Annotated in this window: 45 protein-coding genes (1 of these 45 running past the window's edge); 11 read left to right on the forward strand and 34 right to left on the reverse strand. The window is 53.2% G+C overall.

Features of this window, described 5'->3' with window-relative positions; genetic code table 11:
- The 6 genes from C7434_RS19325 to xylF form a co-directional block, all read right to left on the reverse strand.
- Positions 1-106 carry the beginning of an OsmC family protein gene (locus C7434_RS19325; protein WP_033737250.1) on the reverse strand. It extends 356 nt beyond the left edge of the window, so only the first 106 of its 462 coding nucleotides appear in the window; the start codon lies at positions 104-106; its stop codon lies beyond the left edge, outside the window.
- Between the two features lie 82 nt (positions 107-188).
- Entirely contained in the window at positions 189-626 is a 438-nt protein-coding gene (locus C7434_RS19330; protein ID WP_133745822.1) for a GNAT family N-acetyltransferase, read from the reverse strand.
- Between the two features lie 675 nt (positions 627-1,301).
- Positions 1,302-2,477 carry a D-xylose utilization transcriptional activator XylR gene (gene xylR, locus C7434_RS19335; protein WP_033737245.1) on the reverse strand — a complete coding sequence of 392 codons (1,176 nt, stop codon included), beginning with the start codon at positions 2,475-2,477 and terminating at the stop codon, positions 1,302-1,304.
- Positions 2,478-2,570: 93 nt separating this feature from the next.
- The gene (xylH, locus tag C7434_RS19340; RefSeq protein WP_174250622.1) at positions 2,571-3,755 is read right to left on the reverse strand and encodes a xylose ABC transporter permease XylH; all 1,185 of its coding nucleotides are present in this window, start codon (positions 3,753-3,755) and stop codon (positions 2,571-2,573) included.
- Positions 3,745-5,265 (reverse strand): xylose ABC transporter ATP-binding protein, encoded by a 1,521-nt coding sequence (locus tag C7434_RS19345; protein WP_006121215.1) that lies wholly within the window; start codon positions 5,263-5,265, stop codon positions 3,745-3,747. The genes xylH and C7434_RS19345 overlap by 11 nt, the downstream gene beginning before the upstream one ends.
- A 26-nt stretch (positions 5,266-5,291) precedes the next feature.
- The gene (gene xylF / locus C7434_RS19350) at positions 5,292-6,284 is read right to left on the reverse strand and encodes a D-xylose ABC transporter substrate-binding protein (protein WP_039339152.1); all 993 of its coding nucleotides are present in this window, start codon (positions 6,282-6,284) and stop codon (positions 5,292-5,294) included.
- A 354-nt stretch (positions 6,285-6,638) separates the two neighbouring features.
- Here xylF and xylA point away from each other — a divergent pair, with 354 nt between their 5' ends.
- Together xylA and xylB are read left to right on the forward strand one after the other, a co-directional pair.
- Complete coding sequence (xylA, locus tag C7434_RS19355) at positions 6,639-7,961, forward strand: xylose isomerase (RefSeq protein ID WP_033737241.1); 1,323 nt, start codon at positions 6,639-6,641, stop codon at positions 7,959-7,961.
- A 17-nt stretch (positions 7,962-7,978) separates the two neighbouring features.
- The gene (gene xylB / locus C7434_RS19360; RefSeq protein WP_133745823.1) at positions 7,979-9,424 is read left to right on the forward strand and encodes a xylulokinase; all 1,446 of its coding nucleotides are present in this window, start codon (positions 7,979-7,981) and stop codon (positions 9,422-9,424) included.
- A 58-nt stretch (positions 9,425-9,482) separates the two neighbouring features.
- On the opposite strand, the gene C7434_RS19365 is transcribed toward xylB, so the two are convergent.
- The 7 genes from C7434_RS19365 to pstS all read right to left on the reverse strand — a co-directional run bounded on the left by C7434_RS19365 (position 9,483) and on the right by pstS (position 16,497).
- On the reverse strand, positions 9,483-10,583 hold the full coding sequence (locus tag C7434_RS19365) for a GNAT family N-acetyltransferase (RefSeq protein ID WP_052133176.1): 1,101 nt from the start codon (positions 10,581-10,583) through the stop codon (positions 9,483-9,485).
- Between the two features lie 12 nt (positions 10,584-10,595).
- Complete coding sequence (locus C7434_RS19370) at positions 10,596-11,834, reverse strand: MFS transporter (RefSeq protein WP_033737237.1); 1,239 nt, start codon at positions 11,832-11,834, stop codon at positions 10,596-10,598.
- Between the two features lie 110 nt (positions 11,835-11,944).
- Positions 11,945-12,682, reverse strand: a complete 738-nt coding sequence (gene phoU / locus C7434_RS19375; RefSeq protein ID WP_006121211.1) for a phosphate signaling complex protein PhoU — start codon at positions 12,680-12,682, stop codon at positions 11,945-11,947.
- A 17-nt stretch (positions 12,683-12,699) separates the two neighbouring features.
- Entirely contained in the window at positions 12,700-13,473 is a 774-nt protein-coding gene (gene pstB, locus C7434_RS19380; protein WP_033737235.1) for a phosphate ABC transporter ATP-binding protein PstB, read from the reverse strand.
- Positions 13,474-13,517: 44 nt separating this feature from the next.
- Complete coding sequence (gene pstA / locus C7434_RS19385; protein ID WP_033737233.1) at positions 13,518-14,408, reverse strand: phosphate ABC transporter permease PstA; 891 nt, start codon at positions 14,406-14,408, stop codon at positions 13,518-13,520.
- Complete coding sequence (pstC, locus tag C7434_RS19390) at positions 14,405-15,367, reverse strand: phosphate ABC transporter permease PstC (protein WP_006121208.1); 963 nt, start codon at positions 15,365-15,367, stop codon at positions 14,405-14,407. Before pstC ends, pstA begins: the two co-directional genes overlap by 4 nt.
- 86 nt (positions 15,368-15,453) lie before the next feature.
- Positions 15,454-16,497, reverse strand: a complete 1,044-nt coding sequence (pstS, locus tag C7434_RS19395) for a phosphate ABC transporter substrate-binding protein PstS (RefSeq protein WP_006121207.1) — start codon at positions 16,495-16,497, stop codon at positions 15,454-15,456.
- A 184-nt stretch (positions 16,498-16,681) separates the two neighbouring features.
- Here pstS and C7434_RS22270 point away from each other — a divergent pair, with 184 nt between their 5' ends.
- A complete protein-coding gene (locus C7434_RS22270) occupies positions 16,682-16,909 on the forward strand; it encodes a hypothetical protein (RefSeq protein WP_226374602.1) in 228 nt (75 codons plus the stop codon).
- 192 nt (positions 16,910-17,101) lie between these two features.
- Here C7434_RS22270 and glmS read toward each other — a convergent pair whose 3' ends face one another.
- From glmS to ravA, 18 genes are all read right to left on the reverse strand, one after another.
- Complete coding sequence (gene glmS / locus C7434_RS19405) at positions 17,102-18,931, reverse strand: glutamine--fructose-6-phosphate transaminase (isomerizing) (RefSeq protein ID WP_033737230.1); 1,830 nt, start codon at positions 18,929-18,931, stop codon at positions 17,102-17,104.
- Positions 18,932-19,076: 145 nt separating this feature from the next.
- On the reverse strand, positions 19,077-20,447 hold the full coding sequence (gene glmU / locus C7434_RS19410; RefSeq protein WP_006121204.1) for a bifunctional UDP-N-acetylglucosamine diphosphorylase/glucosamine-1-phosphate N-acetyltransferase GlmU: 1,371 nt from the start codon (positions 20,445-20,447) through the stop codon (positions 19,077-19,079).
- A gap of 161 nt (positions 20,448-20,608) precedes the next feature.
- Positions 20,609-21,028 (reverse strand): F0F1 ATP synthase subunit epsilon, encoded by a 420-nt coding sequence (locus C7434_RS19415; RefSeq protein ID WP_013023936.1) that lies wholly within the window; start codon positions 21,026-21,028, stop codon positions 20,609-20,611.
- A gap of 24 nt (positions 21,029-21,052) precedes the next feature.
- The gene (gene atpD, locus C7434_RS19420) at positions 21,053-22,450 is read right to left on the reverse strand and encodes a F0F1 ATP synthase subunit beta (RefSeq protein ID WP_006121202.1); all 1,398 of its coding nucleotides are present in this window, start codon (positions 22,448-22,450) and stop codon (positions 21,053-21,055) included.
- Positions 22,451-22,480: 30 nt separating this feature from the next.
- Positions 22,481-23,347 (reverse strand): F0F1 ATP synthase subunit gamma, encoded by an 867-nt coding sequence (gene atpG / locus C7434_RS19425; protein ID WP_006121201.1) that lies wholly within the window; start codon positions 23,345-23,347, stop codon positions 22,481-22,483.
- 52 nt (positions 23,348-23,399) lie between these two features.
- Positions 23,400-24,941 (reverse strand): F0F1 ATP synthase subunit alpha, encoded by a 1,542-nt coding sequence (atpA, locus tag C7434_RS19430; protein ID WP_028725331.1) that lies wholly within the window; start codon positions 24,939-24,941, stop codon positions 23,400-23,402.
- Between the two features lie 14 nt (positions 24,942-24,955).
- Entirely contained in the window at positions 24,956-25,489 is a 534-nt protein-coding gene (atpH, locus tag C7434_RS19435; protein ID WP_133745824.1) for a F0F1 ATP synthase subunit delta, read from the reverse strand.
- A 14-nt stretch (positions 25,490-25,503) separates the two neighbouring features.
- Positions 25,504-25,974: a F0F1 ATP synthase subunit B gene (gene atpF, locus C7434_RS19440; protein WP_013023933.1), complete on the reverse strand. Its 471-nt coding sequence runs from the start codon at positions 25,972-25,974 to the stop codon at positions 25,504-25,506.
- A gap of 102 nt (positions 25,975-26,076) precedes the next feature.
- On the reverse strand, positions 26,077-26,316 hold the full coding sequence (atpE, locus tag C7434_RS19445; RefSeq protein ID WP_003849523.1) for a F0F1 ATP synthase subunit C: 240 nt from the start codon (positions 26,314-26,316) through the stop codon (positions 26,077-26,079).
- A 48-nt stretch (positions 26,317-26,364) separates the two neighbouring features.
- Positions 26,365-27,183 carry a F0F1 ATP synthase subunit A gene (atpB, locus tag C7434_RS19450; RefSeq protein ID WP_033737226.1) on the reverse strand — a complete coding sequence of 273 codons (819 nt, stop codon included), beginning with the start codon at positions 27,181-27,183 and terminating at the stop codon, positions 26,365-26,367.
- An 8-nt stretch (positions 27,184-27,191) separates the two neighbouring features.
- The gene (gene atpI / locus C7434_RS19455; RefSeq protein ID WP_006121196.1) at positions 27,192-27,575 is read right to left on the reverse strand and encodes a F0F1 ATP synthase subunit I; all 384 of its coding nucleotides are present in this window, start codon (positions 27,573-27,575) and stop codon (positions 27,192-27,194) included.
- A 689-nt stretch (positions 27,576-28,264) separates the two neighbouring features.
- Positions 28,265-28,882: a 16S rRNA (guanine(527)-N(7))-methyltransferase RsmG gene (rsmG, locus tag C7434_RS19460; RefSeq protein WP_033737223.1), complete on the reverse strand. Its 618-nt coding sequence runs from the start codon at positions 28,880-28,882 to the stop codon at positions 28,265-28,267.
- A 47-nt stretch (positions 28,883-28,929) separates the two neighbouring features.
- Positions 28,930-30,819 (reverse strand): tRNA uridine-5-carboxymethylaminomethyl(34) synthesis enzyme MnmG, encoded by a 1,890-nt coding sequence (mnmG, locus tag C7434_RS19465; protein WP_033737220.1) that lies wholly within the window; start codon positions 30,817-30,819, stop codon positions 28,930-28,932.
- 431 nt (positions 30,820-31,250) lie between these two features.
- A complete protein-coding gene (gene mioC / locus C7434_RS19470) occupies positions 31,251-31,691 on the reverse strand; it encodes an FMN-binding protein MioC (RefSeq protein WP_033737219.1) in 441 nt (146 codons plus the stop codon).
- Between the two features lie 154 nt (positions 31,692-31,845).
- Positions 31,846-32,307 (reverse strand): transcriptional regulator AsnC, encoded by a 462-nt coding sequence (gene asnC / locus C7434_RS19475; RefSeq protein ID WP_006121192.1) that lies wholly within the window; start codon positions 32,305-32,307, stop codon positions 31,846-31,848.
- A gap of 103 nt (positions 32,308-32,410) precedes the next feature.
- The gene (gene ovoA, locus C7434_RS19480) at positions 32,411-34,549 is read right to left on the reverse strand and encodes a 5-histidylcysteine sulfoxide synthase (protein ID WP_133745825.1); all 2,139 of its coding nucleotides are present in this window, start codon (positions 34,547-34,549) and stop codon (positions 32,411-32,413) included.
- Positions 34,550-34,623: 74 nt separating this feature from the next.
- Positions 34,624-36,084, reverse strand: coding sequence for an ATPase RavA stimulator ViaA (viaA, locus tag C7434_RS19485; protein WP_033737214.1), 1,461 nt, complete (start codon positions 36,082-36,084; stop codon positions 34,624-34,626).
- On the reverse strand, positions 36,081-37,577 hold the full coding sequence (ravA, locus tag C7434_RS19490) for an ATPase RavA (RefSeq protein WP_033737396.1): 1,497 nt from the start codon (positions 37,575-37,577) through the stop codon (positions 36,081-36,083). The genes viaA and ravA overlap by 4 nt, the downstream gene beginning before the upstream one ends.
- Positions 37,578-37,848: 271 nt before the next feature.
- On the opposite strand from ravA, the gene kup reads away from it, so the two are divergent.
- On the forward strand, positions 37,849-39,717 hold the full coding sequence (kup, locus tag C7434_RS19495; protein WP_006121188.1) for a low affinity potassium transporter Kup: 1,869 nt from the start codon (positions 37,849-37,851) through the stop codon (positions 39,715-39,717).
- Between the two features lie 30 nt (positions 39,718-39,747).
- Here the strand turns inward: kup and qseC are convergent, their stop codons facing one another.
- Positions 39,748-41,088 (reverse strand): quorum sensing histidine kinase QseC, encoded by a 1,341-nt coding sequence (qseC, locus tag C7434_RS19500; protein WP_133745826.1) that lies wholly within the window; start codon positions 41,086-41,088, stop codon positions 39,748-39,750.
- Positions 41,076-41,747, reverse strand: a complete 672-nt coding sequence (qseB, locus tag C7434_RS19505; protein WP_033737211.1) for a quorum sensing response regulator transcription factor QseB — start codon at positions 41,745-41,747, stop codon at positions 41,076-41,078. The genes qseC and qseB overlap by 13 nt, the downstream gene beginning before the upstream one ends.
- Positions 41,748-41,907: 160 nt before the next feature.
- On the opposite strand from qseB, the gene C7434_RS19510 reads away from it, so the two are divergent.
- The 7 genes from C7434_RS19510 to rbsR all read left to right on the forward strand — a co-directional run bounded on the left by C7434_RS19510 (position 41,908) and on the right by rbsR (position 48,285).
- Entirely contained in the window at positions 41,908-42,309 is a 402-nt protein-coding gene (locus tag C7434_RS19510; protein WP_033737210.1) for a YgiW/YdeI family stress tolerance OB fold protein, read from the forward strand.
- Positions 42,310-42,491: 182 nt separating this feature from the next.
- Positions 42,492-42,911, forward strand: coding sequence for a D-ribose pyranase (gene rbsD / locus C7434_RS19515; protein WP_006121185.1), 420 nt, complete (start codon positions 42,492-42,494; stop codon positions 42,909-42,911).
- A gap of 7 nt (positions 42,912-42,918) precedes the next feature.
- On the forward strand, positions 42,919-44,427 hold the full coding sequence (gene rbsA, locus C7434_RS19520) for a ribose ABC transporter ATP-binding protein RbsA (protein WP_033737209.1): 1,509 nt from the start codon (positions 42,919-42,921) through the stop codon (positions 44,425-44,427).
- Positions 44,424-45,395, forward strand: a complete 972-nt coding sequence (gene rbsC / locus C7434_RS19525) for a ribose ABC transporter permease (RefSeq protein WP_006121183.1) — start codon at positions 44,424-44,426, stop codon at positions 45,393-45,395. The genes rbsA and rbsC overlap by 4 nt, the downstream gene beginning before the upstream one ends.
- A 26-nt stretch (positions 45,396-45,421) precedes the next feature.
- Positions 45,422-46,297 carry a ribose ABC transporter substrate-binding protein RbsB gene (rbsB, locus tag C7434_RS19530; protein ID WP_033737208.1) on the forward strand — a complete coding sequence of 292 codons (876 nt, stop codon included), beginning with the start codon at positions 45,422-45,424 and terminating at the stop codon, positions 46,295-46,297.
- A gap of 61 nt (positions 46,298-46,358) precedes the next feature.
- On the forward strand, positions 46,359-47,288 hold the full coding sequence (rbsK, locus tag C7434_RS19535; protein ID WP_006121181.1) for a ribokinase: 930 nt from the start codon (positions 46,359-46,361) through the stop codon (positions 47,286-47,288).
- Positions 47,289-47,301: 13 nt separating this feature from the next.
- The gene (rbsR, locus tag C7434_RS19540; RefSeq protein WP_033737206.1) at positions 47,302-48,285 is read left to right on the forward strand and encodes a ribose operon transcriptional repressor RbsR; all 984 of its coding nucleotides are present in this window, start codon (positions 47,302-47,304) and stop codon (positions 48,283-48,285) included.
- Here the strand turns inward: rbsR and mdtD are convergent.
- The gene (mdtD, locus tag C7434_RS19545; protein ID WP_332460711.1) at positions 48,282-49,742 is read right to left on the reverse strand and encodes a multidrug transporter subunit MdtD; all 1,461 of its coding nucleotides are present in this window, start codon (positions 49,740-49,742) and stop codon (positions 48,282-48,284) included. The genes rbsR and mdtD overlap by 4 nt on opposite strands.
- Positions 49,743-49,978: the final 236 nt, after the last annotated feature.

The raw sequence follows: 49,978 nt of genomic DNA on the forward strand, positions 1-49,978 counted from the left end.
CGGCAAGCTCACCATTGCGATCGTACGCGGTGTAGGAATCTGTACCGCTGCCACGGTTACCGGTCCAGCGAATGTGAATATGGTAATGATGTTCCCGATTAGCCATCTTGCATCCTTTTAAAGGCTGAAGGTGATTCTGGAGACAGTGCCCATCGTGATTTCAGGCCTGTAGCCCAGCGGATTGATGCTCAGAGCCTGATGTTATAACGGACAATATCATCCACCTGTGCCAGCTTATCGTACAATCTGCGGGCAGGATTGTTTTCATTTGTCACCCAATATACTTTCGCCCAACCCAGTTCACGGGCTTCATCGCAGACTGCCACGATTAGGGCTTTTCCCGCACCTACGCCGCGCTTGTTTTCCTTAACAAAAAGATCTTCCAGATAGCATACGGGCTGGATGACCCAGGTCCCTTCGTGTATCACGCATATCGCGAAACCGATCACGCTGCCGTTGTGTTCGGCGAGTCGACATATGAGCGCGGAGTCAGGTGAATGGATTCTCTGCCAGGTAGATAGCGTGACGCTCTCATCCAGGTGATGACCATAAAACAGCAGGTAATCTTTCCAGAGCCCCAGCCAGGCTGCGTAATCATCCGGCAGGGCATTACGAACGTTAAGCATTGACGTTCCTTTTAGTCAATGGGCCAGATAACTCGCCGCTGTAATGCCATGACGACGCTACACATCGCGGATACGAAAACAGCGACTGACGGCTTGTTGGAGCCTGCTCAATCAGTAAAGCAGCTGTCTCCCTCAGAAGCTATCTTAATGCGATGGAGTCTGTAAAATCGTGGCTGATGACCATAATAACGATGACAGCGCAGGCGCATTCAACCAGGGTATTACGAATGGCTGTGGAATTTTGCGATTCCTACTTAAGCGAGGCAGCGGCCCAGCCCTTTCTCAAAGAAAACCATAATATAAAGAAGTATATTTTCGACAGTCTGTCAGAAAAGCACTGAACTACACAGTCCCTCAAAAAAAGGGTGACCATGGATCATGGTGATTGTTAAACAGAGTGACAGCAAGCTCTGCCACACTGTTTAACAGAACATAACCTCAGAAAATTTTGAATAATTCATTATATAAATCAAAAAATTAACTCTTTTATAGCTACTTTAATATGCCTTACGGTGTTACTCAGTTGAATATATTCATTCTGACATTCTCGTCTTGTCTTTCAGAGAAAATATAAGTGGAAAGCCAGCCCAGGCCATTCGGACCAGCTTCCTTATAGATGATGGCGACAGGTCGTCGGTTCATTCATGCACTCACAGAAATGCCAACGTCGCCTTCTTACGCCACTTCTCCATTTTCCTGCCTGTACTCTTTCGGTGTCGTCGCATAGCTCTTCTTGAACACCGAATAGAAATACTGCAATGAGGGATAACCACACATCTGCGAGATCTCATTGATACTGAGTGACGAGCCCGCCAGCAGTTCCTTTGCCTTTTCCAGCTTTTCGCGATGGATCATGGCGTGAATCGTATCGCCGGTTTCGTCACGGAAACGCTTCTCCAGGTTAGAACGCGACAGGCCAATGGCATCCAGTACCTGCTCCACCTTAATGCCCTTACAGGCGTTAAAACGGATAAAATGCATCGCCTGAATCACTGCAGGATCGTGCAGCGAGCGGAAATCGGTTGAGCGGCGGGCAATCACTTTCACTGGCGGTACCAGAATGCGCTGGAGCGGCAGAACCTGCTTATCCAGCAGGCGGTGTAACAGCTTAGCGGCCTGATAACCCATCTGTCGTGAACCCTGAACTACCGAGGAAAGCGCGACGCGAGAGAGATAACGGGTCAGTTCTTCGTTGTCGATGCCAATTACGCACAGCTTCTCAGGCACCGGAATCTTCAGGTGCTCGCAGGCCTGCAGCAGATGACGCGCACGCGCATCAGTGACAGCAATAATGCCGGTATGCGGGGGAAGGGTTTGCAGCCAGTCGGCCAGGCGGTTTTGCGCGTGCTGCCAGTTCTCAGAGGCGGTTTCCATGCCCTGATAAACTACGCCCATATAGCGCTCACGCATGACGCGTTGGCGAAACGCCAGTTCGCGTTCCTGTGCCCAGCGTTTACCACTGGAAGCCGGCAAACCGTAAAATGCAAAACGGTTGATACCGCGCGCTTTCAGGTGCAGGAAGGCACTTTCCACCAGCGCGCTGTTGTCGGTGGCAATGTAGTGTACCGGCGGGTAATCCTCTTCACGATGATAGGAGCCACCCACACCGACGACCGGCACCGCCACGTCTGCCAGCGAACGCTGAATGGCGCTGTCGTCATAATCCGCAATCACGCCGTCGCCCAGCCACTCATGGATATTGTCAATGCGGCAGCGGAAATCCTCCTCAATGAAAATATCCCAGTTTGTCTGTGAAGCCTGTAAATACTCGCCAACGCCTTCAACCACCTGACGATCGTAAACCTTGTTGGCGTTAAACAGCAGGGTAATGCGGTATCGTTTCTCATGCATAGTGGCAGCGTCCCGTTAACTCCCAGCGAATTGCATAGCACAGCTGGATGCATCACAGAAATGGTTTGCGCCACAGTGTGATCGTTCACACGATTACATACGGCGGCGCGTTGCGGTGTCCATCCAGACCGCCAGCAGCAAAATCGCCCCTTTAACGATATACTGCCAGAAGGTCGGCACATCCATCATGCTCATGCCGTTATCCAGCGAGGCCATGATAAACGCGCCCATCACCGCCCCGGCGACGGATCCGACGCCGCCAGCCAGGCTGGTGCCGCCGATAACACAGGCTGCAATCGCATCCAGTTCGGCGATGTTCCCGGCAGAAGGCGATCCCGCGCCCAGACGTGAGCTGAGGATCAGCCCCGCGATCGCCACCATCAGGCCATTGATGGCAAACACCGCCAGCTTGGTGCGCGCCACATTGATACCGGAAAGCCGGGCGGCATCAATATTGCCGCCGATGGCGTAAATGCGGCGGCCAAAAGCCGTGCGGGTGGCCATAAACATTCCCGCCAGCAGCAGCAATGCCAGCAGCAGTACCGGAGTAGGTACGCCACGGTAATCATTCAGCAGCCAGATCGCCCCCAGCACCAGCACGGCGGTGATCGCCTGGCGTGCCACGGTGCCGGTTGCCGCCGGTTGAGCCAGCCCCAACTGCTGACGACGCAGCCGTAAGCGCCACTGCCACAGAATAAACAGTGCCAGGCCGATAAAGCCAAAACCAAAACCGAAGCCGCCTGGCAAATAGCTTTGCCCAATCTGGGACATCGCCGGACTGGTCGGGGCAACGGTAGTTCCGTCGGTGATACCGACCAGGATGCCGCGAAACGCCAGCATACCGGCCAGCGTTACGATAAACGAAGGCACCTTGCGGTAGGCCACCCACCAGCCATTCCAGGTGCCCAGCAGCAGGCCAAGCACCAGCGTGACCACAATGGTCAGTGGCAGCGGCCAGCCCAGCCAGACGTCAAAGATCGCCGCCGCGCCGCCCAGCAGCCCCATCATAGAGCCAACTGAGAGGTCGATCTCAGCGGAGATAATGACAAACACCATGCCCACCGCCAGGATGCCGGTTATCGCCGTCTGGCGCAGCAGGTTAGAGACGTTGCGCGGGCTGAGCCAGGCACCGTCAGTAGTCCAGGTAAAAAACAGGGCAATCAACACAATCGCCCCCAGCATGACCAGCACCTGCAAATTACGTAGGCCGAGCTTGCTGGAGACGGGCTTGTTGGCCGGCGTCGATACGGCGGGCTTGGTTTCGCTGTTAAGCATAATGTTCACTCCGCAGAGCGGCTTCCATCACCTGCTCCTGAGTCAGATTGTCGTTAATCAGATCGGCTTTGATTTGCCCTTCATGCATCACCAGAATGCGGTCGCTGAGGCCCAGCACTTCGGGCAACTCAGACGAGATCACAATGACGGAGATGCCCTGCTGTACCAGCGCATTGATAAGCACATAAATTTCCTGCCGCGCACCCACATCAATACCGCGCGTGGGCTCATCCAGAATCAGAATTTTTGGATTGAGCAGCAGGCATTTCGCCAGAATCGCTTTTTGCTGGTTGCCGCCGCTGAGGCGGCCAATCGGCAGTTCAGGTGACGAGGTTTTGACCCGCAGGCGGGCGATAGCGGCATTAATGGCGTGCAGCTCGCTGGCTTCGTCAATTGTGGACAGGCGCTGGCTGAACTGATCCAGCGCCGCCAGAGTGATGTTTTTGCCCACGCCCATCAGCGGCACAATGCCATCTTTTTTGCGATCCTCCGGTACCATGGCAATGCCGTGCGCGATCGCCTCCTGACAGTCGCGGATAGTCACTTTGTTGCCGTTAATCCGGATCTCACCCTGCCAGCGACCAGGCCAGACGCCAAACAGACACTGAACGGTTTCCGTTCGGCCAGCACCGACTAATCCGGCGATACCAAGGATCTCTCCCTTACGCAGGGTAAAGGACAGGTTATTCACGCGCTTGATGTGGCGGTTGACCGGGTGCCAGGCCGTCAGGTTGCTGACCTGCAGCACCGTGTCGCCAATCTCGTGAGGTGAATGTGGATAGAGCGCCGTGAGTTCACGTCCGACCATCATGGTGATGATATCGTCCTCACTCAGGCCCGCCGCCGGACGAGTGGCAATATGCTGACCATCGCGAATCACGCAGATGGTGTCCGAAATCGCCCGCACCTCGTTCAGTTTGTGCGAGATATAAATACAGGCGATACCGTGCTCGCGCAGGTTGTGGATAATACTGAGCAGTACCGTGGTTTCCTGCTCGGTCAGCGAGGACGTCGGCTCATCGAGGATAAGCAGCCGCACCTGTTTGTTGAGCGCCCGCGCAATCTCCACCAGCTGCTGCTGCCCCAGGCCCAGCTCACCCACGCGCGTGTCGGGCGAGACGTTAAGTTTGACCCGTTCCAGCAACTGCTGGCAGCGCAGCGTCATGGTTTCATCGTCCACCATGCCAAAGCGCCCCAGCTCTGCGCCCAGGAAGATGTTCTCCATCACGGTCAGTTGCCGTACCAGCGCCAGCTCCTGATGGATAATGACAATCCCTTTGCGTTCGGTATCGCGAATAGTCTGTGCCTGGATCGGGTCCCCGGAAAACTGAATCTGCCCCTCAAACTCCCCGTGCGGATACAGTCCGCACAGGATTTTCATCAGGGTCGATTTGCCAGAGCCGTTTTCACCACACAACGACAGCACTTCACCGGCATCCAGTTGCAGGCTGACGTTGTCCAGCGCCTTCACCGCGCCGAAACGCTTGGTGATATTTTTCATTTCCAGCAACATCGGTCTTCTCCTTCGCAGGATGGCGATCAGAGTTCACTCTTCTTGTGGAAACCGTCTTTCACCACGGTACTGTCGATATTGTCTTTGTTGACCTCGATGGGCGTCAGCAGGCGCGACGGCACGTCTTTCAGGCCGTTGTTGAGTTTGGCATTGCTGGCTGGCGTCTGACCGTTGCCCAGCTCGACGGCGACATTAGCTGCTTCAGTCGCCAGTTCTTTAATCGGTTTGTACACCGTCATGGTTTGCGTGCCATTCATGATACGTTTGATGGCGGCCAGATCGGCATCCTGCCCGGAGATGGCGACCTTACCGGCCAGCCCCTGCGCGCTGAGCGCCTGGATCGCTCCCCCCGCGGTAGCATCGTTTGAGGCTACAACGGCATCGATGTGGTTTTTATTGGCGGTCAGGGCGTTTTCCATGATTTTCAGTGCATTTTCCGGCAGCCAGGCATCAACCCACTGATCACCGACAACTTTTATGCTGCCATTATCAATAGAGGGTTTTAACACCTTCATCTGCCCTTCGCGGAACAGGCGGGCGTTATTATCGACAGGCGATCCGCCCATCAGGAAGTAATTGCCTTTGGGCACTTTTTTCACCAGGCTTTCGGCCTGCATTTCGCCGACTTTTTCATTATCAAACGAAATATAGAAATCGATATCGGCATTATTAATCATGCGATCATAGGCCAGAACTTTAATGCCTTCGCGTTTCGCTTCTGCCACGACGTTACTTAATACCTGACCGTTGTAGGGAATAATAACCAGCACATCCACGCCGCGGTTGATCATATTTTCGATTTGCGACATTTGCGTTTCTTCGTTGCCATTGGCAGACTGCACGAAGACTTTCGCGCCCTTTGCTTCCGCCTGTTTAACGAAGATATCGCGGTCTTTTTGCCAGCGTTCCAGACGTAAATCGTCAATGGCCATGCCGATTTTGACTTCTTTTGCCAGACTGGCCTGACTGAACAGCGTAAGCGCCGCTAGCGCAGCGAGTAATGCGGGTTTCATTTTCATCATGGTCATCCTGTAGGGAACGGTTATTGTCGTTGTAAGGCTATGAACCAGGCGGATGAATTGTTCACCTTATTTTTACCTGCCAGCAATTACTGATTTTTATCCGGCTATTACGTTTTTTGGTTTATTTCTGAATTTTTGAGCGCGATCCAAATTTTAACATTTTCAGACTCGCCGTTACCGCAAACTGCACAGCATGAGGTCATCTCATCGTCATATTTTTTTGCGAGCAAGCGCACAATAAATAATTCTCTTACTGCCTGTGTGAAATATCGTAATTGAGTGGTCAGAAAGCGGATACGCACAATATGGCTTCTGGGTAACCCATTCGGGACCACTGTTAAGGAGCAAACCATGCACGCTTATTTTGACCAGCTTGATCGCGTTCGCTACGAAGGCGCAAAAACCAGTAATCCTCTGGCCTTCCGCCACTACAACCCTGACGAAGTCATCCTGGGGAAAACCATGGCTGAGCATCTGCGCTTCGCCGCCTGTTACTGGCACACCTTCTGCTGGAATGGCGCGGACATGTTTGGTGTCGGCGCTTTTGATCGTCCATGGCAAAAAGCGGGCGATGCGCTGGCGCTGGCCAAACTGAAAGCGGACGTTGCCTTTGAGTTTTTCCACAAGCTGAACGTGCCTTACTACTGCTTCCACGATGTGGACGTCTCACCTGAAGGTGACTCCTTAAAAAGCTATCGCGAAAACCTGGCGGTAATGACCGATACGTTGCAGGCGAAACAGCAGGAAACGGGCTTAAAACTGCTCTGGGGCACCGCTAACTGCTTTACGCATCCGCGTTACGGTGCGGGTGCCGCCACCAATCCGGATCCGGAAGTATTTTCCTGGGCCGCCAGTCAGGTGTGCAGTGCAATGAAAGCGACCCAAACGCTGGGGGGCGAAAACTACGTACTGTGGGGCGGACGCGAAGGCTATGAAACGCTGTTAAATACCGACCTGCGCCAGGAGCGCGAGCAGATTGGCCGCTTTATGCAGATGGTCGTTGAACATAAGCACAAAATCGGCTTCCAGGGCACGCTCCTGATTGAACCCAAACCGCAAGAGCCGACCAAACATCAGTACGATTATGACGTCGCGACGGTTTATGGCTTCCTGAAGCAGTTTGGCCTGGAAAAAGAGATTAAGGTAAACGTGGAAGCCAACCATGCCACGCTGGCGGGTCACTCATTCCATCACGAAATAGCGACGGCGATTGCGCTGGGTGTATTTGGTTCGGTCGATGCCAATAGGGGTGATGCCCAGTGCGGCTGGGACACCGATCAGTTCCCGGTCAGCGTGGAAGAGAACGCGCTGGTGATGTATGAAATTATCAAAGCAGGCGGCTTTACCACAGGCGGCTTAAACTTTGATGCCAAAGTACGTCGGCAGAGCACCGACAAGTACGATCTGTTCTATGGACACATCGGTGCCATGGACACGATGGCGCTGGCGTTGAAAGTGGCGGCGCGTATGCTGTCTGACGGTGAGCTTGATCAGCGCGTGGCACAGCGCTACAGCGGCTGGAACGGGGAGTTTGGTCAGCAGATTTTGAAAGGTGAGTTTTCACTGGAAACGCTCGCGGCCCATGCGCACCAGCAGCAGTTCAATCCGCAACATCGCAGCGGTCGCCAGGAGCAACTGGAAAACCTGGTGAATCATTACCTCTATGACTTCTAATCCGTAAGGAGCGCGACATGGTAATCGGGATCGATATCGGCACATCCGGCGTAAAAGTCGTGTTGCTGGATGTGCAAGGGCAGGTGGCGGCGGTGGAAACGGCCCCACTAACGGTTTCCCGCCCGCATCCGTTATGGAGCGAGCAAGATCCCGAAAGCTGGTGGCAGGCCACGGATAAGGCAATGCAGGCACTGGCACAACGGCACGACCTGAGCACGGTGAAAGCTGTGGGCCTGACAGGACAGATGCACGGCGCGACCTTGCTGGACGCGCAGCATCGGGTGCTGCGTCCCGCCATTCTCTGGAACGACGGACGCAGCGGCGATCAGTGCCGTGAACTGGAGCAGCGGGTACCTGACTCACGGCGCATCACCGGTAACCTGATGATGCCAGGCTTTACCGCGCCCAAACTATTATGGGTGCAACAGCACGAACCAGACATTTTTGCCCGGATTGCCAGGGTGCTGCTGCCTAAAGATTACCTGCGCTGGCGCCTGAGCGGCGAGTTTGCCAGCGACATGTCTGATGCAGCCGGAACCATGTGGCTGGATGTGGAAAAGCGTGACTGGAGTGAGCAGATGCTCGCGGCCTGCGGGCTGGATCACAGCCAGATGCCAGCCCTGTTCGAAGGCAACCAGATTACCGGTACTTTATCAGCCGCGATCGCGCAGCGCTGGTCGCTGCCGCAGGTGCCGATCGTGGCGGGCGGTGGCGATAACGCGGCAGGCGCGGTCGGCGTCGGCATGGTCGCGCCGGGGCAAGGGATGTTGTCACTCGGTACCTCCGGCGTGTACTTCGTGGTCAGCGAAGGCTATCTCAGCAATCCCGAGCAGGCGGTACACAGCTTTTGTCATGCGCTGCCGCAGCGCTGGCACCTGATGTCGGTAATGCTGAGCGCCGCTTCCTGCCTGGACTGGGCAGCGTCACTGACGGGCTGCGATGATGTCCCGCACCTGTTAGCCGAAGCGGAACGTGCAAAAGACGATGCGCCCCCCTTGTGTTTTTTGCCTTATCTTTCCGGTGAACGCACACCGCATAATAATCCGCATGCCTGCGGCAGCTTCTTTGGGTTTACCCACCAGCATGGGCGACCCGAGCTGGCGCGCGCCGTGCTGGAAGGCGTCGGTTTTGCGCTGGCGGATGGCATGGATGTGGTTCACGACTGCGGCGTAACACCCGAAAGCATCATGCTGATTGGCGGTGGAGCACGAAGTCGCTACTGGCGGCAGATGCTGGCAGATATCAGCGGACAAACACTGGACTACTGCGAAGGTGGCGATGTCGGCCCAGCGCTGGGTGCCGCCCGACTGGCGCAGATGGCAATAGATAACAATCTGACCATTCCGGCCCTGAAGCAGGTGCAGCGCCATGAGCCAGATCCGGCTCGTCATGCACATTATCAGCCGAGACGTGAGACGTTCAGTCGGTTGTATCAGCAGTTGCTGCCGCTGATGAATCTGTAATTCAGCCAGAGGGCAACGGTGTTGCCCTCTGGCTGCGCAGGGTTTTCATCGTCGCCGATCAAGGCTGTCCTGCTGGAAGAAATTCATATCTGAGCACGCATCGACGGCCTGCTTTTTCGGCTACGCGGATTGAGGGACGATTCCCCGGAACAATCGTGCCCGCTAACAGGGAATTTCGTTTACCCGAAAGACACAGCTGTTTTCTTAAAACCTGCTGAGCAAGGGATGCCAGCGATCGCCCTTGATATTCAGGCAATATCACTTCCTCAGTTATCTGGAATGCCTGAAGAAACCCTACCGTACCTTCCTCACAAACAATAAACCCGACACGTTGTGCTTCTTCATAAAGAATAAAAACACTGCCATCAGAAATTTTTTCCATCAGTGTCCTTTCATTCGTCGGCAGTAAACTTTCTTTCAAAGCAGGCATGGCTTCCCATGCCCGTTGATAAGCGTCAGTCAACCCTTGCATGCACCAGCTCAAACTTCTTGCGTCAGCGCGAATTAGTGTCAAATGATGTTCTTCAGCCTCGTTTCCCTTGCTGGTGAGGGCTGAGGCATAGATGAGTTGATCCGTTTCTCCGCATACAGGAATGTCGCCAGGCACGAGAATGCGAACACGCTGAGGCTTAATTTCTGACCATTCCCTGCAAATTTTCGTTATGACATGCGAAGTAATGGGGGCATCAAATGCCACGATATCGACAAAAGGACGGGCCAGATCGCCTGCCATGTAACGTGGGCCCGTCAGGTAATGCCCGCCATCCACATCGACCTGACGCTGAAGAAAATAATGCGCAGGGAGTCCCGTTTCCTTCCACGGAAACTGTGTGGCAAATGACATATCGCAACACCATGAGCGTTGCATGCTAAGCCATTTTTCCAACTGAAACCTTAAGGCTTCTTCTGTCAAAGGAAGACTTTTGTAGTAATCGAGTAAACTGGCCAGCATGGTGCGAACCCTGATGAATACGATGAAATCATTGCCTGTTTTCGCGCGGCGAAGTTCCGCATTGCGTCTTTCCACCAACATCGGCCTGGAATGAATACGCAAACAGCCAGTGTAACCATGCGCAATGGACGAATTCAGTTCAGCAAACGATCCGGGCATCCCCAGCCAACTTAAACCGGCTTCATTATAAAGCCGGTTAAGTGACATCAGCCGGGTTACTTAACCAATCGCCCCCAGCGCATCGTCCTGGCTTTGCTTTTTCGGCAGCAGGAACAGCGTTGCTGCAATATCCAGCAGGTAGATCAGGGCCAGTAGCGTGATAGCAGCCACGAAGGAGAATTTACCCGCCAGTAGCCCGATCACCAACGGTCCCAATCCACCGACGCCGCGCCCCAGATTAAACAATACGTTCTGCGCGGTCGCACGAACCTGCGGCGGAAAGGTATCTGAGATCAATGCGCCATAGCCGCCAATCATACCGTTGACGAACAGGCCCATCAGCGCACCGGTAAACAACATCACGGTCGGATCGCGCAGTTGCGCATAAACCACAACCATCACGACCGCACCGAACTGGTAAAGCAGGAAGATTTTCCAGCGCGCAAAGCGATCGGCCAGCACGCCAAACAGCCAGATGCCAAAGGTCATGCCCACCACGGTTACCGCCGTCCAGACGCCGGATTTGGTCAGACTGAAACCGAAGTTAGAGGACAGGTAACTGGGCATCCAGATCATCAGGCCGTAATAACCGAAGTTCTGAACGGAACAGAGAATAAAGATCCCCAGGCTGGCTTTGCTGGTGGCACGGTCTTTAAACAGCAGTTTCAGTCGGGCGGGAAAGGACAGCGAGGGAACATGTTTAATTTGACGGGTGAAGCTCTCGGGTTCGCCCATGCTGCGGCGAATAACAAATGACACCAGCGCGGGCAGTAATCCCACCAGGAACATGCCGCGCCAGCCAATCACACTCAGTAAAGGCGGGGTGATAAATGCCGCCAGCAGTACGCCGAGTTGCCAGCCGATGCCGACCCAGGCCGAGGCGCGGTTGCGCTTTTCTGCCGGCCAGGCTTCTGCAATCAGCGCCATGCCGATGCCAAACTCACCGCCCAGTCCCATGCCCGCCAGCGTACGGTACGCCAGCAGATCCCAGTAACCCTGCGCCACTGCACACAATCCGGTAAAGACAGAGAACATCAGTATCGTGATGGTTAACACACGAATGCGCCCATAGCGATCGCTGAGGTGGCCAAACACAATGCCGCCGATGACCGCGCCGATCAGCGTCCAGGTCACCAGTGAACCAGCCTGTGACGGATCCAGTGCCAGCGACAGGCTGATAGCGGGCAGCATAAACCCGAGAATCAGCAGATCGAATCCGTCCATGGCATAACCGCTGACGGCAGCCAGCATCGCTTTCGCAGGCGTAATGCTCTGCTTAACAGGGGAAGAAGAGGACATGAGTGCGCACCCGTTGGTTAAAAAACTGGCGCAAGTATAAAGAGCTAAGAGGATGGGGTCTATGCAGAATAGCCGGAGCCGTGCGCCTTATGGCGCACGGTTGCGCGAGATCAAGACGGCTTGTTGCTACCGTCGTCGTCACCGGATAACAGCGCGTCCAGCCTGTCGCCGCCCACGTGACGGAAATCCTGACCTTTCACGAAGTAGAAAATGATTTCGCAGATATTCTGGCAGCGGTCACCGATACGTTCGATGGCGCGGGCGCAAAACAGCGCCGTCAGAACGCTGGGAATCGTCCGCGGATCTTCCATCATGTAGGTCATCAGCTGACGCACAATGCCTTCGTACTCTTTATCCACTTTCTTGTCTTCACGGTAGATCTGCACGGCTTCGTTAAGATCCATGCGCGCAAAGGCATCCAGCACATCATGCAGCATCTGCACAGTATGACGGCCCAGCGACTCCAGGCTGACCAGCAGCGGCAGATGTTGCTGGCCAAACTTCTCCAGCGCAGTGCGGCTGATTTTCTCGGCAACATCGCCGATGCGTTCCAGTTCGGAGATGGTTTTGATAATCGCCATGACCAGACGTAAATCGATAGCGGTCGGCTGACGTTTGGCGATGATGCGCACACAGGCTTCATCAATCTCCACTTCCATCATGTTGACCTTCTGGTCGCCATCAATGACGCGCTGGGCCAGTTCGCCGTCCAGATTATGCATGGCGGTAATGGCATCGGTCAGCTGCTGCTCAACCATGCCGCCCATGATCATCACCTGCGTTCGGATGTGCTCCAGCTCAGCGTTAAACTGACCGGAGATGTGTTTATTCAGATTTAAACTGTCCATGGCGATCTCCTGTCTAATCAGCCGTAGCGACCTGTAATGTAGTCTTCCGTTTGTTTCTGTGCCGGCTTGGTGAACAGCGTGTCGGTGTCGCTGAACTCAATCAGTTCGCCCAGATACATAAACGCCGTGTGGTCGGAACAACGTGCCGCCTGCTGCATGTTGTGTGTCACGATCACGACGGTGTAATCCTGCTTCAGTTCAGTAATGAGTTCTTCGATACGGCCGGTAGAAATGGGATCCAGCGCTGAACAGGGCTCATCCAGCAGCAGGACTTCCGGACGAATGGCGATACCGCGCGCAATACACAGACGCTGCTGCTGGCCGCCTGACAGACTGTAGCCACTCTGATGCAGCTTGTCTTTGGTTTCAGTCCACAGGGCCGCCTTGGTAAGCGCCCACTGCACACGCTCGTCCATATCGGCACGAGACAGCTTTTCAAACAAGCGCACGCCAAAGGCGATATTGTCATAAATCGACATCGGGAAAGGCGTCGGCTTCTGGAACACCATGCCAACCCGGGCGCGCAGCAGAGCGATATCCTGGTTGGACGCCAGAATGTTGTCGCCGTCCAGCAGAATATCCCCTTCCGCGCGCTGCTCGGGATAGAGCGAATACATTTTATTGAAGGTTCGCAGCAAAGTGGATTTACCACAGCCTGAAGGGCCGATAAAGGCCGTCACCTGATTCTTCGCAATATCCAGGTTGATGTTCTTCAGAGCGTGAAACTTGCCGTAGTAAAAATTCAGATTACGGACCTGAATCTTACCCGCTGATGCAGTCGCAGTACTCATTGCTTTTCTCTCTTATACGACACCGCACAGGGCCGTGTCAGTCGTTAACCGTGTTTACCCTTGGCGAATACCACGCGTGCTACGATATTTAACAGCAACACACAGAGGGTAATAATCAGTACGCCCGCCCAGGCCAGACTTTGCCACTCGGCGAACGGACTCATCGCAAATTTAAAGATGGTGACCGGCAGGTTTGCCAGCGGCTGCATCATGTCGGTGCTCCAGAACTGGTTCGACAGCGCAGTAAACAGCAGCGGCGCGGTTTCGCCCGCGATGCGCGCTACCGCCAGCAGCACACCCGTAATAATCCCGGATACGGACGCTTTCAGCGTAATGGCGGAAATCATCTTCCATTTCGGCGTACCCAGCGCATAGGCTGCTTCGCGCATGCTGTCAGGTACCAGTCGTAACATGTTTTCCGTCGTGCGAATCACTATTGGAATCTGTAACAACGCCAGCGCTATCACACCTGCCCAGCCTGAGAAGTGGTGCATCTGCGCCACGACAATGGTGTAGACAAACAGGCCCACAACAATCGATGGGGCAGACAGCAGGATGTCGTTAATGAAACGAATCACTTCCGCCAGTAAAGACTTACGACCATATTCTGCCAGATACACACCCGCCAGAATGCCCAGTGGCGTGCCAATGAATGTCGACCATAAAATCAGTAAACCGCTACCTACCAGCGCATTGGCTAATCCGCCTCCCGCCGTGTTTGGCGGCGGTGTGGACTCGGTAAACAGCGACCATGAAAGCCCGTCAATGCCGCGGCTCACGGTGGTAAACAAAATCCAGACCAGCCAGAATAAGCCAAATGCCATCGTCAGCAAGGACAGCGTTAAGGCGATTTTGTTCTTGGTGCTACGCCACGACTGCATTTTGCGACGTGACGCTTCCAGTTCGGCCCGAGCCTGTACTTCCATTGTTGTCATGATCGCGCTCCTTCACTTTTTGCCAGACGCATAATCATTAACTTGGAAATCGCCAGCACAATAAAGGTGATAACAAACAGAATCAGGCCCAGTTCCATCAGTGCCGCTACGTGCACACCCGATTCGGCTTCAGCAAACTCATTCGCCAGTGCCGAGGTGATACTGTTGCCTGGCATAAACAGTGAGGCACTGTCGAGCTGGTAGGTGTTACCGATAATAAAGGTGACCGCCATGGTTTCGCCCAGCGCACGTCCCAGGCCCAGCATGATGCCGCCGATGACGCCGTTTTTAGTAAACGGCAACACGATGCGCCAGATCACTTCCCACGTGGTGCAGCCAATCCCATAGGCTGACTCTTTCATCATCACCGGCGTCTGCTCAAACACGTCGCGCATGACTGAAGCAATATAGGGAATGATCATGATGGCCAGAATCACACCTGCGGCCAGAATACCGATACCAAACGCCGGACCGGAGAACAGAGCGCCAATAATCGGAATGCCCGAGAGGACATCACCAACGGGCGTCTGGAAATATTCTGCGAACAGCGGAGCAAAAATAAATAAGCCCCACATACCATAAACAATACTCGGAATCGCAGCGAGCAGCTCAATTGCGGTTCCCAGTGGACGTCGTAACCAGCCTGGTGAGAGTTCGGTCAGAAAAAGAGCAATACCGAAACTGACCGGTACCGCAATAATCAACGCAATGATTGAGGTGACAAGTGTGCCGTAAATCGGCACCAGTGCACCGAATTGTTCGTTAGGGGCGTCCCAGGTTTTGGTCCACAAAAACGCGAAACCAAATTTCTGTATGCTTGGCCAGGAAGAGAAGATCAGGGAGACGATAATGCCGCCCATAAGCAACAGAACAATCAGCGCAGAGAGTTTTACCAGCGCGCCAAAAATTCGGTCACCTTGCTTACCTGGGGCTTTGAATGCCGACTTCGTTGCAGCCATAGAAGTCTTCGTCCTCAGAAGTTATCAGGGCGGCAGACGCCGCCCTTGAAGGCTGACCAGCACGCAGGCTGGTCAGGGTCATTCACTTACTTATAAAGCGCTTTACCAGAACTGTCTTTGATATTGGCTTTCCAGGCAGCACGGATCTGCTGAACCACGCTCTCCGGCAGGGTGGCATAATCCAGCGCATTGGCCGTTTTACCGCCATCTTTGTAGGCCCAGTCAAAGAACTTCAGGACTTCGGCACCTTTCGCCGCATTAGTCTGATCTTTGTAAATCAGGATAAAGGTGGTTGAGGTGATCGGCCATGCATCATTGCCTTTCTGGAAGGTCAGATCCTGAGCAAACGATTTGCTCCAGTCTGCGCCTTTCGCGGCATTAGAGAAGCTGGTTTCGCTTGGCGCAACCGCTTTGCCGTCCGCATCCATCAGTTTGGTATAGGTCAGGTTATTCTGTTTGGCATACGCGTACTCAACGTAACCAATAGAACCTGGCAGACGCTGTACAAACGCTGCTACGCCATCGTTACCTTTACCGCCCAGACCGGTTGGCCAGTTAACGGTGTTGCCTTTACCAATTTTGCTGTTCCACTCTTCGTTCACTTTCGCCAGGTAGCTGGTGAAAACGAAAGAGGTACCTGAGCCATCCGCGCGACGCACCACGTTGATGTTGGTATCGGGCAGTTTCACGCCTGGGTTCAGTTTAACAATCGCAGGATCGTTCCACTTTTTGATGTTACCCAGATAGATGTCGCCAACGGTTTTACCGTCCAGCGTCAGCTGACCAGATTTGATGCCTGGCAGGTTAACCGCCAGCACCACGCCACCGATTACGGTAGGGAACTGGAACAGACCATATTTCTGCAGATCTTCGTCTTTCATAGGCGCATCGGAGGCACCGAAATCAACGGTTTTGGCGATAATTTGTTTTACACCGCCAGATGAACCAATGCCCTGATAGTTGATTTTGCTACCGGTGGCTTGCTGATACTCTGCTGCCCACTTGGCATAAACCGGCGCCGGGAATGTACCGCCAGCACCGGTCAGATCGGTGGCTGCAAATGCAGAAACCGCACTAACGGCAAGAGAGGCGGCGAGGATTCGGGCTACGGTGCTACGCATCAGTGTCATGTTCCCTCCAGGGGAGAAAAGTCAGGCTAAGTGCCTTTTTAGTAAGAGTCAGTGATTGCTGCAGGAGGGAAAATAGGACAGTTTAGTGACAGAAAAATGTAGTTAATATTACAGTTATATGACAGGCACAATTATTGCTCATTTCATAAGACTCCTCTCGAAAAGGACATGTTCGATGAGATTTATGAAGAAGCTTCTGGTGTGCAATGTCGTCCTGCTCTGTACGCTGGCAGGCTTAAAGGCGGATGATACGACACCCACGATTCATTTAGATAAATTTTATACCGCAGCTAATAACAGAGGCGCTCTGGCTATATTGGGTTATTACGGCGCCGTTAAACAATCATCCGTCGATGTTGAAGGTGTTATTGCAATGAAAGATAAGATTAAAGACTTAACAAAAACGCTATAAAATCAGGCAAATATCCTCAGTCAACTCGCCAAAAGCTAAGCAACAATGAGGATACGATCAATAACCTGCAGCGTTCACTCGATGAGGCTAACCGCAAAATCAGCGATCAACAGCGTGCACTGGAGCAATGCAGTAGCAAGATCAAATAAATGAAACGCGTGAATCCCGTCGGGGATTCACGCATAAGATGCATTACTCGACCGTTACCGATTTCGCCAGGTTACGCGGCTGATCCACATCGGTGCCTTTGATCAGGGCCACATGATAGGAGAGCAGCTGGAGCGGCACGGTATAGAAGATAGGCGCAATGGCCTCTTCGACGTGCGGCAGAGGAATGATTTTCATTCCTTCGCTGTCACTGAAACCGGCATCCTGATCGGCAAACACGTACAGCAGACCGCCACGCGCGCGTACTTCTTCGATATTCGATTTCAGCTTCTCTAACAGTTCATTGTTCGGTGCCACCACAATGACCGGCATATCGGCATCGATCAACGCCAGCGGACCGTGCTTGAGTTCCCCTGCCGCATAGGCTTCCGCATGAATATACGAGATCTCCTTCAGCTTGAGCGCCCCTTCCATCGCGATAGGGTACTGATCGCCACGACCAAGGAACAGGGCATGGTGCTTATCAGAGAAATCTTCGGCCAGGTTTTCAATCAGCTTGTCCTGCGCCAGCATTTGCTCAATGCGGCTTGGCAGAGCCTGCAGACCATGCACAATTTCGTGCTCTTTTTCTGCGGACATGCCGTTCAGGCGACCGAGTTTTGCCACCAGCATCAGCAGTACGGTCAGTTGAGTGGTAAAGGCCTTTGTAGAGGCTACACCAATCTCCGTACCCGCTTTGGTCATCAGCGCCAGATCGGATTCACGTACCAGCGACGAACCCGCGACGTTACAGATAGCCAGCGATCCCAGGTACCCCAGCTCTTTCGACAGGCGCAGCGCGGCCAGCGTATCCGCCGTTTCCCCCGACTGAGACAGGGTAATCAGCAGGCTGTTTTTACGTACCGCCGATTTACGGTAGCGGAATTCGGACGCAATCTCGACATCACAAGGGAGGTTTGCCAGCGCCTCGAACCAGTAACGCGAGACCATGCCAGAGTTGTAAGAAGTGCCACAGGCGATGATCTGGATGTGCTCAACCTTGCTGAGCAGCGCTTCTGCATTTGGCCCCAGTTCGCTGAGATCGACTGCACCGTGATTAAAACGCCCCGTTAAGGTGTTTTTAATCGCATTTGGCTGCTCATAGATCTCTTTTTGCATGTAATGGCGATAGATACCTTTATCGCCGGCATCGTACTGTACGCTGGATTCGATCTCATCGCGGCGCACGGTATTACCCGCACGATCGACGATCGTAACATCGCGACGGCTGATTTCAGCGATATCGCCCTCTTCCAGATAAATAAAGCGGCGAGTGACCGGCAACAGTGCCAGCTGGTCAGAAGCAATGAAGTTTTCACCCACACCACGACCGATCACCAGTGGGCTGCCTGAACGGGCGGCCACCAGACACGATGGATCGCGACTGTCCATGATCACCATGCCATAGGCACCGCGTAGTTGGGGAATCACACGCTGCACGACTTCACGCAGCGAACCGCCCTTTTTCTGCTCCAGATGAACCAGATGCGCTACCACTTCGGTATCGGTTTCTGAGCTGAAATGGTAACCCTGCGCAATCAGCGCTTCACGAAGCGGCTCATGGTTTTCGATAATACCGTTGTGCACTATAACGATGTGCTCAGAAACGTGCGGATGCGCATTGGCCTCTGAGGGTTCGCCATGGGTTGCCCAGCGCGTATGCGCGATACCGGTTCCGCCGTTCAGAGGTTGTTCTTCCGCTGCGGCAGCCAGCATCTGAACTTTGCCCAAGCGACGCAGACGGGTAACATGACCTTGCTGATCGACGACGGCCAGACCAGCTGAGTCATAACCGCGGTATTCCAGGCGGCGTAAACCTTCTAACAAAATTTCTGCGATATCACGTTGTGCTACTGCACCAACAATTCCACACATAAGTTATTTCCTGACTTCATGGCTGTTTGCCATTGCGTTGTCATATGACCTGATAGTCCGGCATTGCCGGTTCCCCGAGCCTTGTAGAGAGTGGGGATTATAGTTTTGGTACTGCAAGCGGCCCGTTTAGCCCGGGCCGTAAAAATTATTTTTTCTTCTGCGGGCGCTGCCAGCCGGCTTTGTGATTCTGCTCTTTACGGTTATAGACCAGATCGGCAGTGGAAATGTCTTTCATCACCGTTGTTCCGGCGGCAATCGTTGCGCCTGCCGCCACACTCACCGGTGCGACCAGCTGCGTATCCGAGCCAACAAATACATTGTCACCAATAACGGTTTTGAATTTGTTTGCGCCATCGTAATTGCAGGTAATCGTCCCTGCACCGATATTCACATTGGCACCGATCTCCGCATCACCCAGATAAGACAGGTGACCTGCTTTAGAGCCTTTCCCGAGTCGGGCTTTTTTCATTTCAACAAAATTGCCGACGTGGGCGGCCTGGGCCAGTTCACTGCCGGGACGTAAACGCGCGAACGGGCCGACCGTACAGTCAGTGGCCAGATTCGCATCCTCGATCACCGAATAGGGGCTAATCTCGCAATCATCGCTGATGACGCTGTTTTTAATGACGCAGCCCGCACCAATTTTGACCCGGTTGCCCAACGTTACCTGGCCTTCAATAATGACGTTGACGTCGATCTCAACGTCCCGACCATGCTGCAGCGTGCCGCGCAGGTCGAAGCGTGCCGGATCGCGTAGCATAACGCCCGCAAGCAGCAGTTTTTCTGCCTGCTCCTGCTGGTAAGTGCGCTCGAGAGTTGCCAGTTGCAGACGGTTATTTACGCCATCAGTTTCGCTATTGCGTGCCGGGTGTACCGCATTGATGACCCGACCTTCCTGATGCGCCAGGGCAATGATGTCGGTGATGTAATATTCACCCTGAGCATTATTATTGGTAAGTTTTGCCAGCCAGCGTTTTAGATCACCACCGTTAGCGATCAGGATGCCAGTATTGATTTCATTAATGGCCAGTTGCGCAGGGCTGGCATCTTTCTGCTCAATAATGCCGACGATGGTGCCATTTTCACGCACGATGCGGCCGTAGCCCGTAGGGTTATCCAGTACGACGGTTAACAGTCCAATCCCGCCTTCCGGCTTCGCGTCGCGCAGACGTTGTAATGTCTCTTCAGAAATCAGCGGAACATCACCATAAAGCATCATGATGTCTTCGTCGTCTGCAAAGTGCGGAGCTGCCTGCTGCATGGCATGCCCGGTACCGAGTTGTTCTGCCTGCAACACCCAGTTAACGGCACTGTCGGTTAACGTGGCTTTGAGCTGGTCACCGCCGTGTCCGTAAACCAGATGAACCTGTTGCGCACCCAGCCCTTTTGCGGCATCAATGACGTGCTGAACCATCGGTTTACCTGCCAGCGTATGCAAGACTTTTGGCAGATCGGAATACATACGGGTGCCCTTGCCAGCCGCAAGAATCACCACACTCATCGCACTGTTAGACATATCTATCCTGACTGATTTTTGACTGAGGAACGTTAAACGATTTAGCACTGAGATTACTACATTTTTCTCGTTCCGAAATTAGCTATTATCCCGCTATCCGGGCTTCAGATAAAAAAAATGCCAGCCCAATGGGCTGGCATTTCGTGACGCATAAAGCCGGATTACATCGCTTTTTTGGTCAGCTCGATCACGCGCAGTTTGGCAATGGCTTTCGCCAGTTCCGCAGAAGCCTGAGCATAGTCCACGTCGCCGTGGCTGCTGTTCATATGCTCTTCTGCTTTACGTTTTGCTTCCAGGGCACGCGCTTCGTCCAGATCGGTACCGCGAATAGCGGTATCGGCCAGAACGGTAGTGCTGCCAGGCTGCACTTCCAGCACGCCGCCAGAGAGGTAAATAAACTCCTCTTCGCCGTGCTGTTTCACGATACGGATCATTCCAGGCTTAATGGCAGTCAGCAGCGGGGCGTGGCCAGGGAAAATCCCCAGTTCACCTTCGCTACCTGACACCTGAATTTTCTGTACCAGACCAGAGAACAGTTGGCTCTCTGCACTGACAACATCCAGGTGATAAGTCATAGCCATAATTTTCCTCCTGGGAAACCGTTATTACAGTTTCTTCGCTTTTTCGACCGCTTCTTCGATGGCACCAACCATGTAGAAGGCCTGCTCTGGCAGGTGGTCAAATTCACCTTCCATGATGCCTTTAAAGCCACGGATGGTGTCTTTCAGCGTCACGTATTTACCTGGAGAACCGGTGAACACTTCTGCTACGAAGAACGGCTGAGACAGGAAGCGCTGAATCTTACGCGCACGTGCCACCAGCAGTTTGTCTTCTTCAGACAGTTCGTCCATACCCAGGATGGCGATAATGTCTTTCAGTTCCTGATAACGCTGCAGCAGTGACTGTACGCCACGTGCAACATCGTAGTGCTCCTGACCCACAACCAGTGGATCCAGCTGACGGCTGGTTGAGTCCAGCGGATCAACGGCTGGGTAGATACCCAGAGAGGCGATCTGACGGCTCAGGGTGACTGTTGAGTCTAAGTGAGCAAAGGTGGTTGCCGGTGACGGGTCAGTCAGGTCATCCGCAGGGACGTAAACGGCCTGTACGGAGGTGATTGAACCGGTTTTGGTGGAGGTAATACGCTCCTGCAACACACCCATCTCTTCTGCCAGCGTTGGCTGATAACCTACCGCAGATGGCATACGACCCAGCAGTGCAGAGACTTCTGTACCGGCCAGGGTATAACGGTAGATGTTGTCGATGAACAGCAGAACGTCACGGCCTTCATCACGGAATTTCTCCGCCATGGTCAGACCGGTCAGTGCAACGCGCAGACGGTTACCCGGCGGCTCGTTCATCTGGCCATACACCAGCGCAACTTTGTCGATAACGTTGGAGTCAGTCATTTCGTGGTAGAAGTCGTTACCCTCACGAGTACGCTCACCTACGCCGGCAAATACCGAGTAACCTGAGTGCTCAGCCGCAATGTTACGGATCAGCTCCATCATGTTTACGGTTTTACCCACACCCGCACCACCGAACAGACCGACTTTACCGCCCTTCGCGAACGGACACATCAGGTCGATAACCTTGATGCCGGTTTCCAGCAGTTCCTGCGAGTTAGACTGCTCTTCATAAGAAGGCGCAGGGCGGTGAATAGAGGAAACCTCTACTGCACTGCCATCTTCTTCTTTCAGGTCGCCTTTCATGTCGATAGGCTCGCCCAGCACGTTCATGATACGGCCGAGGGTTGCTTTACCAACCGGTACCTGGATCGGTTTTTTCAGGTCGGCAACTTCCAGACCGCGCTTCAGGCCGTCAGAAGTACCCATGGCGATAGTACGCACTACGCCACCACCCAGCTGCTGCTGAACTTCCAGCACCAGACGAGCATCACCATTCTTAACCTCAAGAGCGCTGTACACTTGCGGTACTGCATCCTGAGGGAATTCGACGTCAACTACGGCGCCGATAATCTGGACAATCTTTCCAGCTGCCATCTTGAATCCTCTACCTAATTCCAAACCTGGTTAAACCGCGGAGGCTCCCGAGACGATCTCGGTAAGTTCCTGGGTGATGCTGGCCTGACGAGCTTTGTTGTAAACCAACTGCAGCTCTTTGATCAGATTTCCGCCGTTATCGGTTGCAGCTTTCATTGCCACCATACGTGCGGCCTGCTCACTGGCCAGGTTTTCCACCACACCCTGATAAACCTGCGATTCGACATAGCGACGCAGCAGCGTATCCAGCAGCGCTTTCGGATCGGGCTCGTACAGGTAATCCCAGGTCTTCGCCTTCATCTCTTCTTCACCTTCCGCTGGCGGTAACGGCAGCAGTTGGGTAATGGTCGGAGTCTGAGACATGGTGTTGTTGAACTTGTTGTTAACAATGTACAGCTTGTCGATACGGCCTTCATCGTAGGCCTGCAACATCACTTTTACCGGGCCAATAAGATCAGACAGCGCAGGCTTATCGCCCATGCCAGTGACCTGTGCCACTACATTGCCACCAACAGCGCCGAAGAATGACACGCCTTTCGATCCCACAATGGCCAGATCGCTCTGTACGCCTTTGTCGGACCAGGCCTTCATCTCTGCCAGCAATTTTTTGAACAGGTTAACGTTCAAACCACCACAAAGCCCGCGGTCAGTCGAAACGACCAGGTAGCCGACGCGCTTAACGTCGCGCTCATCCAGGTAAGGGTGCTTGTATTCCAGATTGCCTAACGCAAGGTGACCAATCACTTTGCGCATGGTATCTGCATACGGACGGCTGGCCGCCATGCGTTCCTGCGTTTTACGCATTTTGGAGGCGGCGACCATTTCCATCGCTTTGGTGATCTTCTGCGTATTTTTTACGCTTCCAATCTTGGTACGTATTTCTTTTGCGCCGGCCATTAGCTTCTCCTCAAAGCCTTGCGGCCTGCCTTTTCAGACAAGCCGCCAGACATTACCAGGACTGGGTTGCTTTAAACGTCTCAAGGAGGCCTTTCAGCTTCTCTTCGATGTCGTTATTGAAGTTACCAGACTGGTTGATTTCAGCCATCAGCTCGGCGTGATCGCGATCTGCGAACGCCAGCAGAGCCGCTTCGAAGCTACCAATTTTTGCCAGCTCAACGTCGTTCAGATAGCCGCGTTCCGCTGCGAAAAGAACCAGACCCTGTTGCGCGACAGACATCGGCGCATACTGTTTCTGCTTCAGCAGCTCGGTCACTTTCTGACCGTGGCTCAGCTGTTTACGGGTTGCATCGTCCAGATCAGACGCAAACTGGGAGAATGCAGCCAGTTCACGGTACTGTGCCAGCGCGGTACGAATACCACCGGACAGTTTCTTGATGATCTTGGTCTGAGCAGCACCACCTACACGGGATACAGAGATACCCGGGTTAACAGCCGGACGGATACCGGAGTTGAACAGGTTAGATTCCAGGAAGATCTGACCATCAGTAATCGAGATTACGTTGGTCGGAACGAACGCAGAAACGTCACCCGCCTGAGTTTCGATGATAGGCAGTGCGGTCAGAGAACCGGTCTGGCCTTTTACTTCACCATTGGTGAAGCGCTCAACGTAGTCAGCGCTAACGCGTGATGCACGCTCCAGCAGGCGAGAGTGGAGATAGAACACGTCGCCCGGGAATGCTTCACGACCTGGTGGACGGCGCAGCAGCAGAGAAATCTGACGGTATGCAACAGCCTGCTTAGACAGATCATCGTATACGATCAGCGCATCTTCACCGCGGTCACGGAAGTATTCGCCCATGGCGCAACCCGCATACGGAGCCAGGTACTGCAGTGCAGCAGACTCAGATGCAGAAGCCACAACAACGATGGTGTTAGACAGCGCACCGTGTTCTTCCAGTTTACGTACCACGTTAGAAATGGTTGACGCTTTCTGACCAATCGCAACGTAGACACACTTGATGCCTGAATCACGCTGGTTGATGATGGCGTCGATTGCCATCGCGGTTTTACCGGTCTGACGGTCACCGATGATCAGCTCACGCTGGCCACGGCCGATTGGAATCATCGCATCGACAGATTTGTAACCCGTCTGAACAGGCTGGTCTACGGACTGACGATCGATAACACCGGGTGCAATCACTTCGACTGGCGAGAAGCCGTCGTTGTCGATTGCGCCTTTACCGTCGATAGGTGCACCCAGGGTGTTCACCACGCGGCCCAGCAGGCCACGGCCAACCGGTACTTCCAGAATACGGCCAGTACACTTGACCTTCATGCCTTCGGCCAGGTCAGCATACGGACCCATCACCACGGCACCTACAGAGTCACGCTCGAGGTTCAGGGCGATAGCGTAACGGTTTCCCGGCAGGGAAATCATCTCACCCTGCATTACATCGGCCAGGCCGTGTACGCGGATGATACCGTCACTTACAGAAACAATAGTACCTTCATTGTGAGCTTCGCTCACGACATTGAACTGAGCAATGCGCTGCTTGATCAGTTCGCTGATTTCGGTGGAATTCAGTTGCATATGCTCCAGTCCCCTTAAGACTGCAAGACGTTTGCCAGACGGTCAAGACGGCCGCGTACGCTGCCATCAATCACCAGATCACCCGAACGGATGATCACGCCTGCCATCACAGACTTATCAATTTTGCAATTCAGCTTAACTTTGCGTGACAGACGTTTTTCCATCGCGGCGCTGATTTTAGTCAGCTGGTCGTCACTCAGCGTGCTGGCAGAAATGACATCCACTTCGGCCGTCGCTTCATACGCGTCCCGAAGTTGAATGAATTGCGCCAGTACAGCTGGAAGCGCTGTCAAACGTCCGTTTTCCGCCATCACCTTAATCAGGTTCTGCGCGGGTTCATCCAGTTGATCACCACAGACTGCGTTAAACGAGGCAGCCAACGCTTCAGGTGCTAACGCACCGGAAAGCAGGTCAGCCATCTGTTCATTGGCAGCCACTTCTGCGGCAAACGCCAGCATCTTTTGCCAGCGTTCAATACTTTGATGCTCAACAGCAAAGTCAAAAGCTGCTTTGGCGTAGGGGCGAGCTACAGTAATCAGATCAGACATCAGCCCCTCCCTCCTTACAGTTCAGCGACCAGTTTATCAACGATGTCGCTGTTAGCAGCTTCATCCACGGAACGTTCGATGATCTTCTCGGCGCCAGCCATTGCCAGCAACGCGACTTGCTTACGCAGTTCTTCACGTGCACGTTTACGCTCGGCGTCAATTTCAGCCTGCGCTTGTGCCACGATGCGAGTACGTTCGTTATCAGCTTCAGTCTTGGCTTCGTCCAGAATCTGCGTGCGACGCTTGTTCGCCTGCTCGATAATGACCTGAGCTTCCTCTTTCGCTTTTTTCAGCTGGTCGGTCGCATTAGCCTGCGCGAGATCCAAATCTTTCTTCGCGCGTTCAGCAGAAGCAAGGCCTTCAGCAATTTCTTTCTGGCGCTTTTCGATGGCAGCCATAATCGGCGGCCATACGTACTTCATGCAGAACGCGACAAACAGGATGAACGCGATGGCCTGGCCGAGGATTGTTGCATTAATGTTCACAGCACAATGCCTCTAATTAAGTAGTAAACTTTTCTGCCGCTATCAGTGATAAACGGCAGAATCCGTTCACGCCTGCGCCGGGCGCAGAGTGAACACAGGGCTTTAGGCGACAGCAAACATCACGTAGAGGCCCAGACCAACAGCGATCATTGGGATTGCATCCACCAGACCCATTACAACAAAGAACTGCGTGCGCAGCAGAGGAATCAGGTCAGGCTGACGAGCAGCGCCTTCCAGGAATTTTCCTCCGAGGATGCCGATACCGATCGCAGCACCGATTGCCGCCAGTCCCATCATCACAGCGGCAGCCATGTACAGCAGATCCATATTCAGGTTTTCCATGACAGTCTCCAGTTTGTTTCAGTTAAACGCGTATTGTTGAGAAAAAAATCAATGTTCTTCAGATGCCATCGACAGATAGACAATCGTGAGGACCATGAAGATGAAAGCCTGTAGCGAAATGATCAGGATGTGGAAAATGGCCCACGGCACATTCAGAACCCACTGTGACCACCACGGCAACAGACCGGCAATAAGGATAAAGATCAGTTCACCCGCATACATGTTACCGAACAGTCGCAGACCGAGAGAAACCGGTTTGGACAGCAGGCTAACACCTTCCAGAATCAGGTTGATGGGGATAAAGATCGGGTGATTAAAAGGCTGCAGCGTCAGCTCTTTCGTGAAGCCGCCAATGCCTTTCATTTTGATGCTGTAGAACAGAATCAAAATAAAGACGCCCAACGCCATAGATAACGTGATGTTCACGTCTGCGGACGGCACAACGCGAAGCGCTGGCAGGCCTAACCAATGCTCACCGATATACGGCAGCAGATCGATTGGCAGCAGATCCATGAAGTTCATCAGGAAGACCCAGACAAAAATTGTCAGAGCCAGCGGGGCGATAAGTTTACTTTTACCGTGATACATGTCGCGCACGTTGCTATCAACGAAACCGACAACCAGCTCGATAGCCGCCTGCATTTTCCCTGGCACACCGCTGGTGACGCTTTTCGCCACGCTACGGAACAACACCAGGAAGATAACTCCCAGCACCAGAGAGAAAAACATGGAATCGATATTTAATACCCAGAACGTCGCGGGAGCGTCGTGAGCATTCACTAACTCGAAGGTACGCAGGTCCAACTGAAGATGAGTCAGGTGGTGACCAATGTACTCTTGCGGAGTAGAGATTTCTCCTGCAGCCATGATGCCTCTTACCCTTTGTTGTTAATTACCGCCGGTGCCAACATCTGTACGACCAGCACCGATAACCAGGCTACTCCGACCGGCCAAAAGACCGCATCGAATACACCCAACGCCACAATGAGCAAAATAATGGTCGCGAACACTTTGGCTATTTCACCCAAAGCAAAGCTCCATGCGACGCGCCCCGATGCCGGGGTTTGCCCTTGCAGGCGCCAGGCTATAAACAAGAACAACACGTTCGGCAGCCAGGCTGCCACGCCGCCAGCAAGTGCAGAGGCGCCCCAGGTCATATCTTTCAGGGCAAAAAAGAGAACACCGACGATGACAATGGTCACTAACTGAATCATCAGCACCGTTCGGGCGTATTTTACACTGTAAAGAGACACTGACATGACGCTGATACTCTCCTGCCCCTTTAGGGGTATGTCGCGTGTCGTATAAGACTGCCTTTGTGCATTTGAGTCAAGTAGCAAAAGCCGTGCAAATTATACGGGCCGCACCTGTGATTTCAATCGTTAAGTAACGAAAAGGTGAACAATTATCTAAATTTCTTTCCGAAGGACTATTTTTCCAAAGATAGAGAGCAGGTCGTTACGAATTACACGCCGAAAAGTTCGGTCGTCATGCTGTTTTAAAGCGTGCTTTAGATCACATAATAAGCATTCGCACCGTAGCAGGTTTTATCGTCCTGTAATTACCTGAGCTAAGAATCAATAAATAAACCCTTTATGGACAGCCACTTAAAAAGAATTACCGCCTCATTTTTTCGTAATGGCGATAAAAAGGGTCTATTGACATCGAAGACGGGTTCAGAATCGTAAAATGCTTATTCCCCGTGACCACATTTCATTGCCGTTTAACCGGATAATGGGTGATTCACACCTGGAAAATTCCAGGAATGCGTGATTATTTTGATAAAAAGTTGTGAAGTAAAAGTTAAATGTGAAAAAGTTTTTCAGATAATTTCCGCGTGGGTATTTAACATTGCGAGGTGAAATAACCGATGAGACAAATGTCGCCCTACCGCATCTTTGGTAACACATGCACCGTGCCTCGTCGTCGCGCACGGTGCAAACTTCAGCTATTCACGTCCGATAATGACCAGGTGACGTTCACCCTCAAGCTGAGGTACCCGCAATGCAACCACGCTATCAAGCGCATAGCCCGCAGGCAGGTTGGCAATTTCATCATCAGGCCGTACGCCTTTAAGAGCATAAAAGTGGCCGTCTTCCGCCGGTAAGTGGTTGCACCAGCTCACCATATCGTCCAGGGAGGCAAAAGCACGGCTGATGACGCCGTCAAATGGCGGCTCTGCAGGAAAGTCCTCTACCCTGCTCTGCACTGGCGTGATATTGGTCAAACCGAGTTCATGCTGGACCTGCCGTAAAAAACGCACACGCTTACCGAGGCTGTCCAGTAAAGTGAAATGCGCATCAGGCATGACGATGGACAGAGGAATACCTGGTAAGCCCGGCCCTGTCCCGACATCGATAAAGCGGGCACCTTTAAGATGCGGCGCAACCACAATGCTGTCCAGAATATGGCGCACCAGCATCTGCTGCGGATCCCGTACGGACGTCAGATTATAGGCTTTATTCCATTTATCCAGCAGCCCGACATAGGCTACCAGTTGCTGTTTTTGTTGATCGGTAAGAGAAATGTTTGCCGCTTGCAGCAGCGAAGTGAGTTTGTTGATCACAGCATCAGTCCAGTCAGCGGGGGCGGGTAAGCCCGCCCCGGTTCAGATCAGGCGCTTTTGCGCAACAGACCTTGTTTTTTCAGGTAAATAAGTAAAATCGAAATTGCCGCAGGCGTAATGCCTGAAATGCGTGACGCCTGACCAATTGACGTGGGTTTATGATCGTTCAGCTTGGCGATAACTTCATTGGACAGACCGCTGACCTGACGATAATCCAGCGTCGCAGGCAGTAATGTATTTTCGTTTCGCAGCTGACGTTCAATCTCTTCCTGCTGGCGCGCAATATAACCTTCGTATTTCACCTGGATTTCGACCTGCTCAGCAGCCTGCTCATCGGTTAACGCCGGGCCAAATGCTTCCAGCGTCATCAGTTTCAGGTAGGTCATTTCAGGACGACGGAGCAAATCTTCACCGCTCGCTTCTTTCGTCAACGGTGCGCTGGTTACGGTATTCACGTCGGCGATGTTTGCGGATTTAGGATGGACCCAAATATCACGCAGTCGCTGACGCTCCTGCTCGATCGCTTCCAGCTTCTGGTTAAAGCGCGCCCAGCGCGCATCGTCCACCAGACCGAGTTCGCGACCCGTTTCCGTCAGACGCAAATCGGCGTTGTCTTCGCGCAGCATCAAACGGTATTCAGCACGGGAGGTAAACATGCGATACGGTTCTTTGGTGCCGAGCGTACAAAGATCGTCCACCAGTACGCCCAGATAGGCCTGGTCACGACGTGGCGCCCAGCTTTCCTTATCAGCAGACTGTCTTGCCGCATTCAGGCCTGCCAGCAAGCCCTGGGCCGCCGCTTCTTCGTAACCGGTGGTGCCGTTGATCTGGCCAGCAAAGAACAGACCGGCAATAAATTTGCTTTCCAGCGTGGGTTTCAGATCACGTGGGTCGAAAAAATCATACTCAATGGCATAGCCCGGGCGCACGATTTTTGCATTTTCCATACCCTGCATAGAACGTACGATCTGCATCTGCACATCGAATGGCAGGCTGGTGGAGATACCGTTCGGGTAGATCTCGTTGCTGGTCAGCCCTTCAGGCTCAAGGAAAATCTGATGCGAATTGCGATCGGCAAAGCGCATGACTTTGTCTTCAATCGAAGGGCAATAGCGTGGGCCGATCCCTTCGATGATCCCGGCATACATGGGGCTACGATCGAGGTTATTGCGGATCACATCATGCGTTTTTTCATTGGTATAGGTGATCCAGCACGGAACCTGCTGAGGATGCTGTGACGCGCTTCCCATGAACGAAAACACAGGCATGGGGTTGTCGCCATGCTGCGGCGATAACACGCTGAAGTCGATGCTACGTGCGTCAATACGCGGCGGAGTGCCGGTTTTCAGACGATTAACACGTAAGGGTAACGCACGCAGACGTTTCGCCAGCGGGATAGAAGGGGGATCACCCGCGCGTCCACCGCTGTAGTTATCCAGCCCGATATGAATTTTCCCGTCAAGGAAGGTGCCCACGGTTAACACAACGGTTTTGGCACGGAACTTCAGGCCCATTTGCGTCACAGCACCGACGACACGATCGTTTTCAACGATGAGATCATCGACGGCCTGCTGGAAGATCATCAGGTTGGGCTGATTCTCCAGTGCTGTACGCACAGCCTGACGGTAAAGCACGCGGTCGGCCTGCGCACGCGTTGCCCGAACAGCAGGGCCTTTACTGGCGTTTAGTATCCTAAACTGAATGCCGGCCTGGTCGATCGCGCTGGCCATCAAACCGCCTAAGGCATCCACTTCCTTTACCAAATGTCCTTTGCCGATACCACCGATCGCCGGATTGCAGGACATTTGTCCCAGCGTATCAATGTTATGGGTCAGTAACAGGGTTTGCTGACCCATTCGGGCTGCTGCCATGGCAGCTTCCGTGCCCGCATGACCACCACCAATAACGATGACGTCAAAAGGATCTTGATAAAACATGAAGTGGTACCTCGTTGATGAATAGTCAGAGATCGTTCTCTCTGGGCGGTGGATTCTACTGAAATTATGGCTGAGGCGAAAGCAGCGGGATCGTCAGGTTTAAAAGATAAGATCTTTATTCTTTATATGATCTCTCTGTTAGATCTCTTATTAGGATCGCCATGCCTTGTGGATATCTGCGGAAACCTCAAAGGAAACAAGTTGGTAGCGAGGATCGATACCTGTGAATGATCGGTGATCCCGATCCGTATAAGCTGGGATCAAAACAGGTCCTTATCCACAGCTCAGAAAGTAAACTACGGTTGTTCTTTGGATAACTACCGGTTATACGCAGAAAAGCAGGGTAGTTATCCACAAAACAAACAGCAGGATCCGACGAAAAACAATATTATCTGCTGGGGATCGTCATTATTTCACGATCCCACACCCGCTCAGATCGCGGATTTCCAGGTCATCACCCATTCTTCAGCCGGATCTTCAGGGATCTCATGTTCGAGAATGTCGATTTCCAGTCGTTCACCGATACGCTGCGCGCCGCAGGCAATCAGCAGAGCATCAATATTGCGGATGGCGCCACAAAACAGATCGTACTCATGATTGCCAATGCCAACAGCCCCAAAACGGACGGCAGACAGATCGGGACGGCTTTCATTAATAGCATCATAAAAAGGTTGCAGATTGTCAGGTAACTCACCGGCGCCGTGGGTTGAACTTACCACCAGCCAGATGCCTTCCTGCGGCACCTCTTCCAGCTCAGGGCCATGCAGCATCTGCGTAGAGAAGCCCGCTTCCTGCAGTTTTTCTTCGAGATGTTCGGCAACATATTCGGCGCTGCCTAAGGTGCTGCCACTGATTAACGTAATGTCGGCCATCGTGCTCTCCTGAGGTGAAGCCGGTATTGTACGCTGTGATCAAGCAGTGATCCACCTGTGGAAAACAAGGTTATTAGTTTAGATAAACCCGATACAGCCGTTGTCAGACGGCTGATCGTCAAAGGATAAGATTGTGCACAAGCCAGTGGAAAGATCAGGGCTTGATGGTTCGCATAATTGGATTTTGCAGTGAGATCAGTGTCTCAGTGGACTGGATTTCGTCGATGGTCTGGATCTTATTGATTAATACCTGCTGCAGGGCATCGATAGAACGACACATGACTTTAATGAAAATACTGTAGTGCCCGGTGGTGTACCAGGCTTCCACGACCTCATCCAGGGCTTCAAGCTTGCTGAGGGCTGCCGGGTAATCACGGGCGCTTTTCAGGATAATGCCGATAAAACAGCAGACATCAAAACCCAGCTGACGCGGGTCGATCTCGACCCGCGTGCCCAGAATGATGCCCGCCTGCTTCATCTTTTCGACGCGTACATGAATCGTTCCCGGACTGACATTGAACTGTTTGGCCAGCTCGGCGTAGGCGGTTCGCGCATTTTCCAGCAGGGCATTCAGAATGCCCCGGTCCAGATTATCCAGCTGCAGATGGTCAGGCATTGTCATCCTCGTTATCGTTTTTCTTCAATGAACTGAGGAGAATGTGCAGCAAAATAACGGCCCTGGCAACCAACGGACAGCGGCACGTGCCGCTGCCCACGGGTTAACGCTTACGCCAGAGCGTGACCTGGGCAAGCGTGTGCTGGAACTTACGGGCGGTTTCACGAATCACAAACGGCACGTCCTGTGGCGAACCGATTTGCTCAAAGTCTGCCGCCAGCAGGCGTTGTAGCGCCTGTAAGGTCGTCAGCGCTTCGCCATTTTCCCTTACCCCGCCCAACCAGTTTTCCTTCGGCGTAAACTCTTCAAGCCAGGTGTATGGCGATGACAGAACCAGAAGGCCACCCGAGCGGATCATGGGGGTGACATCATGAAGGAACCGGGCCGGCTGGCGCAGGCGATCAATCAGATTTGATGCCAGGACCAGATCGTAACGTGTAGGCTGGGGTTTCATATTACAGGCATCACCCTGGATAAACTGAATACGCTTTGCCTGTTCGCTGGTAACAGAAAAGTCCTTAAGCCTTACCTGACGATACTCAACCAACTCGCCTTCTTCCGGCACGACATAACGGAAATCCTCACCCGTGGTCAGCTGTAACGCGACATCAATAAAGCGTGCCGAGTAATCCATGCCGGTCACATGCGCAAAGTGACGAGCCAGCTCAAAGCTCGCGCGGCCCGTCGCGCAGCCGATATCCAGTGCCTCTCCGCGGTTCTTACAGTGCGGCAGCGCCAGTGTGACCAGCGCTTCTGCATAGTTATCAACGCCGAAATACCGTGGGCCGTACTGGAAATCGAGATATTGTGAAACCATGCTGTCGGTTTCATAAGGGTTCAGCGCCATGGTTTCCTGATGGGAAGAAACGACATAGCGGAAGCCGGCATGCTGGAAAAAGTGGCGACGGAAGGCATAACGTGACGATTTAATGGCTTCATTGCCAGTCGATATCCAACTGCCACCTTTAATAAGTGAATGCTTACCATCAAAGGTAGGTGTCGAGAAATCATCGTAAAGGGGATGAACTTTGAAGCCTTCAAAGCCATTGGTTGGCGTAGTCGTCCACTGCCAGACGTTCCCCACGATGTCAAAGAACTCACCCTGTGGGAAGCGATCAACCGGACAGGATGAAGCCCAGTAGGCCAGGTTTATGTTGCCCGGCGCCTGATCCCAGTCTGGCTGGTCGCCTTCAACCTGTTCACGCAACTGGTACCATTCTGCTTCGCAAGGCAACTGCACAGATTTTCCGGTTTCCTCGGCTTTCCAGCGGCAAAACGCGGCCGCTTCCAACTGATTCACCTCAGCAGGCCAGTCCCATGGCATTGCCACTTCTTCGCACATCAAACGCAGTTTTAGCTGATCGGGCATCGCTGCGTTGCCGACCCAGAAGGTCGGCATTGTCGCGCTGGCAAATTTACGCCAGCCCAGCCCTTCTTCATCCCACCAGCGATCGTTCTGGTAACCGCCCGCTTCGATAAAGGTATAAAACTCGGCATTACTGACCAGCATTTTGCTGGCTTTAAACGGTTTCAGCTCGGTCTGCTGCGTGCCGTATTCGTTGTCCCAGCCGTAGGTGTCATCGGTTTTACCCAGCGTAATCAGTCCGCCTGGCTGAGAAACCAGGCTGTTTGTCGGGACGGACTGGCGATCGTGACGCGCTTCGCTGCAGACCGGCCATTGTGGTTGCGGTTTTACCCATTCAACCGGTAACTGCCGAATCAGTACGCTGGATGTTTCAAGATGAATACGTTCATGCTCAATGCCCATCAAAATAACCCAGGCCGGACTGTCCCAGCTAACAGGCAATTCCAGCGGCATCGTTTCAATAAACTGCGTCACCAGTGCTTTCACACTGCCGCGATAATCGCGTACAGCTTCCACTGAAGGCCAGTCATAGTGACTGTCATTAAGATCATCCCAGCTCATTTCATCGACGCCTATTGCCAGCATCGCTTCGATGCGATCGTCAATACGTGAGTCGATGTAGCGGCCTGCCATGAGCTTGTTTATATAAAAGGTGGCGGTGTGGCCGAAATAGAAGATCAGCGGATGACGCAGCGGTATCGCTTTTGTAAACCAGGCGCGTTGATCGTTGAGGCAGGTAAACAGATCCTCGTACAGCGCCCAGGTCTGGTTGAAATAAGCCAGGAGCTCGGCACGTTTTTGTTCGACGTTTTGGCCAGAGAGCAGCAATGTTCGGGTTGGGGCTGGCAAATCATGATGGTGTTGAACAGCGTTCACAGGACACTCCAGATTGCTGAATAAGTAATTGCAGATATTTACTATAAAGCAAAATGGAATTTCTGCCGTAGGGCTTAACGGCGCCAGTGACGCAATAAACGGCTTTTTATGCCGGTATCAAAACGCCAGATATGGTCAAAGATACGCATGATGCCGGGTTTTCCGTGCGCAGACATGGCGACAGCGTGAAAGCGTTGCTGCTGCTGTTGCTGGCGATGTTTAACGCTGCGCACAACCTCATCTGGCAGGCGTTGCGCGATAAAATCAGACACGATGACGGCATCCGCATCCTGCCATTGCGGCCCTTCCATGCGGGCAATGACGGCGGAAAGGCAGGCTGCCAGGTCGGTGCCACCGCGAAAACGCTGGCTGAGAAAACGAATGGCCTGCTCCAGTCCGTCATCGCCCGTTAATTCGTAACCAATTACGTCATGCGCGAATAACATGATGTAACAGCGCCGCCGATCGGCCAGCGCAATCTTGAGAAGGGCCAGGCAAAAGGCTTTTGCACATCGCTCATTGAAACCGCCCATCGAGCCGGACGTATCGACACAAACGATAAAGGGGCCACGTGGCTGTTCTTCATGCTGCTGGTGGCTGACCGGACGCTGAGTGATCTTTTCGTGCCAGGCGTCACCCTGAAGTTTGTAAGTAAGTAATCGCTTCTCTACCAGGCGGCGGTAAAACTCAAGTTCCAGTTCACTGACGCTTAATGCCGCAAGCTCAGGCGGTAATAAACGCAGCACATCATCGCTCTGATGAATGCCGCTGACTTCTTCCGGCACGGCATCCGGTTCGCGTACCAGATGATGGAATGTTTCCAGCGGGGCATCCTGTGAAGGCACCGACTTTGCTTCCCGGCTGCGGCCCAGTTGCTGAGCCAGCTTCATTAATTCAGGCTGCTGCGCAAGAAAATCCCCATATTGCAGCATCAACTGGTAATCGCCGTGCTGGAGCGGGGCTTTGCCCATATCCCACAAGCGTCCGGCTGCGGCTTCGTCATCATCCGCCAGTACCGGCGCCAGCTGCCCGCTCAGTGCCATACGTTGCTGCAACTCTGCCATCAGACGTTCACGCTGCTGCTCAAGGAGTTGTTCATTCAGCGTGAGCGTTTGCAGTGTGAGGCTGAGCCGCCAGCGTTGCAGGAATAAGGTATGTTGTGCGGTGCTGAGATTACCGGGATCGTTATGCAGCAGCAGCCGTCGAGCTTCCTCTAAGAAAGGGGATGTCAGGCGTTCGAGGTGAGCAAGCGTTTCATCAAGCTGCTGGCTAAATTCACGATCGCTGAGTAACTGAATACGCTGAAACAGCTGAAATTCTTCCGCCAGCATGTCGGGAACGGGCGTGGCTTTGAGTTCGGCGTCAATCTCGGCTTTCCAGCGAGGGACGTCACGTAGCAGCGCCTTCTTCATACCGGGGAATTTTTCAAAGAAAAGCGCCAGCTGTGGAGACGCGAGTAAGGCCAGAATAAGCTCTTCAATCAGGTCCGTTTCGCCGATTGACAGCAATGTACTCAGCGTCTCCAGTGAGATCATTTACGCGCCTGTTTGAGCTGTTCCGCCACATCCTGCAGGCTGGTTTCGACGCGTGCCAGCCAGTCATCGCTGATAAACAGGCAACGTTGCTGCTGGCTGAAAAGGTGACGCTGTTGACGCAACTGGCCGTCAAGTTCATCCAGCGCGTCGCTGATTTCCTGCGGCAAGGCATCGGCGCTGCTGGCACCCGGCAATGTCAGCCTGGCGGTTTGCAAACTGACGTCGCGTATCGCCAGGCAGTGCTGCGCATCCACCAGCAAATCCAGCGTCTGCGCAAAACCGATGCCATTTAATTTACCGCGCACATCACCACCTTTTTGCAGCCAGTGATCCAGCGCTTCGCGCTCGATCACCAAATGCGTCACCTGCATGTCGTGCAGCACAAGGGGTTTCTGCAACATCAGGGTTAACTGTGCCTCGGTAAAGCTTTCGGGCAAATCGTAATGGGGTTTACGGCTAAACATACCGCTGTGTTTTTCCAGCGTAATTGCAGCAGCGACGCTTTGCTGCTGTTGCAACGCCAGCCGACGCGCTTTGAGCTGCTGGAGTTTCAGCAGGATCGTTTGCTGTTGCCAGGCGTGCTGCGTCATCAACTGATCGATTTCACTGTCCAGAATTTTCATCGATGCGACGTCGTGCCACAGGCAGTCCTTAAGCAGGATCAGATCGAGGGGCGCTATCGCATTGCGGCCACTGTAAAAAGCGCTGGCCTGCAACAGGTGAATGGCTTTTTTCCAGCGGCGATCGGAAATGTAGGGTGCCTCTGGTAGCTTCTCCAGGTGCTGACGTAGCTGGTAAATCAGTTCAAAGACATTATCCGGCAACGCAACCTGACTGATGCCTTGCTGCCATTGCACATATTCTTCGTCACTGATGCGCAGCGACTCGGCTACCGGATTGTCATTTTCATCCTGCTGGTGGGTCAGCATGCTGCGGAAGTTTTGTTTTTCATGCACGTTGTCCAGCCACAGGCGGATCAACATACGGTCATACAGGGCTTCCAGTCCGCTGTCGGCTTCCGGTAACTCATTCGAGGCGGTGACCAGCAGGCGCATCGGAATTTTTTCTTCGCTATCGCCATTGCGAAAGCGGCGTTCGTTGATGGCGGTGAGCAGCGTATTCAGGATGGCCGGGCCGGCTTTCCAGATCTCATCCAGAAAAACGATTTCAGCGTCCGGTAAATAACCTTTGGTCAGCCTCTGATAGCGGCCTTCATCTTTCAATGCCTGGATGGAAAGGGGACCAAAGACTTCTTCCGGTGTGGAGAAGCGGGTCATCAAATATTCAAAGGCACGGGCATGTTGAAAGGCGCATTTCAGTCGGCGGGCAATCAGGCTTTTTGCAATACCTGGCGGGCCAAGTAAAAAAACGCTTTCGCCGCTAAGTGCGGCCAGCAGGCAAAGGCGAATGGCATGATGTCGCTCATACAAACCTTTTTCTAACGCATTGCTGAGCCGAGAAATTCTTTCTGCCAAAAGATGGGGTTGAGCCATAATCACATCTATGTCCTTACGATCGTCGAGCCGCAGCGTTTTAGCGAACGCAATACTCTATAGGGTATGATGCGCGAAAGCGTTAATCGATGTCAGCTTTTTTGTTTCATAAGGTTCGATAGCGCGGCTTTTAATGTTAATAAGAACGCAAGAAATCAGGGGATGACCGCCTGTAACCCTGACGGCGGAGTATAAATTTTCGTGAATACGTGCATACTGTGCGCTTTTTGATGGCTTGAGCGCCTCTCAGAATCTAACAAAAGATCATTTTATGAGCTCTGATAATAAGCACTCACTAGGCGGATTAACGCTGGCGGCTATTGGGGTCGTCTATGGCGATATCGGTACCAGCCCGCTTTATACCTTACGCGAATGTCTTTCGGGACAGTTTGGTTTTGGCGTTGAACGGGATGCCGTCTTTGGCTTTCTTTCGCTGATTTTCTGGCTGCTGGTGCTGGTGGTCTCGTTGAAATACATCAGCTACGTTATGCGTGCTGATAATGCCGGAGAAGGCGGTATTCTGACGCTGATGTCGTTGGCGGGCCGACATACGGGCGGGCGCATAACGGCAACGCTGGTAATTATGGGACTGATTGGCGGCAGCTTCTTCTATGGCGAAGTGGTGATTACGCCAGCCGTCTCCGTCCTGTCAGCGATTGAAGGGCTGGAAATCGCCGCGCCCAACCTGGACAGCTATATTGTTCCGCTGGCAATCACCGTGCTTACGCTGCTGTTTATTATCCAGAAACACGGTACAGGGATTGTCGGTAAACTGTTTGCGCCGGTCATGCTGCTGTGGTTTATCGTGCTGGCAATACTGGGCGCACGAAGCATTGCCAACAATCCTGAGGTACTCCAGGCGCTGAATCCTTACTGGGCGCTGCACTTCTTTGTGGAATATAAATCGGTGTCCTTCTTTGCGCTTGGCGCCGTTGTGCTGGCGATTACGGGCGTTGAAGCGCTGTATGCAGACATGGGGCACTTCGGTAAGTTTCCTATTCGTCTGGCGTGGTTTGTGGTGGTGCTGCCGTCGCTGGTGCTCAACTATTTTGGTCAGGGTGCGCTGTTGCTGAAACACCCGGAAGCGATCAAAAACCCGTTTTTCCTGCTGGCACCCGACTGGGCGCTTGTCCCCATGTTGATTCTGGCAACGTTAGCCACCGTCATCGCCTCGCAGGCGGTTATTTCCGGCGTATTCTCGTTAACCCGACAGGCCGTGCGTCTCGGCTATCTGCCGCCCATGCGCATTGTTCATACCTCAGAAAAAGAGTCAGGCCAGATCTATATCCCAATCATTAACTGGCTGCTCTATTTCTCTGTGGTGATTGTGATTATTGGTTTTGAGCATTCGAGTAATCTTGCTGCGGCGTACGGGATTGCGGTCACGGGCACAATGGTGCTGACCTCTGTGCTTTGCGCGACCGTCGCGATAATGAACTGGCACTGGAATCGCTATCTGGTTGGACTGATTTTGATTGCCATGCTGTGCATTGACGTATCCCTGTTCTCGGCCAACCTGATCAAGATTTTCTCCGGTGGCTGGCTGCCGCTGACTCTGGCATTGATGATGTTTATCGTGATGACGACATGGAAGAGTGAACGCTTCCGTTTGCTGCGTCGTATGCATGAACACGGCAACTCTCTGGAGGCAATGATTGCTTCTCTGGAAAAATCGCCGCCTGTGCGCGTGCCCGGAACGGCGGTTTATATGTCACGCGCACTAAATGTGATCCCTTTTGCCATGCTGCATAACCTTAAGCACAATAAGGTGCTGCACGAACGCGTGGTGTTATTAACACTGCGCACAGAAGACGCGCCCTATGTGCATAACGTCAGACGCGTGACTATCGAACAGTTGTCGCCGACCTTCTGGCGTGTGGTAGCCAGTTACGGCTGGCGTGAAACGCCAAACGTAGAGGAGATTTTCCATCGTTGTGGGCTGGAGGGACTGAACTGCCGCATGATGGAGACCTCATTCTTTATGTCTCATGAGTCGCTGATTATCGGCAAACGGCCATGGTATCTGCGACTGCGCGGCAAGCTGTTCATGACGCTACAGCGCAATGCGCTACGTGCGCCCGATCAGTTTGAGATTCCGCCCAACCGGGTGATTGAACTGGGTACCCAGGTCGAGATTTAACAGCGTGCGCCTGCCTGTCAGGCGCTTTTTTTACCAGCTCAGGCTGACGCACAGCCCGCCTTCCGGAAGCTGACTGAAGTGCAGCGTCATGCCATGTAACTGGGCAATATTGCGCACAATGGATAAACCTAATCCACTGCCGCTTTTCTCCTGCCCTGGCGGACGCCAGAAACGCTCACCCAGTCGTTGTAGCGCGTCGGGTGATAAACGGTTGCCGTTATCTTCCACTCGCAATCTTCCAGACTGAAGAATCAGATCCACGTTGCTGCCTGGCGGTGTATAACGAATGGCGTTATCAAGCAGATTCCTTATCAGCAAAGACAGCAGCAAGGGATGTCCCGAAATGACCGGATCGGCTTCAGCATTGAAGCGCAACCGGATATCACTTTTCTCTGCCAGCGGCAGCTGTGAGGCCAGGGTTTCCTGCGCCACTTTTTTCAGCATTACGGGCTGGAACGCGTTACGGGCATCCTCTGCTTCAATACGCGACAGCGTCAGTAACTGATCCACCAGACGTGTCGCCCGGACAATGCCCGCATCCAACTGCTGAAGTGCATGCGTGCGCATTGCCTCGTCATCGGCGGCCAGTTGGATGACCTCGCTTTGTACCTGCAGGGCCGCCAGCGGACTGCGTAATTCGTGCGCCGCATCGGACGTGAAGCGGCGTTCCCGCTGCACCATCGTATGAATTCGACCAAACAGCCCATTCAGCGCGTCAATGACCGGGCGCACCTCTTTCGGCACGCGGTCAGCCTGTAAAGGCGCATCATCATCAGGTGCGCGTTGAGCCAGTTGCTGGCTGAGCTTTTTTAGCGGGCGGAGTTCATACCAGACCAGGCCCGTTAACATCAGCAGCATAAAGGGGAGTGAAATCAGCCAGGGCAGCGTGCTGGTCTTCACGATATCGTTGGCCATGTCATCCCGGTATTCCCATTCCTGACCCACCACTACGCGGTAGCGTTGATCGGGCGTGGTCAGCCAGACTAACCGCCAGGGATCGTCATCATCCCTGAGCTGACCATTCAGAAAGCCCTGATGATCGGCATTAAAGAGAAGATCTTTGCCGTTATCGCCATCGTTGAGGACCGGTTTTCCATCACGCGTAAAGACGGCAAAGGCCAGCGCATCATCATCCTGTTCGCCCCGGTTATGGGGCAGTATTTTTTTACTCCTGGGAAGCGAGGTTTCGTTCACTGAGGTGAAATTCAGCGTCAGCAGGCGCTTTGCAAGTAACAGTTGCTGCGTATCAAACAGCTCATTGATCGTTTCGCGCGTCTGGTAGCGAGCGCTCAGCGTGGCCGCTCCCCAGCAGATGCCGAGTATCAACATCAGTCCAATGCCCAGACGCAGGAATAAGCTCATCGTTCGCATTCGCTTTCCCCCAGCGTATAGCCCACGCCGTGGATCGTGCGAATAAAGCGTTGGCCTAATTTCCTGCGCAGATGATGAATATGCACCTCAACCGCATTACTCGAAACCTCGGTATCCCAGGTGTAAAGTTTTTCTTCTAACTGGCTGCGCGTCAGCACGCGCCCCGGGTTACGCATAAACAGTTCCAGCAGCGCCATCTCGCGGCTTTTTAGTTCAACGCTGGCCCCGTTTTGTACCACGCTGAGGTTACCGGGGATCAATACGACATCGCCGTGACGCAGTTCGGGTTGCAGTTGCCCGTGGCGTCGTCGAATCAGTGCCTGTAAACGCGCGGCGACTTCGGTCAGCGCAAAGGGTTTGCACAGATAATCGTCCGCGCCCATCTGTAATCCTTCAACCCGTTGGTCGAGTGCATCGCGCGCCGTCAGAATGAGTACCGGGACATCGTAGCCCTGCTGACGCCACTGACGCAGAATGTCCAGCCCGTCACGCTCCGGCAGGGACAAATCAAGCACAACCGCATCCCACGGGGCGGCATTCAGAGCCTGAAATCCGGCCTCGCCTGAGACAAACCAGTCGACGCTAAACCCCAGCTTGCTGAGTCCAGCCTTAATGCCGTCGCCGATCAGGCGATCGTCCTCAATCAGTAAAATGCGCATCGTATCTCCCTTTTGATAAGCGATTTATACGAAGCGAAATGGCGGTTGTACAGCGAGTCTGGCTAAAAAAAGAGGATATTTTCCCCTTAAGATCCTGTTAAGAACTGTGTGGTTTACTGCTCTCACTGAAAGAACGGATTCACAGACAAGAGGTGACGAAATGAAAAAGTATGCTGCACTTATCGCTGTAACAATGTTAGCGTCTGCGCCTGTACTGGCGGCACAACAAGGCGGTTTTGTTGACCCGAATGCGCCTGCACCGGCAGCACACACGCAGCAGGGTGGTTTTCACGCCGATCACACCAGCGTCGTGACGGTGAAGCAGGCTGAAGCGATGAAAGATGACAGCTGGATTACCGTAAGGGGTCAGCTTGAAAAACAAACGGGTAACGAAGATTATCTGTTCCGTGATGAAAGCGGCACAATGACGGTCGAGATCGACCATAAGCGCTGGAATGGCGTCACGGTTTCGCCGAAAGATCGGGTTGAGCTGACAGGTGAACTGGATAAAGATTTCAACAGCATTGAACTGGATGTGAAACAGGTTAAGAAGCTTCCTTAATCTCCCGTGACCGGACCGTATTGACGGTCCGGTTTTCCTTTCAGAACAGTCCCTAACTCAAATTCCCTCCGGCAGTATCGAAACGTTTCGATAGCGATCACAAATTTCTTCTCCAGTGGTTGAATTGTAACCTTCTTTTTATACACTCCAGAAAGCGAAACGTTTCGCTCTGGAGTGGAAAAATGAAAAAAGGTCGCCTGTTAAACGCTGAACTTTCTTACGTTATCGCCCGCCTGGGCCATACAGATACGTTGACGATCGCTGATGCGGGGTTGCCCATTCCGGCAGAAACGCAGCGTATCGATCTGGCACTGATACCGGGTACGCCAGGCTTCATGCAGGTGGTGGAAGCGGTAACGCATGAGATGCAGGTGGAAAGCGCCTTTATCGCGGAAGAAATTAAGCAACACAATCCGCAGCTCCATAGCGAACTGATCGCCGTGCTCGACGCATTGCAACAGCACCAGGGAAATCGCATTACCATCCGCTACATCAGTCATGAACAGTTTAAACAACAAACACAACGTAGCCAGGCGGTCATTCGCAGCGGAGAGTGCTCTCCGTATGCGAATGTCATCCTGAGTGCCGGTGTGACCTTCTGAGGCCGTTATGCAACCGTTACTGCAGCTCAAAGGCATCGAAAAAGCGTTTCCGGGCGTGAAAGCATTAAATGGCGCGTCGCTGTCCGTCTGGGCAGGACGCGTTATGGCATTAGTCGGTGAGAATGGCGCCGGCAAGTCCACCATGATGAAGGTGCTGACCGGGATTTATACCCGTGATGCCGGATCACTGCAGTGGCTGGGCGAAGAAACCACCTTCAGTGGACCGAAAGCCTCGCAGGAAGCCGGTATCGGCATTATCCATCAGGAGCTCAACCTGATCCCGCAGTTGACTGTGGCAGAAAACATCTTTCTTGGGCGTGAATTCGTTAATGGTTTTGGTCGCATTAACTGGAAGCGGATGTATGCCGAGGCGGATGCGCTCCTGAAACGCCTGAATCTGCGTTTTAGCAGTCACAAGCTGGTGGGCGATTTATCCATCGGCGATCAACAAATGGTCGAAATTGCCAAGGTTCTGAGCTTTGAATCGAAAGTCATCATTATGGATGAGCCCACGGATGCGCTGACGGATACCGAAACATTGTCCTTGTTCCGGGTGATCAATGAACTGAAGGCGCAAGGATGCGGCATCGTTTATATCTCTCATCGCATGAAAGAAATTTTTGAGATTTGTGATGACGTGACGGTCTTCCGTGACGGGCAATTTATTGCAGAGCGTCCGGTCGCCGAGATGAGCGAAGAGAGCCTGATCGAAATGATGGTGGGACGCAAATTAGAAGATCAGTATCCCCATCTGGATGAGGCGCCCGGCGAAATTCGTCTTAAGGTTCAGAACCTCAGCGGCCCTGGCGTTGATGACGTCAGCTTTACCTTACGTAAAGGCGAAATTCTCGGCGTATCGGGCCTGATGGGCGCAGGCCGGACAGAGTTAATGAAAATTTTGTATGGTGCCTTGCCCCGTACCGGGGGGCAGGTCTGGCTGAGTGGACGTGAAGTCGTGATCCGTTCTCCTCAGGATGGCCTGGCTAACGGCATCGTTTATATCTCCGAAGATCGCAAGCGCGATGGCCTGGTGTTAGGCATGTCAGTCAAAGAAAACATGTCGCTTACCGCCTTACGCTATTTCAGTCACCCGGCTGGCAGACTGCGCCATGCGGAAGAGCAGCTCGCTGTAAAAGATTTCATTCGCTTATTTAACGTGAAAACGCCGTCGATGGAGCAGCCGATTGGCCTGTTATCGGGCGGGAATCAGCAGAAGGTGGCGATAGCCCGTGGATTGATGACGCGCCCTAACGTGTTGATTCTTGACGAACCGACGCGCGGCGTGGACGTCGGGGCCAAAAAAGAGATCTATCAGCTGATTAATCAGTTCAAAGCTGAAGGGCTGAGCATCATCCTGGTGTCGTCAGAAATGCCAGAGGTGCTGGGCATGAGTGACCGCATTGTCGTGATGCATGAAGGCCGTTTAAGCGGCGAATTTAGCCGTGAAGAAGCTACCCAGGAAAGCCTGATGGCAGCAGCCGTCGGTAAGCAACACAGTGAGGATTTAGTTGTATGACCACCCAAACCGTTCCATCTAACCGTCGCTGGTTCAGCAAAGCCTGGCTACTTGAGCAAAAATCGCTGATTGCGCTGATTGTGTTGATTGCTGTGGTGGCGAGCCAGAGCCCGAATTTCTTTACTGTGGCCAACCTGTTCAACATTCTTCAGCAGACATCGGTCAATGCCATCATGGCTGTGGGAATGACCCTGGTCATTTTAACGTCCGGCATCGATCTTTCCGTCGGCTCGCTGCTGGCGCTGACGGGCGCGGTGGCCGCCTCGCTGGTAGGCATGGAGGTGAATGCCTTTGTTGCCGTTGCAGCCTCCCTGGTGCTGGGCGCGGCGATTGGTGCGGTCACGGGAACCATCGTGGCGCGGGGCAAGGTGCAGGCGTTTATCGCTACGCTGGTCATGATGTTACTGCTGCGCGGCGTCACCATGGTTTATACCAACGGCAGTCCGGTCAATACCGGTTTTAACGATAATGCCGATCTGTTTGGCTGGATTGGTATTGGTCGTCCGCTGGGTATTCCAACCCCGGTCTGGCTGATGGCGCTGGTGTTTGTCGCCGCCTGGTACATGCTGCATCACACGCGCCTGGGTCGCTATATTTATGCGTTGGGCGGTAATGAGGCGGCCACGCGTCTCTCCGGCATCAACGTTAACCGTGTGAAAGTTATTGTTTACTCACTGTCTGGCATGCTGGCCGCGCTGGCGGGATCGATTGAAGTGGCGCGTCTGTCTTCTGCCCAGCCAACAGCGGGTACAGGCTATGAACTGGACGCTATCGCGGCTGTCGTGCTGGGCGGAACGAGTCTGGCAGGCGGTAAAGGCCGCGTCGTTGGCACCTTAATTGGCGCATTAATCCTTGGCTTTTTAAACAATGGATTAAATCTGATGGGTGTATCTTCCTACTACCAGATGATCGTCAAAGCAGTCGTTATTCTGCTGGCGGTGCTGGTGGATAATAAAAGCAGCAAATAACTCAGACTCTTATACAGGATAAAATGATGAAAAAGTTAACTGCACTCGCTGTCATTCTTGGCGCAACCCTCAGCGCCAGCGCAATGGCGAAAGATACCATTGCCCTTGTTATCTCTACGCTGAATAACCCGTTCTTTGTGTCCCTGAAAGACGGCGCGCAAAAAGAAGCGGACAAACTGGGTTACAACCTGGTCGTGCTGGATTCACAGAACAACCCTGCGAAAGAACTGGCTAACGTGCAGGATCTGACGGTTCGCGGCACCAAAGCACTGCTGATCAACCCAACCGATTCTGACTCTGTAGGCAATGCCATCAAGCTGGCTAACCAGGCAAAAATCCCTGTTATCACGCTGGATCGCGTGGCGGCTCAGGGTACCGTGGTAAGCCATGTTGCATCTGATAACCGCTTCGGCGGAAAAATGGCAGGTGACTTTATTGCCCGTAAACTGGGTGATGGCGCGAAAATCATCGAATTAGAAGGGATCGCGGGAACTTCTGCAGCCCGTGAACGTGGCGAAGGCTTCCAGAAAGCCGTTGATGCACACAAGTTCAAGGTTCTGGCCAGCCAGCCTGCTGACTTTGACCGTACTAAAGGCCTGAACGTGATGCAGAACCTGTTGCAGGCGCATCCAGATGTGCAGGCGGTATTTGCCCAGAACGACGAAATGGCACTGGGTGCCCTGCGTGCACTGCAGACTGCTGGCAAGACCGATGTGCTGGTGGTGGGCTTTGACGGCACGCCAGATGGTGTGAAAGCCGTTGAAGGCGGTAAGCTGGCGGCGACCGTTGCTCAGATGCCAGAGAAAATTGGCATGATCGGCGTTCAGACTGCTGATAAAGTGCTGAAAGGCGAAAAAGTGCAGGCAGTTTATCCAGTTGATTTGAAACTGGTTACTAAATAAATCAAAGAAAAGCAGGGCACTGCGCCACCCATCGGTGGCGCACTTATTTCGGACTCTCCCAATGAGCAAACACGCAAAACTGGCCGTTCTCGGCAGCATCAATGCTGACCATATCCTTAATCTGGCACACTTTCCCCGCCCCGGCGAAACGGTGATCGGGCAGAAATATCAGATTGCGTTTGGTGGTAAAGGCGCCAATCAGGCGGTTGCGGCCGGCCGTGCGGGCGCGGATATTGCCTTTATTGCTTGTGTCGGTGCCGATGACATTGGTGAACGTGTCTGTCAGCAACTCGCGCAGGATAAGATTGATACCCAGCCGGTAGAGGTCATTGAGGGTGAATCGACGGGCGTTGCGATGATCTTCGTCAATGGTGAAGGCGAAAATAATATAGGCATCTATTCCGGTGCTAATGCCGCGTTAACGCCAGCCTACGTCGCGCGTCACCAGCAGGTTATCGCCGGGGCTGACGCATTACTGATGCAGCTTGAATCGCCACTGGACAGCGTGGTAGCGGCGGCAACCCTTGCCCGGCAGCATCAGACGCAGGTCATTTTGAATCCTGCGCCAGCAACGGCTCTGCCGGACAGTCTGTTAGCGCTGGTTGACGTGATTACGCCAAACGAGACTGAGGCTGAAATCCTGACAGGAATCGCCGTCAGAAATGATGAGGACGCTGCGCGTGCGGCGGCTGCGTTACATAATAAAGGCATCCCCACTGTCTTGATCACCCTGGGACGCCGTGGCGTCTGGCTGAGTGAAAAGGGCCAGGGGCAACGTGTTGCGGGCTTTGACGTGAAAGCCGTAGATACGATTGCGGCGGGTGATACGTTTAACGGCGCGTTTATCACAGCACGTCTTGAAGGCAAGGCCATGCTGGATGCCGTTCGCTTTGCGCACGCTGCTGCGGCAATTGCGGTAACCCGTTCGGGAGCACAGCCCTCTGTACCCTGGCGTGCCGAGATCGACGACTTTTTACAGCAACAGGGTTAAGCGCTTGGCTACGATGAAAGATGTCGCCCGGCTGGCGGGCGTCTCCACCTCAACGGTTTCACACGTCATCAACAAGAATCGTTTTGTGAGCGATGGGGTGCGTGAAAAAATCGAACAGGCGATTCGCGATCTGAACTATGCGCCGTCGGCACTGGCTCGTAGCCTCAAGCTTAACCAAACCCATACGATCGGCATGCTACTGACCGCCAGCAGTAACCCCTTTTATGCCGAAGTGGTACGTGGTGTTGAAGACAGCTGTTATGAGCGTGGATACAGCCTGATTCTGTGCAATACCGCCGGGGACGAAGACCGTATGAATCGTAGCCTGGAAACCTTGCTGCAAAAGCGGGTCGATGGTTTGCTGATTATGTGCACGGAAAGCCATTTACCGTCGGCGGAAATCCTGAATCGTTATCCTTCTATTCCTATGGTGATGATGGACTGGGCGCCTTTCGAAGGGCGGGGCGATATCATTCAGGATAACGCGCTGTTGGGGGGTGAACTGGCGACACAGCATCTGATTGACAGCGGATATTCGCGAATCGCCTGTATTTCCGGGCCGCTTGATAAAACCCCGGCGCGCATGCGCCTTGAAGGTTTTCATCAGGCAATGCAGAAAAACGGTCTGGAGGTCCCGCCAGACTATGTCGTGAGCGGTGACTTTGAGTTTGCGGGCGGTTATAACGCCATGTTCGAACTGTTGGCGCTGGATACCCCACCGCATGCCGTTTTTACCAGCAACGACGCGATGGCGGTTGGGGTTTACCATGCACTACATCAGGCCGGCTTGCAGATTCCGCAGGATATGGCGGTGATGGGATATGATGACGTGGAACTGGCGCGCTATATGTCGCCGCCGCTGAGCACCATTCATCAACCGAAAGATGAGCTGGGTGAACTGGCTATTGATACGTTGATTTATCGTCTGAGTAATCCCGACGTCAGCCAGCAGACGCTGGTACTGACGCCGGAACTGGTTCCGCGGGGATCGGTTTAAGCTTTCTTCTTTTTATTGCGATTTTTAATCAGGTTGCGTCCGTCGCCATTGCGCAGCATCGTAAACGTCAGCGCTGACAGGACGGTGACGATGCCCATCGTCAGGAAGGTAGAATGGAACTGTTCTACTGTCGTGCTATCAAATTCCTGATAAAAGCGCAGGACAGCTGCACTCACGGCCACCCCAAAGCTGATCGCGAGCTGCTGTGTCACCGCGAGTACACTGTTGCCGCCACTGGCATTGTCGTCATCCAAATCAGCCAGGGTAATGGTGTTCATTGCCGTAAACTGGGTGGACATCGCCATACCTAACAGAAAGAGTGGAATTAATAAGAACGCAATATCCTCAGAAGGTGACTGCAGCGAGAAGCTGGCGATCATCACGCCAATGATCATCGTAATACTGACTAACAGGCGGCGATAGCCAAACCAGCGCAGTAATTGCGTCACGCTTTGTTTAGCCAGAATGGAGCCAATGGCTGTGGGGGCCATCATGCAGCCAGCCAGAATCGCAGAATAGCCAAATCCTACCTGAAGCATCAGCGGCATCAAAAACGGCACGCAGCCAGTGCCCAGCCGCGAAGCGATGTTACCAATGATGCCTACCGAGAATGTGCGTGTCTTAAACATGGGCAGATTGATTAACGGCGAGGGATGACGCCGGGCATGGGCTATATAGAGGAGCAACAAGACAACGCCGCCAGTCAGAACGCCTGCCGCAAGCCAGGGTGAGACAATACGCTCACCAAACAGCTCTATGCCGGTAGATATCATCACTAATCCAATGCCGAACAATAAAAATCCCAGAAAGTCGAAGCGGCGCTTTGGTGTCGTGAAGTCAGGCATGAATTTACGTGCATAGACGATGCCGAGCAGACCTATCGGAATGTTTATCAGGAAGATCCAGTGCCAGGTGGCATAGGTCACCATGATTCCCCCCAGCAACGGCCCCAGTATCGGTCCGACTAATCCCGGCATGGTGACAAAGTTGAGAATAGGTAAGAGTTCACTACGGGGATAGGCACGCAGAAGGGCCAGCCGCGCGACGGGCATCATCATCGCGCCACCCACGCCCTGAATAACGCGCGATGTGACCAGTATTGATAAGGAGGGCGATAAGGCACAGGCAAGTGAACCCAGCGTAAACAGCGAAACGGCAATAATAAAGATCTTGCGTGTGCCAAAGCGGTCTGCAAGCCATCCACTAACCGGAATAAGCATGGCAACAGTTAAGGTGTAGCTGATAACGGCGGACTGCATGGCTAGCGGGGAACGTTCAAGGCTGGTAGCGATCGCGGGCAGCGCGGTATTGAGTATCGTGGCATCCAGTGACTGCATAAAGAAGGCCATAGCGGCAATCCATGGCAGACCGGCCATACTGCGCGCGGATTTAATCATTGAGCGTCCTTCGTAATGTCTTCGGCAAAGAATATAAAAAAGAATAGCATTGGCAGAAATGCACAATACGCCTCTTTCAACCGATATGTGGTGATTTCCGTGCGTTATTTACGCAGGATGTGTCGCTTTTTACCCCGTTCGTTTAAAAATGAATCGCTCAGTCATTTTTTTATAATTAATGCTTGTCACCCAGAAAGAACGCCCTATAATGCGCCTCCACTGACACGGCACAACGGCTTACGTAACGCGGTGTTCAGCAGAAAACTCCCCGGAGTTTTCGCCGGAGAAAAACTTCT

It is taken from the genome of Pantoea sp. PNA 14-12 (assembly GCF_004364735.1).
GTDB classification, from domain to species: Bacteria; Pseudomonadota; Gammaproteobacteria; order Enterobacterales; family Enterobacteriaceae; genus Pantoea; species Pantoea stewartii.

What these genes read in the sequence shown, in the direction of transcription:
- xylF (WP_039339152.1), bottom strand. Translation starts at nt 6,284, where the DNA reads ATGAAAATGAAACCCGCATTACTCGCTGCGCTAGCGGCGCTTACGCTG.
- glmS (WP_033737230.1), bottom strand. Translation starts at nt 18,931, where the DNA reads ATGTGTGGAATTGTTGGTGCAGTAGCACAACGTGATATCGCAGAAATT.
- glmU (WP_006121204.1), bottom strand. Translation starts at nt 20,447, where the DNA reads ATGTCTAACAGTGCGATGAGTGTGGTGATTCTTGCGGCTGGCAAGGGC.
- rbsK (WP_006121181.1), top strand. Translation starts at nt 46,359, where the DNA reads ATGAGCAAACACGCAAAACTGGCCGTTCTCGGCAGCATCAATGCTGAC.
- C7434_RS19330 (WP_133745822.1), bottom strand. Translation starts at nt 626, where the DNA reads ATGCTTAACGTTCGTAATGCCCTGCCGGATGATTACGCAGCCTGGCTG.
- pstS (WP_006121207.1), bottom strand. Translation starts at nt 16,497, where the DNA reads ATGACACTGATGCGTAGCACCGTAGCCCGAATCCTCGCCGCCTCTCTT.
- atpB (WP_033737226.1), bottom strand. Translation starts at nt 27,183, where the DNA reads ATGGCTGCAGGAGAAATCTCTACTCCGCAAGAGTACATTGGTCACCAC.
- atpD (WP_006121202.1), bottom strand. Translation starts at nt 22,450, where the DNA reads ATGGCAGCTGGAAAGATTGTCCAGATTATCGGCGCCGTAGTTGACGTC.
- pstB (WP_033737235.1), bottom strand. Translation starts at nt 13,473, where the DNA reads ATGAGTACTGCGACTGCATCAGCGGGTAAGATTCAGGTCCGTAATCTG.
- C7434_RS19345 (WP_006121215.1), bottom strand. Translation starts at nt 5,265, where the DNA reads ATGTTGCTGGAAATGAAAAATATCACCAAGCGTTTCGGCGCGGTGAAG.
- atpI (WP_006121196.1), bottom strand. Translation starts at nt 27,575, where the DNA reads ATGTCAGTGTCTCTTTACAGTGTAAAATACGCCCGAACGGTGCTGATG.
- qseB (WP_033737211.1), bottom strand. Translation starts at nt 41,747, where the DNA reads ATGCGCATTTTACTGATTGAGGACGATCGCCTGATCGGCGACGGCATT.
- ravA (WP_033737396.1), bottom strand. Translation starts at nt 37,577, where the DNA reads ATGGCTCAACCCCATCTTTTGGCAGAAAGAATTTCTCGGCTCAGCAAT.
- rbsD (WP_006121185.1), top strand. Translation starts at nt 42,492, where the DNA reads ATGAAAAAAGGTCGCCTGTTAAACGCTGAACTTTCTTACGTTATCGCC.
- viaA (WP_033737214.1), bottom strand. Translation starts at nt 36,084, where the DNA reads ATGATCTCACTGGAGACGCTGAGTACATTGCTGTCAATCGGCGAAACG.
- rbsA (WP_033737209.1), top strand. Translation starts at nt 42,919, where the DNA reads ATGCAACCGTTACTGCAGCTCAAAGGCATCGAAAAAGCGTTTCCGGGC.
- asnC (WP_006121192.1), bottom strand. Translation starts at nt 32,307, where the DNA reads ATGCCTGACCATCTGCAGCTGGATAATCTGGACCGGGGCATTCTGAAT.
- xylA (WP_033737241.1), top strand. Translation starts at nt 6,639, where the DNA reads ATGCACGCTTATTTTGACCAGCTTGATCGCGTTCGCTACGAAGGCGCA.
- phoU (WP_006121211.1), bottom strand. Translation starts at nt 12,682, where the DNA reads ATGGACAGTTTAAATCTGAATAAACACATCTCCGGTCAGTTTAACGCT.
- C7434_RS22270 (WP_226374602.1), top strand. Translation starts at nt 16,682, where the DNA reads ATGAAGAAGCTTCTGGTGTGCAATGTCGTCCTGCTCTGTACGCTGGCA.
- atpE (WP_003849523.1), bottom strand. Translation starts at nt 26,316, where the DNA reads ATGGAAAACCTGAATATGGATCTGCTGTACATGGCTGCCGCTGTGATG.
- C7434_RS19365 (WP_052133176.1), bottom strand. Translation starts at nt 10,583, where the DNA reads ATGTCACTTAACCGGCTTTATAATGAAGCCGGTTTAAGTTGGCTGGGG.
- rbsB (WP_033737208.1), top strand. Translation starts at nt 45,422, where the DNA reads ATGAAAAAGTTAACTGCACTCGCTGTCATTCTTGGCGCAACCCTCAGC.
- pstA (WP_033737233.1), bottom strand. Translation starts at nt 14,408, where the DNA reads ATGACAACAATGGAAGTACAGGCTCGGGCCGAACTGGAAGCGTCACGT.
- rbsR (WP_033737206.1), top strand. Translation starts at nt 47,302, where the DNA reads ATGAAAGATGTCGCCCGGCTGGCGGGCGTCTCCACCTCAACGGTTTCA.
- mioC (WP_033737219.1), bottom strand. Translation starts at nt 31,691, where the DNA reads ATGGCCGACATTACGTTAATCAGTGGCAGCACCTTAGGCAGCGCCGAA.
- xylR (WP_033737245.1), bottom strand. Translation starts at nt 2,477, where the DNA reads ATGCATGAGAAACGATACCGCATTACCCTGCTGTTTAACGCCAACAAG.
- mnmG (WP_033737220.1), bottom strand. Translation starts at nt 30,819, where the DNA reads ATGTTTTATCAAGATCCTTTTGACGTCATCGTTATTGGTGGTGGTCAT.
- C7434_RS19370 (WP_033737237.1), bottom strand. Translation starts at nt 11,834, where the DNA reads ATGTCCTCTTCTTCCCCTGTTAAGCAGAGCATTACGCCTGCGAAAGCG.
- C7434_RS19510 (WP_033737210.1), top strand. Translation starts at nt 41,908, where the DNA reads ATGAAAAAGTATGCTGCACTTATCGCTGTAACAATGTTAGCGTCTGCG.
- pstC (WP_006121208.1), bottom strand. Translation starts at nt 15,367, where the DNA reads ATGGCTGCAACGAAGTCGGCATTCAAAGCCCCAGGTAAGCAAGGTGAC.
- atpA (WP_028725331.1), bottom strand. Translation starts at nt 24,941, where the DNA reads ATGCAACTGAATTCCACCGAAATCAGCGAACTGATCAAGCAGCGCATT.
- qseC (WP_133745826.1), bottom strand. Translation starts at nt 41,088, where the DNA reads ATGCGAACGATGAGCTTATTCCTGCGTCTGGGCATTGGACTGATGTTG.
- atpH (WP_133745824.1), bottom strand. Translation starts at nt 25,489, where the DNA reads ATGTCTGATCTGATTACTGTAGCTCGCCCCTACGCCAAAGCAGCTTTT.
- kup (WP_006121188.1), top strand. Translation starts at nt 37,849, where the DNA reads ATGAGCTCTGATAATAAGCACTCACTAGGCGGATTAACGCTGGCGGCT.
- xylB (WP_133745823.1), top strand. Translation starts at nt 7,979, where the DNA reads ATGGTAATCGGGATCGATATCGGCACATCCGGCGTAAAAGTCGTGTTG.
- C7434_RS19415 (WP_013023936.1), bottom strand. Translation starts at nt 21,028, where the DNA reads ATGGCTATGACTTATCACCTGGATGTTGTCAGTGCAGAGAGCCAACTG.
- atpG (WP_006121201.1), bottom strand. Translation starts at nt 23,347, where the DNA reads ATGGCCGGCGCAAAAGAAATACGTACCAAGATTGGAAGCGTAAAAAAT.
- rbsC (WP_006121183.1), top strand. Translation starts at nt 44,424, where the DNA reads ATGACCACCCAAACCGTTCCATCTAACCGTCGCTGGTTCAGCAAAGCC.